The 45,219-nt window shown below is 70.6% G+C and carries 29 protein-coding genes; 25 read left to right on the top strand and 4 right to left on the bottom strand.

Features of this window, described 5'->3' with window-relative positions:
* The 3 genes from HZZ10_RS13550 to HZZ10_RS13540 form a co-directional block, all read right to left on the bottom strand.
* The coding region (locus HZZ10_RS13550) for a branched-chain amino acid ABC transporter permease (protein WP_228087581.1) at positions 1-1,140 on the bottom strand (1,140 nt) is incomplete at its 3' end.
* Complete coding sequence (locus HZZ10_RS13545; RefSeq protein ID WP_056129430.1) at positions 1,124-2,008, bottom strand: branched-chain amino acid ABC transporter permease; 885 nt, start codon at positions 2,006-2,008, stop codon at positions 1,124-1,126. The genes HZZ10_RS13550 and HZZ10_RS13545, both read right to left, overlap by 17 nt.
* 7 nt (positions 2,009-2,015) lie before the next feature.
* Positions 2,016-3,257, bottom strand: coding sequence for an amino acid ABC transporter substrate-binding protein (locus HZZ10_RS13540; RefSeq protein WP_179913903.1), 1,242 nt, complete (start codon positions 3,255-3,257; stop codon positions 2,016-2,018).
* A 184-nt stretch (positions 3,258-3,441) separates the two neighbouring features.
* Here HZZ10_RS13540 and HZZ10_RS13535 point away from each other — a divergent pair, with 184 nt between their 5' ends.
* The 6 genes from HZZ10_RS13535 (at position 3,442) to HZZ10_RS13510 (ending at position 13,772) form a co-directional block, all read left to right on the top strand.
* Entirely contained in the window at positions 3,442-4,479 is a 1,038-nt protein-coding gene (locus tag HZZ10_RS13535; protein WP_179913901.1) for a LacI family DNA-binding transcriptional regulator, read from the top strand.
* A gap of 214 nt (positions 4,480-4,693) precedes the next feature.
* Positions 4,694-8,632: a PQQ-dependent sugar dehydrogenase gene (locus HZZ10_RS13530; protein WP_179913900.1), complete on the top strand. Its 3,939-nt coding sequence runs from the start codon at positions 4,694-4,696 to the stop codon at positions 8,630-8,632.
* A 146-nt stretch (positions 8,633-8,778) separates the two neighbouring features.
* Entirely contained in the window at positions 8,779-9,402 is a 624-nt protein-coding gene (locus HZZ10_RS13525; RefSeq protein ID WP_179913899.1) for a hypothetical protein, read from the top strand.
* A 57-nt stretch (positions 9,403-9,459) separates the two neighbouring features.
* On the top strand, positions 9,460-10,563 hold the full coding sequence (locus HZZ10_RS13520) for a COG1361 family protein (protein WP_179913898.1): 1,104 nt from the start codon (positions 9,460-9,462) through the stop codon (positions 10,561-10,563).
* 147 nt (positions 10,564-10,710) lie between these two features.
* Positions 10,711-11,967, top strand: coding sequence for a flavin monoamine oxidase family protein (locus HZZ10_RS13515; protein WP_179913897.1), 1,257 nt, complete (start codon positions 10,711-10,713; stop codon positions 11,965-11,967).
* A complete protein-coding gene (locus HZZ10_RS13510; RefSeq protein WP_179913896.1) occupies positions 11,964-13,772 on the top strand; it encodes a cryptochrome/photolyase family protein in 1,809 nt (602 codons plus the stop codon). The genes HZZ10_RS13515 and HZZ10_RS13510 overlap by 4 nt, the downstream gene beginning before the upstream one ends.
* 64 nt (positions 13,773-13,836) lie before the next feature.
* On the opposite strand, the gene HZZ10_RS13505 is transcribed toward HZZ10_RS13510, so the two are convergent.
* On the bottom strand, positions 13,837-14,682 hold the full coding sequence (locus tag HZZ10_RS13505) for a GTP pyrophosphokinase (RefSeq protein ID WP_179913895.1): 846 nt from the start codon (positions 14,680-14,682) through the stop codon (positions 13,837-13,839).
* 556 nt (positions 14,683-15,238) lie between these two features.
* On the opposite strand from HZZ10_RS13505, the gene HZZ10_RS13500 reads away from it, so the two are divergent.
* From HZZ10_RS13500 to HZZ10_RS13410, 19 genes are all read left to right on the top strand, one after another.
* On the top strand, positions 15,239-17,053 hold the full coding sequence (locus HZZ10_RS13500) for an ABC transporter family substrate-binding protein (protein ID WP_056129441.1): 1,815 nt from the start codon (positions 15,239-15,241) through the stop codon (positions 17,051-17,053).
* Positions 17,054-17,276: 223 nt separating this feature from the next.
* Positions 17,277-18,794 carry an ABC transporter permease gene (locus HZZ10_RS13495; protein WP_179913894.1) on the top strand — a complete coding sequence of 506 codons (1,518 nt, stop codon included), beginning with the start codon at positions 17,277-17,279 and terminating at the stop codon, positions 18,792-18,794.
* A 75-nt stretch (positions 18,795-18,869) separates the two neighbouring features.
* Complete coding sequence (locus HZZ10_RS13490) at positions 18,870-19,883, top strand: ABC transporter permease (protein WP_179913893.1); 1,014 nt, start codon at positions 18,870-18,872, stop codon at positions 19,881-19,883.
* Positions 19,883-21,604 (top strand): ABC transporter ATP-binding protein, encoded by a 1,722-nt coding sequence (locus HZZ10_RS13485; protein ID WP_056129450.1) that lies wholly within the window; start codon positions 19,883-19,885, stop codon positions 21,602-21,604. Before HZZ10_RS13490 ends, HZZ10_RS13485 begins: the two co-directional genes overlap by 1 nt.
* A gap of 494 nt (positions 21,605-22,098) precedes the next feature.
* The gene (locus tag HZZ10_RS13480) at positions 22,099-23,715 is read left to right on the top strand and encodes an ABC transporter substrate-binding protein (protein ID WP_056129453.1); all 1,617 of its coding nucleotides are present in this window, start codon (positions 22,099-22,101) and stop codon (positions 23,713-23,715) included.
* A gap of 172 nt (positions 23,716-23,887) precedes the next feature.
* Positions 23,888-24,814 carry an ABC transporter permease gene (locus HZZ10_RS13475; RefSeq protein ID WP_056129458.1) on the top strand — a complete coding sequence of 309 codons (927 nt, stop codon included), beginning with the start codon at positions 23,888-23,890 and terminating at the stop codon, positions 24,812-24,814.
* A complete protein-coding gene (locus HZZ10_RS13470) occupies positions 24,807-25,802 on the top strand; it encodes an ABC transporter permease (RefSeq protein WP_056129459.1) in 996 nt (331 codons plus the stop codon). The genes HZZ10_RS13475 and HZZ10_RS13470 overlap by 8 nt, the downstream gene beginning before the upstream one ends.
* Positions 25,799-27,796: a dipeptide ABC transporter ATP-binding protein gene (locus HZZ10_RS13465; protein WP_056129462.1), complete on the top strand. Its 1,998-nt coding sequence runs from the start codon at positions 25,799-25,801 to the stop codon at positions 27,794-27,796. Before HZZ10_RS13470 ends, HZZ10_RS13465 begins: the two co-directional genes overlap by 4 nt.
* A gap of 47 nt (positions 27,797-27,843) precedes the next feature.
* The gene (locus tag HZZ10_RS13460; RefSeq protein ID WP_179913892.1) at positions 27,844-31,281 is read left to right on the top strand and encodes a hypothetical protein; all 3,438 of its coding nucleotides are present in this window, start codon (positions 27,844-27,846) and stop codon (positions 31,279-31,281) included.
* On the top strand, positions 31,278-34,097 hold the full coding sequence (locus HZZ10_RS13455; protein ID WP_179913891.1) for an FtsX-like permease family protein: 2,820 nt from the start codon (positions 31,278-31,280) through the stop codon (positions 34,095-34,097). Before HZZ10_RS13460 ends, HZZ10_RS13455 begins: the two co-directional genes overlap by 4 nt.
* 5 nt (positions 34,098-34,102) lie before the next feature.
* Positions 34,103-35,161, top strand: a complete 1,059-nt coding sequence (locus HZZ10_RS13450) for an ABC transporter ATP-binding protein (protein WP_179913890.1) — start codon at positions 34,103-34,105, stop codon at positions 35,159-35,161.
* Positions 35,158-35,847, top strand: a complete 690-nt coding sequence (locus HZZ10_RS13445; protein WP_179913889.1) for an ABC transporter ATP-binding protein — start codon at positions 35,158-35,160, stop codon at positions 35,845-35,847. The genes HZZ10_RS13450 and HZZ10_RS13445 overlap by 4 nt, the downstream gene beginning before the upstream one ends.
* 199 nt (positions 35,848-36,046) lie before the next feature.
* The gene (typA, locus tag HZZ10_RS13440; protein WP_056129475.1) at positions 36,047-37,957 is read left to right on the top strand and encodes a translational GTPase TypA; all 1,911 of its coding nucleotides are present in this window, start codon (positions 36,047-36,049) and stop codon (positions 37,955-37,957) included.
* 157 nt (positions 37,958-38,114) lie between these two features.
* Positions 38,115-39,164 carry a PIG-L family deacetylase gene (locus tag HZZ10_RS13435; RefSeq protein WP_179913888.1) on the top strand — a complete coding sequence of 350 codons (1,050 nt, stop codon included), beginning with the start codon at positions 38,115-38,117 and terminating at the stop codon, positions 39,162-39,164.
* 10 nt (positions 39,165-39,174) lie between these two features.
* Positions 39,175-39,552: a DUF6113 family protein gene (locus tag HZZ10_RS13430; protein ID WP_056130748.1), complete on the top strand. Its 378-nt coding sequence runs from the start codon at positions 39,175-39,177 to the stop codon at positions 39,550-39,552.
* Between the two features lie 112 nt (positions 39,553-39,664).
* On the top strand, positions 39,665-42,100 hold the full coding sequence (locus HZZ10_RS13425) for a VanW family protein (protein WP_179913887.1): 2,436 nt from the start codon (positions 39,665-39,667) through the stop codon (positions 42,098-42,100).
* Positions 42,101-42,219: 119 nt separating this feature from the next.
* Entirely contained in the window at positions 42,220-43,086 is an 867-nt protein-coding gene (locus tag HZZ10_RS13420; protein WP_056129481.1) for a hypothetical protein, read from the top strand.
* Positions 43,083-44,180 carry a prephenate dehydratase gene (locus HZZ10_RS13415; protein WP_308507578.1) on the top strand — a complete coding sequence of 366 codons (1,098 nt, stop codon included), beginning with the start codon at positions 43,083-43,085 and terminating at the stop codon, positions 44,178-44,180. Before HZZ10_RS13420 ends, HZZ10_RS13415 begins: the two co-directional genes overlap by 4 nt.
* Positions 44,177-45,163, top strand: a complete 987-nt coding sequence (locus HZZ10_RS13410) for a prephenate dehydrogenase (protein ID WP_179913886.1) — start codon at positions 44,177-44,179, stop codon at positions 45,161-45,163. Before HZZ10_RS13415 ends, HZZ10_RS13410 begins: the two co-directional genes overlap by 4 nt.
* Positions 45,164-45,219: the final 56 nt, after the last annotated feature.

The raw sequence follows: 45,219 nt of genomic DNA, 5'->3' as shown, positions 1-45,219 counted from the left end.
GTCGGGGGACTGCTCGCGGGCGGCCAGCCCGCCGGAGAACACCGAGTCACCGTTGATGCCGGCGGCGGCGTTGCGCTCGGCGAGCTCGCTCGCGGTCATCTCGCGGATCGAGGACGACTGCGGGCCGAGGCGCCGCAGCCCGGCCTGGACGGCCGGGATGATCCCGTCGGGCATGAACAGCACGACCAGCCCGAGCAGCAGGCCCGTCGCGACGAGGTGGAACTGCGTGTCGCCGAACTCGAGCTTGAACACCTCGAGCGCGACCCCGACGATCACGGCCCCGACAAGAGGCCCGAAGAGGTTGCGGATGCCGCCCAGGAGCGCCATGAGGACCATGTACGACCCGAGCAGGATCGAGAACTGGAAGATCGGGTCGAGGTCGCCGAACCACAGCGCGTACATGCCGCCGGCCAGGCCTGTCAGCGTGGCCGAGACGACGTAGGCGACGAGCTTGTAGTTGCGGGTGGGGATGCCCAGGGCCTCGGCCTTGTCCTCGTCCTCGCGGATCGCCTTGAGGCCGATGCCGAAGCGTGAGCGGTCGATCGCCCACCACAGCACGAGCATCACGGCGAGGAGCGCCGCGAAGAGGTAGAAGAACACGCGGTGGTGCTCGGGACGCATGAGGTCCGGGAAGGGGCGCGGGACGACGAGGCCGTTGGACCCGCCTGTGAAGGATCCCCAGCCCTGGAACACGAGCAGCAGGATCAGCACGAAGGAGATCGAGACGATGACGAAGGACGCCCCGCGCACGCGCAGCGCCGCGATGCCGATCGGCACGGTGATGATCGCGACGACCACCCCGGCCAGGGCCCACGCGACGAAGGACGGCAGCTCGAGCTCCCGGATGATGATGCCGGTGCCGTAGGCGCCGAGACCGAAGTAGGCGGCGTGCCCGAGGGAGATGTAGCCGGTGAAGCCGCCCATGAAGTTCCACGAGGTGGCTGTGCAGGCGTAGGACAGGACGACGACGCCGGCCGAGAGGATGTAGGCGTTCGGGGCCATGGACGGGAAGAGTGCGACCACGAGCGCACCGACCACGAGCGCGAGCGCCGCGGCGATGCGGCGGGTGCGGCGTGAGGTGGGCTGTCGGGTCGTGGTCTCGCGGGACGGTGCGGCCAGGGTGCTAGAAGCGTTGGGCAAGGCGACCTCCGAAGAACCCCTGCGGACGCACCATGAGCGTCACGAACAGGGCGACGTAAAAGATGGTCTGCGCCCACGTGGTCCCGAGCGGGACCTGCAGCAGGCTCTGGCCCACTCCCAGGACGAGGGCGGCGATGGCGGCCCCGGGGATCGAGCCGAGACCTCCGACGACGATGATCGCCATCAGCGGTCCGATCCAGTGCCAGTGCAGCGACGGGTAGATGGTGGCGTCGAGCGAGAGCGCAGTCCCACCGAGGGCCGCCGTCGCCAGACCGAGCCCGAAGCCGAGGCCGGCGACACGGTCGGTCTTGATGCCGACCAGCTGGGCGGCCTCGGGGTGCTGGATCGTGGCGCGCAGCGCCTGACCGAACCGCGTGTGCTTCATCAGCAGGTACAGGGCGAGCAGCGAGAGCGCCGCGAGCCCGAAGGCGATGAGCTTGACCACGGCGATGCGGGCCCCGAAGATCTCGAGGCTCGACGAGGAGTAGGGCAGCTGGGTGCGGCGCTGGGTGCCGCCCCACACAAAACCGATGAGGCCTTCGATGAACAGCGCGATGGCGAAGGTCAGCAGGACCGACATCATGGTGAGCGTCGCGGGCCGCAGCCGCCGGATGAGCAGGCGCTGCATGACCACGCCGACCCCGAAGAACAGCGGGACCGTGACCACGAGCGTCAGCAGGGGGTCGATGCCGAGGCGAGAGTTCGCGTACCACGCGAGGTAGGCGGCCAGGATGAGGAAGGCCGAGTGGGCGATCATGACGACGCGCATGACACCGAAGTACAGCGTCAGGCCGGCCGCGAGGAGGGCGTAGAGCCCGCCGAGCAGCACGCCGAGGATGAGGCTCTGGACGAGGAGGGAACCGGTCACGGAGCCGTCACCACTCGGGCTTGGGGAAGATGGGCGCGGCCTCGGCGGTGTCCTCGGGCAGGACGATGGTGATCTCGCCGTCGACGTACTGCTGGATCAGGTGCGCGCCCTGCGGCTTGCCTGTCGCGTCCCAGGTGAGGGGCCCGACGACGGTGTCGACCTCGTTCTCGTGCAGCCAGTCGACCAGCTGCTGCTGGCAGTCGCCCTGCTCGGCGCAGCCGACGGCCTCGACGGCAGCGGCCACGACCTGGCCCGTGGTGTAGGCGTTGGCCTCGTCCTCACCGGGCGGGTTGCCGTGGATCTCGGTGTAGCGCTCGACGAAGTCGGCGTTGGAGGGCCATGCTGCGTCAGGCGTGTATCCGGTCGGGGAGAGGATGCCCTCGGTCTTGGCGCCGATCGCCGCGGAGAACTCGGGGTTCGTCGGGGCCGTCGAGAAGGCGGCGAGCTCGGGCTGGTAGCCGAGCTGCTGCAGGGCCACGATGAGGTTCACGGCGTCCTGGTACTGGGTGCCGCCGATGACCACGTCGGCCCCCGAGTCGGCGATCTTCGCGGCGATCGGCGAGAAGTCTGTCGTGTTGGGCGGGTAGACCTCGTCGACGAGGACCTCGAGCCCGCCCTCGGCCAGCTTGTCGCGCAGGCCGTAGGCGGTGCCCTGCGCGAAGGGGTCGTCCATGGCCGCGACGGCCACGGTCTCGGGGCGCTCGGCCTCGGGCAGCGCGAGGATGTAGTCCGCGAGGTTGTTGTAGTGGTCGTCCGCGATCGCGGGGGCTGCATAGAAGAGGTTGTCGAAGCCCTGCTCGAACACCTCGGCCGCGGCCCCGGCCGGCTCGACGAAGAGCATCCCGTACTCCTGCGCGATGCGCGCCGAGGGGACCACGAGGCGGGTCGAGAACGGACCGAAGACGAGGTCGACCTCGTCCTGGGCGATGAGGACCTCGTAGTCGGCGACGACGCGGTCGGCGTTGGACTGGTCGTCGAGGATCTTCAGCTCGACCTGCCGGCCGAGGAGCCCACCGTCTTCGTTGACGATCTGGGCCCAGGCCTCGTAGCCGCGCTGGACGCCCTTGCCGGGCTCGGAGAAGTCGCCGGTGAGCGGGAGGGAGATGCCGATGACGATGGGGTCGTCGCCCCCGCCGTCGGACCCGCCGCTCGAGCCTCCGCAGGCGGCGACGGTGAGGAGCGCTGTGGCGCTCGCGGCCGCGATGAGAGCACGGCCTCGTGCGCTGGTGCCGCGTGAGCGGCTGGTCATGTGTGCCACGGGTGTTTCTCCTACTTCGTCGTAAGAAGGTCATCCAATGGGGATCACCGCACCTGCGGAGGCTCGTCGTCGAACATCCGGTGGAAAGCGGTTACCGCACACTATGCTCCCGGATATCATCAGCGCAAGACCCGGGCGAGGGTACAAAGTCCCGGACATGGCAAGGGGGCCATCGATGTCGGTCAGAGCGCAGCACGTCCCCGGTGAGCCCCGGCTCTCCGACGTCGCACGGCTCGCGGGGGTGTCGATCGCGACGGCCTCGCGGGCCCTGTCCGGCGCGCGGGCCGTCACCCCTGAGCTCGGCCGGCGTGTGCTGGAGGCCGCCGACGCGCTCGCGTACACCGTGAACCCGCACGCCCGGTCGCTCGCCGGAGGTCTGACGGCCGTCCTGGGTCTGATGGTCTACGAGATCGACGACCCGTACTTCGCCGAGATCGCCGGCGGTGTGATCGCCGGGGCGGCCGAGCAGGGGTGGAGCGTGCAGGTGAGCCATCAGGACCGCACGCCTGCGAGCGACCTGGCCGGTGCCCGGCTGCTGCGGGGTCAGCGCGTCGGTGCGATCGTCATCGCCGGGTCCGGCTACAGGGACGCGGCCATGAACACCATGCTCAACGCCGAGCTCGAGGCCTACGCGGCGTCGGGAGGGCGGCTCGTCGCGATCGGCCACCGCGACCTCGACTGCCACGCCGTGCTGCCCGATAACGTCGGTGCGGGGCGTGCCGTCGCCGAGCACCTCGTGGCGCTCGGGCACCGGCGCATCGGTGTCGTGGCCGGCCCGGAGCGGATGACCACGGTCCAGGACCGCAGCCGCGGGATCGCGGAGGTTGCGGCGGCCGCGGGGATCGACGACGTGGCCTGGGAGCACGCGGCCTTCACCCGTGACGGCGGACGGGCGGCGACGACCCGGCTGCTCGAGGCACGCAATGACCTCACGGCGATCATCGCGCTCAACGACACCATGGCGATCGGGGCTCTGTCGGTCCTGCGCGAGCGTGGGGTCGCGGTGCCGCATGCCGTGTCGGTGACGGGGGTCGACGACGTCCAGGTGGCGCAGGACCTCGCACCCGCGCTGACGACGGTCCGGCTGCCCATGGCGAGCATGGGCCGGCAGGCCGCGGGGCTCGCGCTGCGAGCCGAGCGAGGCGCGGCGCAGGTGGTCGAGGTCGGGTTCGAGCTTGTCGTCCGTGCCTCGACGGCGCCGCCGCCTGCCTGACCGAGCCGGGCTCACGACCCGAGGACGCACGGGTGCTCTGACGTGCACGGACGTCTCGTAGTGCCGTGAGGGCTGTCGGCTCGTCCGGGCGGCGACGCTCGCAGCCAGCGTGGAAAGCGTTTCCCCCAATTGCGCCCAGACCATTGCCACGTGCCTGGGCGCGTGCCAGGGTGAGCATGCCTGAAAGCGCTTCCCAATGACGAGGAGCCAGACAATGACGTCAGCACGCACCCGATCGGCGCGCCGCAGAGCGGCCGTCGCCATCCTTCTCTCAGCGGTCCTCGGGGCTCTGCCCCTGGCAGCCCCGGCCGGTGCCGCACCGGCACCCGACGACCCCGGTGGCCCACCGCCACCGACGACCTCCGCAGGATTCACCGAGCACCTGGACTTCGAGCAGTACACCCCCGGTGCGCTCGACGGCCAGGACGGCTGGACCGCCAGCCCGGCGACGGCCGTCGTGCCCGACCCGCTCAACGGCAACAACTTCGTGCTCACCCAGAGCGGCCCCAGCATCCGGGCCTTCCGCGAGGTCCCGGCGATCGCTGACGGCGAGACCGGCACGCTGTTCTTCCGCATGCTCCGCAGCGGCAAGGTCGACACCTCCTTCGGGCTCACCGACGTCGACGCACCGAGCACCACCAGCCACAGCCGCGCCTACGTCAACCACCAGAACGACGACGTGCTGCGCGTCCGCGACGGCGGAGTCTTCGCCACCGCGGGCAGCTGGTCGCCCGACGTCTGGCAGTGCGTGTGGATCGTGGCGGACAACGCGACCGACACCGTCGCCGTGTACAGCCAGGGCGGCCCCTACGCCGAGCAGACCCGCCTCCCGGCAGGCTCCGAGACCCAGTTCGGGTTCCGGCAGGCCGTGAGCGGATCCCTCGACAGGTTCTACTGGGTCAACGGGACACCGAACCCCGGGACGCAGTACCTCGACGACGTCGCGGTCGACACCGCCGGTGCGAACCTTGCCGTCCCGAGCGGCAACCCTGCGGACTGCGAGGTCGGCGAGGTGCCGGCCGAGCCGCTCCTCAACCCTCTGCCCGACCCGACGCCCTCCGAGCTGGGGATCGAGGTCGAAGAGCTCGTGCAGCTGCCGGCCTCCTCGACCACCCCGGCAGCGAGCGACCCGCGGCTGGTCCGGCACAACCGGATCACACACCTCGACGAGGTGCCTGACGGCTCGGGCAGGCTCGCCGTGCCGGACATGAACGCCGTGCTGTACATGGTCGACAAGGAGACTGGGGAGTACGTGCCCTATCTCGACGTCCGCGCGCAGTTCCTCGACACCTTCCACAACCACGCAGGCCTGGGCACAGGGCTCGGCTTCGTCGAGTACCACCCGGACTACGCCACCAACGGCATCTTCTACACGGTCCACACCGAGGCAGGTGCCGCGCTCACCCAGGACGCGCCGGACTTCCCGGGGTTCGGGGCGACCAACTTCCACAGCGTCATCACCGAGTGGACGGCCGACGACCCAGCGGCGGCGACCTTCGTGGGCACCAGCCGCGAGGTGATGCGGGTGCCCTTCAACGGCCGCGTGCACACGGTCCAGCAGCTGGCCTTCAACCCGACGGTCACCCCCGGCGACGCCGACTACGGGAAGCTCTACGTCCTCGTCGGTGACGGCGGCAACGGGGTCGGCAACGACAACCCGCAGGACCTCGCGACACCCCAGGGCACGATCTTGCGCATCGACCCCTTCGGAGACGACAGCACCAACGGGCAGTACGGGATCCCCGCGGACAACCCCTTCGTGGGGACCGCCGGCGCTCTCGGCGAGATCTACGCCGTCGGCATGCGTGACCCGCACAGGATCAGCTGGGACACCGGCGGCGAGCACACCATGTACCTCGGGCACATCGGCGAGTGGCAGGTCGAGTCGGTCTACGCCGTCGAGGCCGGCGACAACTTCGGCTGGTCGGACCGTGAGGGGCCCTTCGTGGCCGAGAACCGTCAGATCTTCCCGCTCCCGGCCGACGACGCCGAGCAGCACGACTTCACCTACCCCGTCGCCGCCTACGACCACAACCGAGACCCCGACCAGACCGGGGACGCGGGTGTCGCCCTCAACGGTGGGTTCGTCTACCGCGGGGCGATCCCCGAGCTCCAGGGCAAGTACCTCTTCACCGACCTGGTCCGCGGCTGGGTGCTGTCGACCGAGGAGGACGAGATGGTCAGGGGCGACGGCGACCCTGCAGGTCTCGCCGAGATCTCCCAGCTCAAGGTCTTCGTCGACGGTGTCGAGACGACCTTCGCCGACCTCGTCGGCGACACCCGGGTCGACCTGCGCTTCGGGTCCGACGCCGACGGCGAGCTCTATCTCGTCTCCAAGGCCGACGGCCGGGTCTGGACCGTGACGGGAGCCCGCACGGGCGACCCGGTGCCGGTCCAGCCCTCCGTGCTGCCCGAGCTCGCCCCGAGCCTCGTGGCCCACTACACCTTCGACCACCCTGTCGAGGGCGACCTGACGAAGGAGCTCGACCAGGGCTTCTCCGGCACCACGATCGACCTGGTCAACGGAGGCCGAGAGATGCGGGTGACCGACCGCGCCTACCCGGGCGCAGGCCGTGCGCTCCAGACGCAGCAGCTCAGCGCGACGGCTGCGTCCAACGACGACTGGAAGGCAGGGGTCTACGACCCTGAAGGTGTCGACACGCTGCGGCCCTTCGCCGGGGCCGACGAGACCACGATCATGGGCTGGTTCAAGCCCACCGGCGAGATGCCCGCGCTCAACTCGAGCACCGCCGACCGCTACAACGCGATCGGTCTGGCAGGCATCCTCACCGGGACCTCCGACGGGCACGCGGTCCGCACGCTGCTCGAGGTCATCAACGTGAACGGCGAGCCGAAGGTCGTCGGCCTGGCCCGCCGGGTCGACACCGGGGCCTCGTGGACCTACGCGGCGAACCTGCCCTGGGACGAGATCCTGGAGCGAGGGGAGTGGGTGCACCTCACGGCGACCTTCGACTTCGTCAACGGGTCGATGGCGTTGTACATGAACGGCCAGCCGCTCGAGGGGACGTACACCTCGGCGTCCAACCCGTGGGGACCGGGCAGCGCCTCGGAGTCCGACCCGCGCGGCATCAAGATCGGCGGCAGCTTCCCGCAGAACACCCGGGAGTCCAACCCGTGCGACTGCCGGATGGACGACCTGATGTTTCTCGACTCCGCGGTGTCGGCCGACCAGGTCGCGGCGCAGTACGACAGGTACGCAGCAGAACCCGTCGTCACGGTGCCGCCGCCGACGTGCACCCCGGCCGGGGTCGTCCTGACCGACGTCATGGGAGCCGAGAGCTGGACGCCGCGCACGCCGTCGAAGTGGCAGCTCCCGGGCGAGGAGATCATCCTCGCCGAGGCGGGGACCAACCCGGACGACGGCATCCGCCGACCCTTCGAGTACGCGGTCCTCACCGAGGGACCTGTCCTCGGGTCGGTCAACATCCAGGCGGAGGTCAGGCTCGACGAGCCCGTCTCCGTCAACAACCGGGACGTGATCGTGGTCTTCGGCTACACCTCGGACACGCAGTACTACTACGCGCACCTGTCGCAGGACAACACGATCTACCCGCACAACGGGATCTTCAAGGTCGACGGCAAGGACCGCGAACGCATCGACGACCAGTGGGACGGCGCGGTCGGAGCACCCCCGGCGGTGACCGACGACGAGTTCCACGCGGTCCGGGTGGTGCACTGCGCCGACACCGGCGAGATGGCCGTCTACCTCGACGGTCTCCACAAGCCGTTGCTCACGGCGACCGACACGACCTTCACCTCGGGTCGTGTGGGCTTCGGGTCCTTCGACAACGTCGGCCGGATGCGTGGCCTCACGGTGACGGGCACCCCCGTCGCCGAGCGGGAGCTCGAGATCGCCGTCGAGGCGGTCCCGAGGTGCCTCGGGGCCTCTGCGGTCGTCGCGGTGTCGGCGACCAACGCCGACGTCGTGCCCTTCGGCGCGGTGACCCTGGCGACCCCCTCGGGGACTCGAGAGTTCGCGTCCCTCGAGGTCGGCAAGCGGGCCTACACCTCCTTCGCCGTCCGAGGCCCGTCGCTGCCCGCCGGGACGGCGACCGTGACGGCCACGGCCGTCGTCGACGGGCACGAGATCACGTCTGAGGAGTCCGTGCCCTACGACGCGATCACCTGCTAGGACCGCTGGGCCCGGCCGGTGCCGCCGGCCGGGCCCAGCGGGACCCAGCCCTGCCGAGGGAGGCCGCCCAGATGCCTTGTCGCGCCACAGGCCTTCCTCCGCCTCCTGCACTCTCTCGACCGACACCTCCGACAGGAAGCAGACCCATGTCTCGTCTCTCTCGCGCCGGCGCGATCGCAGCGCTCGGCTCAGCATCCCTCCTCCTGGCGTCGACAGCCGTCGCCGCCCCTGACCCCGCCCCCGGCCCCGTCGACGAGGGCGGCGTGCCGCTGCTGGTCGAGGTCACCGACCAGGGCGCCCTGGCCATGACCGTCGACACCAGCCCCGTCGCGCTGACCGAGTCGGGCTCGGACAGCGACGTCCGGCAGTTCACAGGTGTCCTGCCGACAGTCACCGTGACCGACACCCGCACCACGAGCGACGAGGGTGTCGCCTGGGCTGTCGTGGGGGACACCTCCGACTTCGAGGCCGTCGACTCCGGCTCGGTGATCTCCGGGACGTACCTCGGGTGGGCGCCACGCCTGGTGAGCACCCCGCCCGACGACGACGGATCGGTGGTCGAGGGGGTCCCGGTGGCCTCCGAGGCCGACGACGGCACGGGTGTGGTCGGCGGTTACGACCTCCTGGTGTCGACCTTCGACTCCTCCGACGCCCGCGAGTTCGGGGCGTCGTGGGAGGCATCTGCCGACCTCGCCCTGAGGGTCCCCGTCGTCGAGGCGCCCCCAGGCTCCTACAGCGCGACGCTGACCCTCTCGCTCTTCGAAGGCTGACCTACCGTGGGCGGGGCTGCCGACGGCGCCCCGCCCACTGCTCCCGAAGGAGGTCCCGTGACCGCGTCTCCCGGCTCCCGCACCGACGCCGAGCGGCTGCGCGCTGCCGTCGCCCGGCTGCTCGCCGTCCTCACCCTGGTGATCGTGACCGCAGCTCTCGGTCCGGTGCCCGCTGCGGGGGCGTCGGCCCCGGACCCCGCCTCGCAGGTCTCCTGGTCTGTCTCGCCGGCCAGCGCCGAGGGACCTGACGGGCGTCGGACCATCGACGTCGCCGTGCCCCCGGGCGGGTCAGTCCAGGAGCACGTCCTGGTGCGCAACCTCAGCGAGCACGCGGTGACCTTCGACATCACCGCCAACGACGGCTACCTCACAGCCTCGGGACGATTCGACATGCGGCCCAGGTCCCACGCCCCGGTCGAGGCCGGTGCGTGGGTCGACGTGGTGAGCACCCTCGAGCTCGGGGCCGGCGACAGTGCTGTCGTCCCCGTCCTGCTCCAGGTCCCCGCCGACGCGACCCCGGGGGACTACTCGGCGGGTGTCGCGGCCAGCGTGGTCACGAGCGCCGACGGCCTCGTCTCGACCGAGCACCGTGTCGGTGTCCGGGTAGACGTCAGGGTCGCCGGCGACCTCGCGCCGGCCCTCGCGCTCGACGACCTCGAGGCGCACTACGTGCAGTCCTGGAACCCCTTCACCCCGGGCGCGGTGACGGTCTCGTCGACGGTGGCCAACACCGGCAACGTCAGGCTGCGCAGCGAGGTCAGCTCGAGCATCGCCCCGTGGTCGGGACGCGCCCTGAGTGTCGCCACGCAGACACCCGACCTGTCGCCAGGCGCGCAGACCCCTGTCGTCGTTACCACCGAGAGGGTCTGGCCCCTCGGCCCGCTGCGGACGACGGTCGCGTTGCACCCTGCAGCAGACACCGAGGTCGCTGCAGGCGCAGGTGCAGGTGCAGACACCATCGCCCCTGTTGTCCAGACCTTCACCACCTGGGCGCTCCCGGTGCCCCAGCTCCTCGTGGTGCTCGGCGCGCTCGCGATGGTGCTCGCGCTGCGGTCAGCAGTCCGCGGTCGACGCCGTCGGCTGGCCCTCCTGATCGCCGAGGCGAAGCAGGCGGGGATCGCCGAGGCCACCGGGCGTCACGGCGCGGTCCGAGACGCCTGAGACTGCACTTGGGCACTTGGGCACCCAGTCGTCGGCGTCCTGTGCCGTCGCCCTCTCGCCCGGCTCGCGACCCCGGTCACGGCATGCGTCCCGGTTGCCCTGCCGACAGGCCCGGGCGAGACTTGCCCCTCATCAGGAGGGAACCCCATGGACACGGATGTCGTCGTCGTCGGCGCAGGTCTCGCCGGTCTGCAGAGCGCCCGACGCCTGGAGCGGCTCGGTCTGCGGGTGACGGTCCTCGAGGCCGGTGATGCCGTCGGCGGCAGGGTCCGCACCGACAGGGTCGACGGGTTCCTCTGCGACCGTGGTTTCCAGGTGCTCAACCCCTCCTACCCGGCCGTGCGGGACTGGATCGACGTCCCGTCCCTCGCGCTCCAGACTTTCGGTGTCGGCGTCGTGGTGCGCACCGGTGAGACCAGGACGACCCTCGCTCACCCGCTCCGGCACCCGCAGCACGCCCTCGGGACCGTGCTCAGCGATCTCACGCCGGTCTCGGACCTCGTCGCGCTCGCCCGGTGGCTCGGACCCACGCTCCTGCACGCCAGGGCTGCGTTCCGCTCGACACCGGACCTGCCGCTCCGGGAGTCCTTCGACCAGGTCGGTCTCACCGGCCGCCTGCGCCGCGACGTCCTCGACACCTTCCTCGCCGGGGTCCTCGCCGACAGCACCGGCAGCACGTCCGCAGGCTTCGTCAGGCTGCTCATGCGCTCCTTCGCCCTCGCTGCCCCCGGCCTCCCGCGCGAGGGCATGCAGGCGATGCCCGAGCAGATGGCCGCCTGGCTGAGCGAGCCGGTCCGGCTCAGCACCCCGGCCCGCGAGCTGCGGGAGACCTCGGACGGGGTCGCCGTGTCGACAGACCAGGGGACGCTCCGCGCCCGTGCAGCGGTCGTCGCGGTCGGTCCGCAGGACGTCGCCTCTCTGGTGGACGTCCCAGCCCCCGTCACGCACGGGCTGACCACCTGGTGGTTCCGCACGCCCGAGGTCCCGCGGGCCAGCCCCTTCATCGTCCTCGACGCCTCGCGCCCCGGCGGGGGACCGGCCGGCCCGGTCTGGAACACCGCCGTGGTCTCCGAGGCCGCCCTGTCGTACGCGCCGCCCGGCGAGCATCTGGTCCAGGCGACCACGCTGCTCGACAGGCCCGACGGCCGCGCGAGCGAGGCCGACGTCCTCCGTGACCTCGCGCGGATCTACGGGACGTCGACCGCAAGGTGGGAGGTGCTGGTCCACCACGTCGTCGAGCACACGCTGCCCGCGCAACCGCCGCCGCTCCGGGACCGACGCCCACGCTGGACAGGAGACCGCGTGCTGGTCGCCGGCGACCACCAGGCCACAGGGTCGATCCAAGGGGCGCTGCTCTCGGGCGACCGCGCCGGCCACGCTGTCGCGAGCCGACTGCGTCCATGACCGCGGTGCCACCCCCGACACCGCACCTGAACCCGACGCCGCACCTGCCCCAGAAGCCACCTCTGAAGCCGGCGCCACTGCCGCACCTGCGTCTCGTCCTGCCGCACCAGCTCTTCGACGAGCACCTCGACGCCGGTCCAGGCACGGTCTTCGTGGTGGTCGAGCACGACCTGCTCTTCAGGCAGTACAGGTTCCACTCCCACAAGCTGGTGCTGCACCGCGCGTCGACGGAGCGCTTCGCGGCACGCCTGCGGGCGCGCGGGCACGAGGTCCGCACGCTGCGCAGCGACGCCGGTCGGAGCTCCCACGACCAGCTCTGCGCCCTCGTGCGCGACATGGCCCCGGCCCAGGTGACCTTCTTCGACGTGGTCGACGACTGGATGGAGCGTGACCTCCGCTCCGCGCTCGCGGACGGCGGGTACACGCTCCACGCCGACGACGTGCTCGAGAGCCCGAGCTTCCTCACCGACCGCGCCCAGGTCGACGCGTGGTTTGCCGGCAACGCCCCGCGCATGCAGGACTTCTACGTGTGGCAGCGTCGCAGGCTCGACGTCCTGCTCGACGGCGACCAGCCCGTCGGCGGCAGGTGGTCCTACGACGCCGACAACCGCAAGAAGCTCCCGCGCGGTTACGTGCCCCCCGTGGTCGGCCGCTTCGCACGCCATCCCGTGCTGCGCGACGAAGGGACCTTCGACCTCGAGTCGCTCTTCGACGAACCAGCCGACGACACGGCTGGCGGCCCGTCCGACGACGCGGCCGACGACCCAGCCGTCGACCCGGCCGTCGACCCTGCTGGCGGCCACGACGGCGATCACCGTCACGGTCGCAGCTCCCGAGATGGCAGCGGTCGCGACGGTGCCACGCGACCCCAGGAGGTCGACGACGCGATCGCCTGGGTGGCCGCAGAGTTCCCCGACGCCCCGGGCGACCCACAGCTCTTCGCCTGGCCCACGAGCGCCGACGAGGCACGAGCACACCTGGACGAGTTCGTCCGCGAGCGTCTGCACGACTTCGGCCCCTACGAAGACGCGATCTCGACTGAGCACCCCTTCATCGCGCACAGCCTGCTGACCGCGGCGCTCAACATCGGTCTGCTCGACCCTCGCGAGGTCCTGCAGGCCGTGCTCGACGGCGCCGACGAGAGCACGCCGCTCGCCTCGGTCGAGGGATTCGTCAGGCAGCTCATCGGGTGGCGCGAGTACATGCGCGCGACGTACCGCGTCTACGGCCGCCGCTTGCGGACGTCCAACCACCTCGGGCACACCCACGCCCTCGGCGACGGCTGGTGGGACGCCACGACGGGCCTGGAACCCGTCGACCTGGTGATCTCCAGGGTCCTCGCGACGGGCTACGCCCACCACATCGAGCGGCTCATGGTGCTGGGCAACGCCATGTCGCTCCTGCGGGTCGACCCTGACGAGGTCTACCTGTGGTTCATGGAGATGTTCATCGACGCCTATGACTGGGTGATGGTCCCCAACGTCTACGCGATGAGCCAGTTCGCCGCCGGGACGGCGATCACCACCAAGCCCTACGTCTCGGGCAGCAGCTATCTGCGGAAGATGTCCGACCTCCCGCCGGGGGAGTGGAGGGCGGACTGGGACGGGCTCTACTGGGCCTTCGTCGAGGACCACCGCCCGGTCTTCGAGGCCAACCACCGCGCGACGATGGTCGTCGCCCTCCTCGACAGGATGGCCCCGACGACCCTCCGCGAGCACCGACGGCGTGCGGGCGCTCTGCTCGAGCCGGCGGACGGGGCGTCCCGGCTGCTCCGGACTCAGCCACCTGACCCGTCCTCAGGATGAGCCTGGCCGACTCGGCCAGCGGCCCCGCGCCACGGTGAGGCTCGCCGGCTACGGCGCCTTGGGGCTACGTCCCCGTCTCGCGCCCGATCTGCTGGAACAGCGTCTGGAGCAGCTCGGCGGGAACAGCCTCGAGCGCGCTGGACGGTTCTGACGTCTCGGCGGCGCTCGCGTGCGGGAGGCGGCTGACCTCCTGGTGCAGGCGTTCCATCTTCACGTCGAGCCGGTTCGCTACGGTCGCCGCGTCGCGCAGCTCGTCGAGCAGGGTCTGCGGCACGTCGCCGTCGTACTTGTAGTAGATCTTGTGCTCGAGGCTCGCCCAGAAGTCCATCGCGATCGTGCGGATCTGGATCTCGACCTTGACGTGCTCGACCCTGTCCGACAGGAACACCGGCACCTGCACGATGAGGTGCAGGCTCTTGTAGCCGTTCTCCTTCGGGTGGGCGATGTAGTCCTTGACCTCGACGACCGTCACGTCCTCCTGCGACATGAGCATGTCCCGGATCGTGTACGTGTCGGCGATGAAGCTGCACGTGATCCGGATCCCGGCGATGTCGAAGATCTGCTCGCGGATCGCGTCGACGCGCAGCGGGCAGCCCTTGCGGACCGCCTTGGCGAGGATGCCCTCGGGGGACTTCAGCCGAGAGCTCACGTGCTCGATCGGGTTGTAGTCGCGCACGTAGCTGAACTCGTCCTTGAGGATGTTCACCTTGGTGAGCATCTCCTCGAGGCCGAACTGGTACGCCATGACGAAGCGGGTCAGCTCGTCGCGCGCGGCGACCAGGGCGCCGCGCTGGTCCGGCGAGAGCCGTGCGAAGGACTGCGCGACCGGCTCGGCGAGGGGGCCGCTGCCGACCGTCGGCGGGGGGAACCCTGGGGAGAGGCGATCGGCCTCGTGCGCGTCGGCGCTCATCTGTCGTCGTGCTCCTGTCGGTCCGAGGTCGGGGCGACCTCGTCGGTCGAGATGTCCCGGCACCTCCCGAGACTAGTCGTCGCCCGGCGCTGGGCGTGGGACCGCTCGTGACGACTGTGTGGAGGACGTAGGACGACCCTGCACATCGGGGGTGCGAGGAGCGGCGTCGTCGACGGGTGAGCAATGACCAGATCGTTTCGTCTCGCGCGGTTGACACGATTTCAGCGCTCTTGTCACCTTAAAAAGGCATGCGGGAACGCTCGTGAGGGCTGTAGTGGTGCTTGGGTCCCGGTTCAGCATCTCTGAAAACGTTGAGATACCAAGGTGCACAGCGTCCACGGTCCACATTGTGAACGGCAGATGACCAATGTTACCGAGCAGTATCAACTCGGTAACGATCAGCCTTTATGGGTGAGATTCGTTCGAGTGGTCGACATCACGTAGGTAACTTTCTCGTACACACGATCCCCAGACCAGCCGCATCCCCCCGGTCGTCCCGGCAGGGGTGAGACGTGTCGCAGGCCCACGGGTATCTCGCATCCTTCGAGGAGGAACATTGAAGATCAGGCGCACTCACGCCACGGTCGCGATGCTGGCCACGGGCGCTCTCGTGCTCGCCGGCTGCACGTCGTCCGACGACTCTGACGACGCCCCCAGCGCGTCGTCGTCGAGCACCGGTGGCTCTGCCGAGCCGACCAGCACCGGCAAGGAAGACCTCGGCGAGGTCGTCACGGCTGACGACTCGATCTCCTACAGCCTCGGTGGTGAGGAGTGGCTCGGGTACAACGGCAACACGCCGGAGACCTACTCGACCTACAACTCTGTGGTCAACGACCGCATCTTCGGCAGCTTCATGTACTTCGGCACCGACGGCGCCATCTACCAGGACGAGGACTACGGCACGTTCAAGCTGACGTCCGAAGACCCGATGTCGGTCGAGTACACCCTCAACGACGCGGCGGTCTGGTCTGACGGCACGCCGATCGCGTACGAGGACTACCTCCTCGACTGGGCCGCTCAGTCCATGACGGACGGCGTCGACGACGAGGGCAACCCCGTCCCGCTGTTCAACAGCGTCTCCGGCCTCGAGTTCGGCGGCCGCGTGCTCGAGGGCCCGCAGGGTGAGATCGGCGGCAAGACCTTCACGTACGACTACGAGAGCCCGTACCCCGACTACCAGCTCCAGGTGACCAGCGCCTTCCCCGCGCACATCGCCGCCGAGCAGGGTGGCCTCACGGTCGAGCAGCTCGTCGAGGCCATCAAGGCCAAGGACGTCGAGACGCTCCGCCCCGTGGCCGAGTTCTGGAACACCGGATGGCTCTCCCCGACGCCGGGCGAGCTGCCCGACGAGGCGATCCGTCCGTCCTCCGGCCCGTACAAGCTGTCCTCCTGGACCGCGGGCGAGTCGATCACCCTCGAGGCCAACGAGAACTACTGGGGTACCCCGCCCGCGACCAAGACGCTCGTCTACCGCTTCGTGGCCCCTGAGGCCATGGTGCAGGCCCTGCAGAACGGTGACCTCAACGTCATCGAGCCGCAGGCCACGGTCGACACCGTCGCCCAGCTCGAGGGCATCGGCGACTCCGTCACCCTCGAGACCGGGCAGTCCCTCACGTGGGAGCACCTGGACTTCAACTTCAACAACGGTGTCTTCGCCGACAACCTCGCGCTCCGTGAGGCCTTCGCCATGTGCGTGCCGCGTCAGCAGATCGTCGACAACCTGGTCAAGCCTGTCGACCCCGAGGCTGTCGTCATGAACGCCCGCGAGGTCTTCCCGTTCCAGGAGCGCTACTCCGAGCTCCTCGAGACCTCCTATGACGGTCGCTACGACGAGGTCGACATCGACGGTGCCAAGGCCAAGATCGAAGAGGCCGGCGTGACCGGACCGATCGACGTCCGCATCGGCTACTCCGCTCCGAACCAGCGCCGCACCGAGCAGGTCGCCCTCATCAAGTCCAGCTGCGACGAGGCCGGCTTCAACGTGACCGACGCGGGCAACGAGGACTTCTTCGCACCGGGCGGCACGCTCGAGCGCGGTGACTACGAGGTCGCCCTCTTCGCCTGGGCCGGATCGGGCCAGATCGTCTCGGGGCAGAACATCTACTCTTCGACAGGCGCTCAGAACTACGGCGGGTTCTCCAACGCCGAGGTCGACGCAGCGTGGGAGGCCCTCGCGACCACCCTCGACGAGGACGAGCAGTTCACCCAGATCCAGACCATCGAGAAGCTGCTCTGGGACAACCTGTACGGCATCCCGGTCTTCGCGCACCCCGGTGTGAGCGCCTTCGACTCGACGCTCTCGAACGTCCGCCGCACGGCGACGCAGAACACCGTCGCGTGGAACGCCGAGCAGTGGGTCCGCGCGTCCTGAGACCGCAGCACCACAGGGACCTGACCTCGGTGAGGTCCCGGTGGTCAGGCGCTACGAGCGCCTGACCACCGCACCGGCTGGGGTGGGGGCTCACCGCCTCCACCCCAGCTTTTTGTGAGCCAGAAGCCTCTCGGTCATGGCACTATGAAGGAGTTTTGTGGCTCGACGCGTGCGGTGCGCGCGCCCAGGTCACCGCTCCCAATGGAACTTGAAGGGTTAGTTCGTGACCAAGTTCATCCTGCGTCGACTAGGACAGTCACTCCTCGTCCTGCTCGGCGGCTCACTGTTGCTCTACGTCCTGGTGATCAACTCGGGAGACCCCCTCAAGGACCTCCGCGAGAGCAACGCGAAGAACCGCGAGTACCTCATCCAGCAGCGCACCTCGTTCATGGGGCTCGACGAGCCCTGGTACGCGCGGTACTGGGACTGGCTCCGCGGTGTGTCCAAGTGCTTCACGCTCAACTGCGACCTCGGGACCAACCGTTCCGGCACAGACGTCACAGCCCTCCTCGGCAACGCCGTCGCCTCGACCCTCCGACTCGTGATCCTCGCAACGGTGCTCGCGATCATCATCGGTGTGCTCGTCGGGATCATGACGGCCATCCGCCAGTACTCGGGCTTCGACTACGTCGTGACCTTCATGGCCTTCCTCTTCTACTCCCTCCCCGTGTTCTGGGTCGCGGTCCTGCTCAAGGAGTACGGCGCGATCAGGTTCAACGACTGGATCGTCGAACCGACCTTCTCACCCGTGCAGATCATCATCACCGCGCTGGTCATCGGCTTCGCGCTGCAGGGGATCCTCGGTGGTGACCGCAAGCGGCGCCTGCTGACCGCGGGCACCGCGATCGTCTTCGTCGCGGCAGCGATGTTCTACTTCAGCGCAGTCGAGTGGTTCCGCCGCCCGGCTCTCGGTGTCGGCGTGGTCGTCCTCGTCGCGGCGGCCTTCGCGGTCGGCCTCACGGTCCTGGTCGTCGGGCTCAGCAACCGCCGGGTGCTCTACGCGGGTCTCACCACCGTCGGTGCGGGCCTCGTCAGCTACTTCGTCACCATGCCGATCCTCGAAGACCCCTCGTGGGGGATCATCGCGGTCCTCGGTCTTGTCACCGTCGTGGTGGGCGCAGCCGTCGGCTGGTTCTGGGGCGGAGAGTCGCGTCGTCTCGCGATGACGGTCTCGATCTCGACAGCCGTGATGATGGGCATCCTCACCGTCGCCGACCACGCGATCTCGAACTGGAGCGGCCTGCTCAAGCTCAAGCCGCGCCCGATCTCGACCATCGGCTCCGAGACCCCCAACCTCGTGGGATCGTTCTGGGACACCTTCCTCGACCAGGGGACGCAGCTCATCCTGCCGACCATCGTCCTCACCCTCATCTCGGTCGCGTCGTACACCCGCTACACGCGCTCCTCGATGCTCGAGGTGATGAACCAGGACTACGTCCGCACAGCACGGTCCAAGGGGCTCTCCGAGCGGGTGGTCATCGTCAAGCACGCCTTCCGCAACGCGCTCATCCCGATCACGACCATCGTGGCCTTCGACTTCGCAGGTCTCATCGGCGGCGCCGTCATCACCGAGAAGGTCTTCGGCTGGAAGGGCATGGGTGAGCTGTTCCAGACCGGCCTGTCCAACGTCGACCCGGCCCCTGTCATGGCTTTCTTCCTCGTGACGGGCACCGCGGCGATCGTCATGAACCTCGTCGCCGACCTTGCGTACGCGGCCCTCGACCCGCGGATCAGGAGGTGACGGACATGGCCAGCACGACCACCACGACCGTGACCACCCTGTCCGCGACCCGCGCCATGACCACCGGAGAGCGCAATGACTGACCCCAACCAGCCCGTGAACCCGGAGCGCATCCCGACTCCGGCAGACGGCGGCATCGACCCCGTCGCGGCTCACATGCACGACGCCCCCGGCCCGTCGAAGACCGAGCAGAAGTCCTACAGCCAGGGCCAGCTCGTCGTGCGCCGGTTCCTGCGCCACAAGGGCGCGATGGTCTCCCTCGTCATCCTGGTGCTCATCACGCTGCTCGCCTTCACCTCGATCGGCATCGGCCCGGTCCCGGGGTGGTGGGGCAAGGACTACACCAAGGCCGCGGACGTCATCAACGGCGGACGCCCGACCTACTCCTTCCCGTTCACGCTCGGCGAGCACCCCTTCGGGCAGGACTCGACGGGCAAGGACTACTTCGCCCTCGTGATGAAGGGGACGCAGGTCTCGCTCATCGTCGCCTTCACCGTCGGGATCCTCGCGACCATCCTCGGGACCGTCATCGGCGGTCTCGCGGGGTACTTCCGCGGCTGGCTCGAGACACTCCTCATGCGTCTCACCGACCTTGTCATCGTCATCCCGCTCCTGGTCCTGGCTGCGGTGCTCGGACAGATCGCGTCCTCGTGGGGTGTGTTCGGGCTCGCGATCATGCTCGGCCTCGTCACCTGGACCGGCCTCGCCAGGCTCGTCCGCGGAGAGGTCCTCTCGCTCCGTGAGCGCGAGTTCGTCGCCTCGGCCCGGGCCATCGGCACGGGTTCGGCCCGGATCGTCGTCAAGCACATCCTGCCGAACACGATCGGCGTCATCATCGTCTCGGCAACCCTGTCGATCGCCTCGGCGATCCTGCTCGAGACCGCGCTGAGCTTCCTCGGCTTCGGGGTCAAGCCGCCCGACGTCTCGCTCGGGCTGCTCATCAGCGACTACCAGAACGCGTTCACCAACCGACCGTGGCTCTTCTGGTTCCCCGGTCTGTTCATCCTGGCCATCGCGCTCACCGTGAACTTCATCGGTGACGGCCTCCGTGACGCCTTCGACCCCCGTCAGAACAGGAACAAGGACTGATGAGCACCACGACTCCCGCTCCAGCGGACAGCACAGCAGTCCTGTCCTTCACCGACCTCGACGTCAAGTTCGGCACCGAGTTCGGCACGGTCCACGCCGTCAAGGGAATCTCCCTGGCGGTCCAGCCGGGCGAGGTCCTCGCGCTCGTCGGCGAGTCCGGCTCGGGAAAGTCCGTCACCTCGATGACGGCGCTCGGTCTGCTCCCGAAGAACGCTCGCGTCGGTGGGCGCATCACGGTCGGCGACACCGTCGTCGGCGAGCTCGACGACAAGGGGCTGCGCCGCATGCGCGGCAACGACGTGGCCATGGTCTTCCAGGAGCCCATGACAGCGCTCAACCCCGTGCTCACCATCGGCACCCAGCTCACCGAGGCCCTCGAGCTGCACGGCATCGCCTACGGCAAGCAGGCCGTGGCCCGCGCCGTCGAGCTGCTGCGCATGGTGGGCATCCCCGAGCCGGAGCGCCGCGTCAAGCAGTACCCGCACGAGCTCTCGGGCGGGCAGCGTCAGCGTGTGGTCATCGCGATGGCCATCAGCTGCGACCCGAAGGTGATCATCGCCGACGAGCCGACCACGGCCCTCGACGTCACGGTCCAGGCCGACATCCTCGACCTGCTGCGCTCGCTCAAGGACAAGCTCAACACCGGCATCCTGCTCATCACCCACAACATGGGTGTCGTGGCCGACATGGCCGACCGGGTGGCCGTGATGCTCAAGGGCACGATCGTCGAGACCGGCACGGCCGACGAGGTGCTCAACCACCCGCAGCACGACTACACCAAGAAGCTGCTCGCCTCGGTCCCGCACCTCGGGTCCGGGCCGGGTCAGCTCGGCACCGTCGTGACCGAGGTGGCCGAGGCCCCCGAGGGTGACAAGCCGGCGCTCGAGCTGAAGAACCTCGTCATCGAGTACCAGCGCGTGGGCAAGACGCCCTTCCGCGCTGTCGACGACGTGACCTTCACCGTCGGCTCGGGCGAGATCGTCGGGCTCGTGGGGGAGTCGGGCTCGGGCAAGTCGACGATCGCGCGCTGCGCCCTCGGGCTCATCCCGGCGGTCAGCGGCTCCGTGTCGATCTTCGGCACCAGCTTCGCCGCGATGAACCACAAGCAGTCCAAGGCGCTCCGCAAGCGGATCGGTGTCGTGTTCCAGGACCCGGCCTCGTCGCTCAACCCGCGCTTCCCGATCGGTGACTGCATCGCCGAGCCTCTCGTCGTGCACAAGATCGGCGACAAGAAGTCCAGGCTCGCCAAGGTCTACGAGCTCCTCGACGCCGTCGAGCTGCCCCGCGACGTCATCAACCGGTACCCGCACGAGCTCTCCGGCGGTCAGCGCCAGCGCGTGAGCATCGCCCGCGCCCTCACGCTCGACCCTGAGCTGCTCGTCGCTGACGAGCCCACCTCGGCCCTGGACGTCTCGGTCCAGGCGAGCGTCCTGGCGATGTTCACGGCCCTCCAGGAGCGCTACCGCTTCGGCTGCGTCTTCGTCTCGCACGACCTCGCGGTCATCGACATGCTCGCGCACCGCGTGGTCGTGCTGCAGGACGGCAAGATCGTCGAGCAGGGCACCCGGGAAGAGGTGCTCCTCAACCCGACGCAGGAGTACACGCGTCGCCTGCTCGCCGCAGCGCCGGTCCCCGAGCCCGGGGAGCAGCGTCGTCGCCGCGACGCACGCCACGCCCTGCTCGCCCAGCTGGGCGACGAGGTCACCGAGCTGCGCACCTGAGAAGTCTGCAGAATCTGCGCACGGCTCACGCAGAGGCGCCCACCCGGCTGGTATCGGGTGGGCGCCTCTCGTGCGTCTGGTGCCGCCGGGACCTCTGCCGCACGTCGCGGCCGACCGCAACCGGGGGAGCGCCGGCGGCCTGCTGCGGCGGGACCACGCCGACGAGGGTGATCTCGGACCGTGCTCGCAGGCGGTCGGACGCCCGATGTACCTGCGCTAACGTCCCAGTTCAGAGGGGCTGACAGGTCAATGATCGCAACGATCTGCTCGCCGCATGTCCAGCATGTGAACACTGTGTCTCCAGTGTTACTGACCAGTATCACTTCGGTAACGATCACCACCCCAGGCCCCCCGATGGTCAGAGGTGCCCCGGAGAGCCGATAGTTTCCTCTACATACGACGGTCTCTCTCCCTCTCGCGCGCCCGGATCTTTCCCGGGCCCCTCGAGCGGGACGCACCCGGTGCGGGGGCCCCCAGTCCTTCCAGGAGGAACATTGAAGATCAGGAAGCTCAGCGCTGTCGCAGCCGTCACGGCTGCCAGCGTGCTCGCCCTCTCGGCGTGCGGCAGCGACGACAACGGCGGCAGCGGAGAGGGTTCGGGGTCCACCTCGGACAACGTCTTCACCATCGCCTACAACGCTGACGGTGGCCACCAGGCCTGGGTCGACGCCACGGCGAACAGCATCAAGAACACGCTGGGCATCGAGGCGGAGGGCAAGCCGTACGCGACCTTCGCCGAGCTCCGCACCGACGTCACCGAGCGCAAGATGACCGGCGCGTTCCGCACCGGGTGGCAGGCTGACTACCCCAGCCTCTACAACTTCCTCGGCCCGCTCTACGGCACCGGTGCCGGCTCGAACGACGGCGAGTACTCGAACCCCGAGTTCGACGACCTGCTGACGCAGGGTCAGGGCGCGAAGAGCATCGACGAGGCCAACGGCTTCTTCGACCAGGCTCAGGAGATCCTCCTCGCCGACCTCCCCGCGATCCCGCTGTGGTACGCCAACGTCACCGGTGGTTCCTCCGAGGCCGTCGACAACGTCGCCTTCGGCTGGAACAGCGTCCCGCTGTACTACGCCGTGACGAAGGAGGACGGCACCCCCGTCCGTGCCAACGGCACCGAGCCCCAGAACCCGCTCGTCCCGACCAACACCAACGAGGTCGGCGGCGGTCGCATCATCGACGCGCTCTTCCAGGGCCTCGTGTCCTACGACGAGTCGGGTGCGCCGGTCAACGAGCTCGCCGAGTCGATCACGAGCGACGACCAGCAGACCTGGACCATCAAGATCAAGGGCGGCACGACCTTCACCAACGGTGAGGCCGTCACCGCGAAGTCCTTCGTCGACGCGTGGAACTACGGCGCGCTGCTCAGCAACGCCCAGCTCTCCTCGTACTTCTTCGAGGGCATCGAGGGCTACTCGGCCGACGCCGACTCGCCGCTCACCGGCCTCGCGGTCGTCGACGACACCACCTTCACGGTCAAGCTCAACCAGCCTGAGGCCGACTTCCCGCTCCGCCTGGGCTACAGCGCGTACCTGCCGCTGCCGTCCGCCGCGTACGCGGACATGGCTGCCTTCGGCGAGGCGCCGATCGGCAACGGGCCGTACATGATGAACGGTGCATGGCGCCACAACGAGGCCGTCGACCTCGTCGTGAACCCCGACTACTCGGGCCCGCGCACCCCCGCCAACACCGGTGTGAGCTTCGTGTTCTACGACTCCTTCGACTCGGCGTACAACGACCTCCTGGCCAACAACCTCGACGTGTTCGACGGCATCCCCGACAGCGCGTTCGGCACGTTCCAGGACGACCTCGGCGACCGTGCGGTCAACCAGCCCGCTGCCGTGTTCCAGTCCTTCACCATCGCCCAGAACCTCGAGCACTTCGAGGGTGAAGAGGGCAAGCTCCGCCGTCAGGCCATCTCGATGGCCATCGACCGCGAGGCGATCACCGACACCATCTTCGAGGGCACCCGCACCCCCGCCGCCGACTTCACCTCCCCGGTGATCGACGGCTGGAGCGACACCCTCGCCGGTGTCGACGCGCTCGTCTACAACCCGGAGAAGGCGAAGGAGCTGTGGGCACAGGCTGACGAGATCAGCCAGTGGTGACATCTCACTGACGCCAGACCCGTAGTACCGCACACCGTGCACCAGGTGGGGTGGAGGGCCAGACGGTCCTCCACCCCACCTGCGTCGTGTCTGACGCCTGACACGACGTCCAGTACAGTGGCGGGCGCGCTCCTCACGAAGGAGCTGCCCGCCCGCAGGAAGGATTGGCTCCATGGTCCGATATATCGGACGCAGGCTGTTGCAGATGATCCCGGTGTTCATCGGCGCAACGCTGCTCATCTACCTCATGGTCTTCGCGCTCCCGGGTGACCCGATCCAGGCGCTCGGCGGAGACCGCGGGCTCTCGCCTGCAGTCGCCGACCAGATCCGGTCGCAGTTCAACCTGGACAAGCCACTCATCGTCCAGTACCTGCTCTTCCTCAAGGGCATCTTCACCTTCGACCTCGGGAACTCGTTCTCGGGCCAGCCGATCTTCGACGTGGTCGCCCGGGCCTTCCCGGTCACCATCAAGCTCGCGCTCATGGCCCTGGTCATCGAGGCCGTGCTCGGCGTCGGCATCGGTTTCATCGCCGGTCTGCGCAAGGGCGGGATCTTCGACGGCACAGTGCTGCTCGTCAGCCTCGTGGTCATCGCCGTGCCGACCTTCGTCATCGGTTTTGTGCTGCAGTTCTTCATCGGCGTGAAGGCCGGCTGGCTGCCACCCACGGTCGGCGGAGACGTGAGCCTGAAGTCCTTGCTCATGCCCGCCATCGTGCTCGGCGCCGTCTCCTTCGCGTACGTGCTGCGACTGACCCGGACCTCGGTCGCCGAGAACCTCTCGGCCGACTACGTCCGCACCGCGACGGCCAAGGGCCTGTCTCGCGGGCGCGTGGTCAACGTGCACGTGCTGCGCAACTCCCTCATCCCCGTGATCACCTTCCTCGGGGCCGACCTCGGCGCGCTCATGGGCGGCGCCATCGTCACCGAGGGCATCTTCAACATCGCAGGTGTGGGTGGGACCTTGTACCAGGCCATCATCCGCGGCGAGCCGTCCACAGTCGTCACCTTCGTGACGATCCTCGTGGTCGTCTACATCATCGCGAACCTGCTCGTCGACCTGCTCTACGCAGTCCTGGACCCAAGGATCCGTTATGCCTGATGGCACCACGCCGGCTCACAGCCGGCCCTCCGAGGACGCCACGGCGAGCACCCCCCGCCCCGGCCAGACCCACTTCGTCGCCGACGTCTCGCAGACCCCCGTGGCCGTCGTCGACAAGGTCGACGAGAGCGCACCGGCCTCGAGCCTGTGGCGCGACGCCTGGCGCGACCTGCGCCACCGCGTGCTCTTCTGGGTGTCCGCCGCGCTCATCCTCGCGGTCCTCCTCGTCGCGCTGTTCCCCGGCCTGTTCACGTCGGTCGACCCGCGCTTCTGCGAGCTCCGCAACTCCCTGGGCAACCCCCAGTCCGGTCACCCCTTCGGCTTCGACCGCCAGGGCTGCGACGTCTACTCCCGTGTCATCTACGGGGCACGCGCGTCGGTGTCCGTCGGAGTCCTGACGACCATCGGCGTCGTGCTCCTCGGCGGCCTCATGGGCGCCCTCGCGGGCTTCTACGGCCGCTGGTTCGACACGATCCTGTCGAGGATCACGGACATCTTCTTCGCGATCCCGCTCGTGCTCGCCGCGATCGTCCTCGGCCAGGTCTTCTCCGAGGGCCGCACGGTCCTCAACGTCGTCGCGGTCCTCACGGTCTTCGGCTGGCCCCAGGTCGCCCGCATCACCCGTGGTGCTGTCATGAGCGTCAAGAACAACGACTACGTGACGGCCTCCAAGGCCCTCGGCGCCTCGCGCCTGAGCATCCTCGGACGCCACGTGATCCCGAACGCGGCTGCGCCGATCATCGTCGTCGCCACGGTCTCCCTCGGCACCTTCATCGTCGCCGAGGCGACGCTGTCGTTCCTCGGGCTGGGCCTGCCTCAGAACGTCCTGTCCTGGGGCCACGACATCGCGACCGCGCAGTCGTCGCTGCGGACCAACCCGAGCGTGCTGCTCTACCCGTCGGTAGCGCTCGCGCTCACGGTCCTCAGCTTCATCATGATGGGCGACGCCGTGCGTGACGCCCTCGACCCGAAGGCGCGGAAGCGATGAGCGCGACAGCAGGCCAGGAGCCCCTCCTGGAGATCCGTGACCTCGACGTCACGTTCACGACCATCAACGGGGAGGTGCCCGCGGTCCGCGGCGCCAACCTCACGATCTACCCCGGCCAGTCCGTCGCGATCGTCGGCGAGTCCGGCTCGGGCAAGTCCACGACGGCGCACGCGATCATCAGCCTGCTCCCCGGGACCGGCAAAGTCACGGGCGGCTCGATCCGCTTCGACGGCCGCGAGATCACCACGGCCTCGAAGAAGGAGATCGTCGCGATGCGCGGCGACCAGATCGGCCTGGTCCCTCAGGACCCGATGTCGAACCTCAACCCTGTCTGGAGCATCGGTTTCCAGGTCAAGGAGGCGCTGGCCGCCAACAACATCGACGTCTCCCGCGGGACCCGCAAGGGCCTCGCCGAGGCGATCGGCTCGTCCGAGGGCGGTGTCACCGGTGGTGACCTGCTCATCGGGCGCAAGGGCAAGGCCTCGCTGCTCGGGGTGCTGCGCACCTCGCTCACCGAGCAGCCCGGCGTCGACGGCCCAGCCGTCGAGGCTGCTGTCGCCACGGCCGACCAGCGGATCGTCGTGGGGTCCACGACCAAGGCCGCAGCCGTGAGCATCCTCGAAGAGGTCGGGCTCGCCTCGGCGCGCTCGGTCGTCGAGGCCGAGACCACGACGGCGAACGTCGACGACCGAGTCGCCGGTCTGCTTGCCGAGGCTGGTCTGCCGGACGCGGTCCGCCGCGCCAAGCAGTACCCGCACGAGTTCTCGGGCGGCATGCGTCAGCGTGCGCTCATCGCGATCGGCCTGGCCTCGCGGCCGAAGCTGCTCATCGCGGACGAGCCCACGTCGGCGCTCGACGTGACGGTGCAGCGGACGATCCTCGACCACCTCGAGGGACTCACGCGCGAGCTCGGCACAGCGGTCCTGTTCATCACCCACGACCTCGGCCTCGCGGCCGAGCGGGCCGAGCACCTCGTGGTCATGTACCGCGGGCGTGTCGTCGAGTCCGGGCCTTCGCGGGAGATCCTCGCCAACCCGCAGCACCCGTACACCCAGCGCCTCGTGGCGGCGGCCCCGTCGCTCGCCTCGCGTCGCATCCAGTCGGCCAAGGCACGCGGCGAGCAGTCTCAGGACCTCCTTGCCGCGACCGCTGGTGACGGTGTCAGCAGCAGCCGCGACGACGTCGTGGTGGTCGAGAACCTCACCAAGGTGTTCCAGATCCGCGGGTCCGGCAAGCACCAGGACTTCAAGGCCGTGGACGACGTGTCGTTCTCGATCAAGAAGGGCACGACAGTCGCGCTCGTGGGGGAGTCGGGCTCCGGCAAGTCCACCGTCGCGAACATCATGCTCAACCTGCTCGACCCGACCGAGGGCAAGATCTACTTCGACGGCGTGGACCTGTCGACGCTCGGCTCCTCGGAGCTGTTCGACTTCCGTCGCCGGGTGCAGCCGATCTTCCAGAACCCCTACGGCTCGCTCGACCCGATGTACTCGATCTTCCGCACCATCGAAGAGCCGCTGCGCATCCACAAGGTCGGCAGCAAGAAGGAGCGCGAGGCGCGGGTCCGTGAGGTCCTCGACATGGTGGCCCTGCCGCAGTCGACGATGCGCCGCTTCCCCAACGAGCTCTCGGGAGGGCAGCGTCAGCGCATCGCGATCGCGCGTGCCCTCGCCCTGCGCCCGGAGGTCATCGTGTGCGACGAGGCCGTCTCGGCCCTCGACGTGCTCGTCCAGGCGCAGGTCCTCGAGCTGCTCAACGACCTGCAGTCCGAGCTCGACCTGAGCTACCTGTTCATCACGCACGACCTCGCGGTGGTCCGCCAGATCGCCGACCAGGTGTGCGTCATGAAGAACGGTCGCATCATCGAGTCCGCGACGACCGACGAGGTCTTCGACAGCCCGCGCGAGGAGTACACGCGCGAGCTGCTCGGAGCCATCCCGGGATCACGTCTCGACGTGGTGCCGAGCGGTCCGGAAGACCTCGACCTGCGCTGAGCACGACCTGAGCCAGACCAGCACCACGCACGACCAGCACGATCAGCATGACCAGCACGACAGGTCGCGCGCGGGCAGCACAGCTGCCCGCGCGCGACCCACGCCCCGTCGCCGTCCAGCACGGCCGGGGGACGACGCGACGACGCGACGCTCGACCGGAGGGGGCCCGGACGATGGGGACGAAGACCACGACGGCACCTGGTGCCGTCCCGTCGCGCGCCCCAGAGCGGGCGCGGGCCGGCACCAGCCCGACCGGGACACCCTCGACAGGGCTCGCAGGCCTCCTCCGGGCCCGGCTCCGCGCGTCCAGGGCGGCACTCCTCGGCCTGGCCGCCGTCACCCTGCTCGTCGCCGGGACGGTCGGCGGGACCTTCGCCTTCGTCGAGCAGAGCAGCACCCAGGCCGTCCGGACCGCACCCGACCTGCTGACGGGACCTGGTTCTGTGCTGCGGGTCACCACCCGGCTGGCGCCGGACCCTACCGCGCAGGACGGCACCGTGCGCCAGATCTTCGCGTCCGCGACGGGTGACACCCCCGTGGACGTCTCTCGCTCCCTGACGACCGAGGCCCGCTCGGCGAGCGCCGCCGACGGCGCACCGCTCGAGCAGGTCGTCCTCAGCGCCCGGACCGCCGCAGCTGGCAGCACAGTCCCCGGCCCCGGCGAGGCGCTCCTGCCGACCTCTGCCGCCGAGCCGCTGGGCCTCGAGGTCGGCGACACCGTCGTGGTCGCCGACGTCCCGCTCGTGGTCGTCGGGCTCTGGGAGCCGGACCCGGGGGCGCCCGGGTCCGCCCTCGACGAGACCTCCGGCTCGGGTGAGCCCCCGTACGGCCCTGTCCTCGTCGACGAGCAGACGCTGCTCGCGGTCCAGGACGACCCCTTCGTCGGCTGGACAGTCTCGACTCGCACCCCGCTGCTCACCGTCGACGACGTCGCCACCCTCGCCACCGGGCTCCCGGGGGTGCGCGGCGCCGTGACGGCGAGCCCTGCCGACGTCCGTGGTGTCGTCGAGACCGGAACGCTCACGGCGACTGTCGCGGCCCTCGACGCGCAGGCGTCGACGGCCCGTGCCGTGACGACGGCGCCCGTGGTGCTGCTGCTCGTGGTGAGCCTCGTGTCGCTCGTCGAGCTCGCGCGGATGCTCGTGGCCGTGCGGGCCAGGGAGAGCCAGATCCTCGTCGCCCGCGGGGCGTCGGCGGCTCAGCTCGGGTGGCTGGGGCTGGTCGAGGTGCTCCCGGCAGCTGTGGGCGGTGCGCTGCTCGGTGGTGCTGGCGCGTGGGCTGCGCTGGCCCTCGTCGGCCCTGTCGGAGGGTGGACGGCGCTCGGTGCTGCCTGGATCGTCGGGTCGGCTGCCGGTGTGGCAGTCCTCGTCGCCGTCGTCTTCGTGGTGGTGACGGCTGTCGACGCGAGGTCCCTCGCCCGGGCGCGGGCGGTCGACGCGTCGGGCCGGGCCCGGACCGCGGTCGGAGTCGTCGCCGTCGTGCTGCTGGGCGCGGTCTCCGTGCTGCTCGGCTGGCGGCTGTGGCGGGCCCGCGGGCTCGCGGTCCCCGAGGCGGAGGCCCTCGTGGTCGCCGCCCCGGGAGTCCTGCTGCTCGCCCTCGTGCTCGTCGTCCTCGTGCTGCTCGCGCCGACGCTGCGCCTCGTCGAGCGTCGCGCCCGCCGCAGACCTGGGTTGGCGCCGGTCTACGCGGCGCGCCAGGTCTCCCGCAGGCTCGTGGCCTTCACGGTCCCCGCCGTGCTCGTGGCGCTCGCGACAGGCTCCGTGCTGCTCGCGAGCGGCTACAGCGGCACCGTGGACCACCTGCGCGGTCAGGTCGGCGGGCTCGCGACAGGCAGCGACGTCCGGGTGCAGACCACGACCACCGGGGTGGTCACGCCGCTCACCACGGTCCCGGCGCTCGACGTCGACGACGGAGTCGCCGCAGCCTCGTCGCTCGTGCTCGATGTCGAGGGCACTGTCGGTGACGGACCTGTCCGGGTCCTCGCGGTGCCCGGCGAGCAGATCGCGCCGCTGCTCTCGCGGACACCTGCGGTCGATGCGTCGTCGCTCGTCGTCGTGGCTCCCCGCCCTGCGCTGCCTGGCCTGGCTCTGCCCGAGGGGACCAGCGCGCTGCGGCTGGACCTCAGCGGTCAGGCCGTCGAGGCGGAGATCGACGAGACACGGTTCTCCCGCAGGATCCGGGCGCCGATGCCGGCCTTCGGCGGACCGCCTGTCCCGGTCACCACGGTCGTGTGGCTGGCCGACGAGCACGGCGGCATCGTGCAGACCAGCGCCGATCCCGTCTCGTTCCCGGTCCTCGCCGGCGACGACGGCTCACGCACCGACGTCGAGGTCGAGATCCCTGTCCCAGACACGGCCAGCAGCTGGCGGGTGGTCTCCGTCGAGCTGCGCGCCGACCCTCGGCGCGGACCTGTGGCCCTCGACCTCGCGGTCACGAGCGTCGGGACCCTCGCGGACACCGGGGCGACCGCTGACGACGGGACGTCGGGGCCGACAGACCTCGCCGGGGCGCAGGGCACGTGGAGCCTGCTCGACGCGCTGGTCGGGGCGTCGGGCACCGCGTACGACGGGAGCCTGTCGCTGACGAGCCCGCCTGACGCCGTGCTGCCCGCGGTCAGCGGCGTGCTCGAGGCCGCGGCGGTCCAGGCGCGGCTCCGCTTCATGCCCCCCGGAGCCGACCCCAGCCTCGACCCGGGGGCAACCGATCTCGCGCCGGCGGTCCCCGCCGTCGTCGTCCCGGAGCTCTTGGCTCGTCTCGACGCCGCAGTCGGTGACACGCTCGACGCGACGGTCGTCGGTCAGCGCGTGACGCTCGAGATCGTCGGTTCGGTGCCCGCGCTGCCCGGCGGTCTCGGCGGTCCCGCACTCATGCTCGACCTCGACGCGCTGCAGGCCTACGGTCTGCGCACGGCGCGGGCCCCGGCCGCGGGCGACGAGATCTGGGTGGTGGCCCAGGACCCCTCGGAGGTCGGTGTGCTCGTCGAGGCTGTCGAGACGCAGGTCCCGCCTGCGTGGACCGTCACGAGCGCCGGTACCGCCGCCGCGGTCCCGGCCCCCTCGATCGGGTCGGCCTTCTGGATCGCCGCAGCCGGGGCCGTCGCCCTGTCCCTCGCGGGGACGTGGTCGGTCCTCGGAGCCCTGGGCCGTGCGCGGCGCGGCGAGGTCGTCGCGCTGCGTGCTGTCGGTGTGAGCGGGGGCGCGCAGGCACGCTCTCGGACCTCTGAGCTCCTCGTCGTGCTCGGCTGCGCTGTCGTCGCCGGGCTCGTCTCCGGTGCGCTGGTGACGCTGGCGGTCGCCGGGCTCTTCGCCCGCGTCACCGTGCCCGAGGCCTTCGCAGGCATCGCCTCGGGTGTGCACCCCTCAGTCGTCCCGATGGTCGTGCTGCTGCTCGCCCTCGTGGTCGGCGCCGGCCTGCTCGTCGCGGACCAGGCCCGGACCGTGCGCAGGCAGGCCCTCGACCTCGACCACCGGGAGGACGCCCGATGAGCCGCACGAGCGCAGCCGGCAGCCCCGGAGGCTCCCACGCACCCGGGTCCGGCCCGCCGCGGACTCCGGCGGTGCCTGGCCCTGCGCCCGCCGCGCGCAGGACCACGCGCGCCGAGCGACGGGTCCCGGTGGTCCGGCGGGTGCTCGCCGACGACCTCCGGGCCGGGACTGTCGTGCTCCTGGTGACGGTCGTCGCCGCGCTGCTGCTCGCCGTGTGGCCGCGGGCGGTCCAGGTGGTCTCGGACGACATCACGAGCCACAGGCTCGCCGCGACCACGCCGATCACCCGGGACATCTCGTCGAGCAACCAGACCCCGTACTACGGCGCCTCGCGGGGGACAGCGCCGTCGGCGGTCCCCGACGAGTGGGAGACCACCTTCGGGTTGCTCGACGGCGGTCTGCGGCAGGCTCACGACGCCCTGCCCGACCCGCTGCGCGCCGGGGTCCTCGACCCGCGCATGCGGACCTCGGCGCGAGGGGACGTCGTGGTCGAGACCTCAGAGCGCTCGGACGTGGCCGCCATCAACCTCCGCGAGACCCAGGACCCCTACCTCGCAGAGCACGTGACCCTCACGGAGGGGCGCTGGCCGACCATCGACGACTCGCCGGTGGCCCTCGCGGAAGGGCCTATCGAGCGGACACCGCAGCCCGTCGGGATCGCCCTCTCCGCCGCCGCCGCCGAGAGGCTCGCCTGGGACGTCGGCCAGACCCGCCAGGCCTTCGGCCGTGGAGACTTCGTCCTGCTCGGGACCTACACCGCGGACGACCCTGACGAGGACTACTGGTACCACACCCCGTCTGCGGCTCAGCCGGCCATCGTCGACAGCATCAACGTCGGCATCGTGCTCACGGCCGCCGCGTACCGGGGACCGGGGATCGACCCGTTCCTCGACAGGCTCGACGTCTGGTTCGACGTCGACCCCTCGCCCTACACCTCAGACCAGCTGTCCGACATCTCCTCCCAGCTCCGCGGCTTCACGGCGGCTCCGCTGTCCTACGGCGTCGACCAGCCCGACGGGACCCTCAAGCTCTCCTCGGAACTCCCCGGGACCCTCGACACGATCGAGCGTGACATCTCCGCGACGACGACTGTCGTCGCCCTGCTCGCTGCCGGGCCCGTCGCGGGGCTCGGGCTGCTGCTGCTCGCGGCCGTCAGGGTCATCGCCTCGCGACGCCGCACCGCGCTCGCTCTGGCCCGGGCCCGCGGGGCCTCCGGTCTGCAGGTCCGCGGCCTCCTGGCTGTCGAGGGCCTGCTGCTCGGGATCGTCGGGGGAGGGCTCGGCCTGCTCGGAGCCGTGCTGCTCGTGCCGACGGCCTTCGCACCCGCCGTCCTCGTCGGACCGCTCGTGGCGGCGCTCGCCCCCGCCGTGATGCTCGCGGCGAGCGCACCTCCTGCAGGTCTGCGCGGTGTCCGTCAGGACTCTGCGGCCCGGTCGACGAGCCGGCTCCGGAGAGTCTGGGAGGTGCTCGTCGTGGCGGTCGCCGTGACCGCGACGGTCCTGGTGCTGCGCCGCGGTGCCGAGGACACCGGGAGCGGGACGGACCCGTTGCTCGCCGCGACGCCGGCCCTCCTGGCGGTCGCGACGGCCGTGGTGGTCGCACGGATCGCGCCGCTGCTCCTCGCCCCTGTCGTCCGGCTGGCCCGCTCGCGGCGCGGCGCGCTGTCCTTCCTCGGGGCGGCCTCGGCGACCCGGGACCGTCGTGGCCAGCTGGCCCCGCTCGTCGGGCTCGTGGTGGCCGTGACCGTCGCGGTGCTCTCCACGGTCCTGCTGACCACGGTGCGCACCGGGCTCGAGACCCAGACCTGGGACGCCATCGGGGCCGACCTGCGCTCGACGGGGCCGATCGTCGACGAGGAGACCCTCGCCCTGGTCCGTGAGGTGCCAGGCGTCGCGGCGGCCACCACCGCGACCGAGGTGACCCCCGCGGCGCTCTCGACGGGTGACGACAGGCTCCAGGCGCGGGTGCTGCTCGTGGACCCGGTCGACCTCGCGCAGGTCCAGCAGGACGTCCCGGGCTGGACCGTCCCCGACCTCGCCGCCCCGACGGACGGCGGTCCGCTGCCGGCTGTCGTGTCGAGCCGCTTCGCGCTCGAGGGCGGGGCGACCGTCACGGTCGACGGGCAGGTCGTCGTGCTCGACGTCGTCAACCAGCGCCCCGAGGTCCCGGGCGTCTCGACCACGTCGGGCTGGGTGCTGCTCGACAGGTCGAGCCTCGCCGACCTGACCGGGACCACCTACCTGCCGCGGACCCTGCTGGTCCGCCTCGACCCTACGGTCGAGGACGCGGACCGGGCTGCCGTCGTCGCGCAGGTCGGTGAGATCACCGGGCCGAGCGCCCTCGAGGTCCAGGCCGACGCCGTCGGGCTCCGCCTCGAGGACCCGACGCTCGCCGGGCTGCAGGGCGCGCTCCTCGTCGGGACCCTCGTGGCGCTCGTCGTGGGCGCCTCGACGATCGTGCTCGGCGAGGTCATGGCGACGGGTCGTCGCGAGAGGCTCGTCGCCGTGCTCAAGATCCTCGGGATGCCCGCGCGCGGGCCTCGGGTCATCACCACCTGGGAGATCGCCTCCTGGGCTGTGCCCTCCCTCGTCGCAGGGCTGGCCCTCGGGCTGGCGCTGCCCGTGCTCGTCGCCCGGACCGTCGACCTGCGCGCCTTCACCGGCGGTGCGACCGCACCGCCGCTCGTCTACGACCCTGCCGCGCTGCTCGGCGTCCTCGGGGTCTTCGTCGTCGTCGTGGGGGTCTGCTGCCTCGTCTCAGCGGCCCTCGGACGACGGGTCAGCTCCGCGGCGACGCTGCGGTCGGTACAGGAGTGAGAGACATGACCACCCAGCCCCCGGCCCTCGGCCGGCACGCCTCCGCCAGCGCAGCACCGAGACCGGCGTCGCCGGACATCTTGTGCCGTGACCTCGTGCGCATCTTCGTCACCGAGGGGATCGAGGTGCAAGCCCTGCAGGGCCTCAACCTCCGGGTCGAGGCCGGTGAGATCGTCGCTCTCGTCGGAGCGTCGGGCTCGGGGAAGTCGACGCTGCTGTCGATCCTCTCGGGTCTGGACAGGCCGACAGGTGGCACTGCGGAGGTCGCGGGCGCCGACCTGCTGACCCTCGGTCGCCGGGACCGCGTGAGGTACCAGCGTCAGACCGTGGGCTTCGTGTGGCAGCAGGCGGCCCGCAACCTCCTGCCATACCTGACGGCTGCGCAGAACGTCGCGCTGCCGCTGACCATCACCCGGGCACCAGACCGTCGGGGGAGGGCTCTCGAGCTGCTCGACCTGCTCGGCGTCGCGCACTGCCAGGGCCGCCTGCCCTCCCAGATGTCGGGAGGTCAGCAGCAGCGTGTCGCGATCGCCGTCGCCGTGGCCAACTCGCCGCGGGTGCTGCTGGCCGACGAGCCCACGGGCGAGCTCGACGAGGCGACCTCGGCCGAGGTCCTCGAGATGCTCCGCGCGGTCAACGCGGAGACCGGTGTGACCACGCTGATCGTCACGCACGACCCGACGGTCTCGGAGCACGTGGCCCGCACCGTGCAGATCCGCGACGGCCGGACCTCGACCGAGGTGCTGCGCCGCACCGAGACCGACGAGCACGGCACCGAGCGGCACGTCGCCGAGGAGTTCGCGGTCCTCGACAGGGTCGGCAGGTTCCAGCTGCCGCCCGACTTCGTCGAGAGCCTGGACCTCCGCGACCGCGTGAGGCTGTCGCTCGAGCCTGACCACGTGGGTGTGTGGCCCGACGGGTCGGTCCCTGTGCCGGGTCCCGTCGGACCGGCCGCTGGAGCCGGACGCCACCGTCCAGGTCCCGCTCCTCGGCACGCGGTGGCCGACGGCGCGACAGCTGACGTCACAGCAGGATCGACCGACGAGACGGGGGAGCAGCGATGAGCGCGACGCAGCGGACCGGCCCTGCGCTCCGGGCGCACGCTGTCAGCCGGACCTTCTCGACCCCTGCGGGCGACGTGCACGCCGTCTCCGACGTGTCTCTCGAGGTCGGCCGCGGCGAGCTCGTCGTGCTGCGTGGCACCTCGGGCTCGGGCAAGTCGACCCTGCTCCACCTGCTGGGCGGCATCGACGAGCCGACCTCGGGCCACGTCGAGGTCGACGGCGAGCGGCTCGACAGCCTGGACACCGCAGGGCGGCTCCGGCTGCGGACCACCGGCGTCGGGTACGTGCTGCAGTCCTTCGGCCTGGTCCCGGTGCTCTCGGCCGCCGAGAACGTCGAGATCCCGCTCCGGCTGCTGCGCACCGAGCCGCGGGAGCGCGACGCCAGGGTCCGCGAGGTGCTCGCGACGGTCGGCCTCGAGCGGCACGGCCACCAGCGTCCCTACGAGCTGTCCGGCGGGCAGCAGCAGCGTGTCGGGATCGCCCGGGCGATCGTCGCCAGGCCGTCGATCCTGCTCGCCGACGAACCCACGGGTCAGCTGGACTCCGCGACAGCGGCTACGGTGATGGACCTGCTGCACGACCTCGTGCACCAGGAGGGTGTCGCAGCGGTGGTCTCGACCCACGACCCCCTGCTCGCCGCCAGGGCGGACAGGGTGATCACCCTCCACGACGGACGTGTCTCCTGACACACTCTCGCGTGGCCCTCTGCGCTCCGGGTACAGTTGCATAGGTCAACGTCGTCTCTTCGTCGACGAGCGCTTCCCAGGTGCGGCACACGCCAGCATCCGGGCCGCTGTCGAACCGCTGACGCGTGGCCTCCTCGGGTACCCAGCGGCGCACCTGTGCGCTGCCCCGTTCCTTCCACACGGTGAAATGAGTTTCTCTATGTCTGTGCGCTCCGACCTGCGTAACGTCGCGATCGTCGCCCACGTCGACCACGGTAAGACCACCCTCGTCGACGCGATGCTGCACCAGTCCGGCGCGTTCGGATCCCACGCGCACGTCGACGAGCGCGCCATGGACTCCGGTGACCTCGAGCGCGAGAAGGGCATCACGATCCTCGCGAAGAACACCGCCGTCCACTACGCCGGTCCTGCCGCGATCGCCGCCGGCCAGCCCGACGGCATCACCATCAACGTGATCGACACCCCGGGCCACGCCGACTTCGGTGGTGAGGTTGAGCGCGGCCTGTCCATGGTCGACGGTGTCGTCCTCCTCGTCGACGCGTCCGAGGGCCCTCTGCCCCAGACGCGCTTCGTGCTGCGCAAGGCGCTCGTCGCCAAGCTCCCCGTGATCCTCGTGGTCAACAAGACCGACCGCCCCGACTCGCGCATCGAAGAGGTCGTCGCCGAGGCGACCGACCTCCTGCTCGGTCTCGCGAGCGACCTCGCGGACGAGGTCCCCGACCTCGACCTCGACGCGATCCTCGACATGCCCGTCGTCTACGCGGCAGCGAAGGTCGGCCGCGCGTCGACCGAGCAGCCCGCTGACGGCACCGCGCCCGAGAACCCGGACCTCGAGCCGCTCTTCAAGGTCATCCTCGACAAGATCCCGGCCCCGACGTACGAGGAGGGCGCGCCGCTCCAGGCTCACGTCACCAACCTCGACGCCTCGCCGTTCCTCGGCCGCCTCGCGCTGCTCCGCATCTTCAACGGCACGATCAACAAGGGCCAGACCGTGGCCTGGGCCCGCGCCGACGGCACGATGCAGAACGTCAAGATCACCGAGCTCCTCGAGACCAAGGCGCTCTCGCGCGTCCCCACGGACTCCGCAGGCCCCGGTGAGATCGTCGCCGTCGCCGGCATCGAGGACATCACCATCGGTGAGACCCTCACGGACCCCGACGACCCGCGTCCGCTGCCGCTCATCACGGTCGACGACCCGGCCATCTCGATGACCATCGGTATCAACACCTCCCCGCTCGCGGGCAAGGGTGGCAAGGGCCACAAGGTCACCGCCCGCCAGGTCAAGGACCGCCTCGACAAGGAGCTCATCGGCAACGTGTCGCTCCGCGTCCTGCCGACCGAGCGTCCTGACGCCTGGGAGGTCCAGGGCCGTGGAGAGCTCGCTCTCGCGATCCTCGTCGAGCAGATGCGCCGCGAGGGCTTCGAGCTCACCGTCGGCAAGCCGCAGGTCGTCACGCGCACCATCGACGGCAAGCGCCACGAGCCGATGGAGCGCATGACCATCGACGTCCCCGAGGAGTACCTCGGCGCCGTCACGCAGCTCCTCGCCCAGCGCAAGGGCCGCATGGAGACCATGTCGAACCACGGCACCGGCTGGGTCCGCATGGAGTTCGTCGTCCCCGCCCGTGGCCTCATCGGCTTCCGCACGCGCTTCCTCACCGACACGCGCGGCACCGGCATCGCCTCGTCGATCGCCGAGGGCTACGAGCCGTGGGCCGGCCCGATCGAGACCCGTGTCAACGGCTCGCTCGTCGCCGACCGCTCGGGTGTCGTGACGCCGTTCGCGATGATCAACCTGCAGGAGCGCGGCTCCTTCTTCGTCGACCCCACGCAGGAGGTCTACGAGGGCATGATCGTCGGCGAGAACTCCCGCAACGAGGACATGGACGTCAACATCACGAAGGAGAAGAAGCTCACCAACATGCGTGCGGCGTCTTCTGACACCTTCGAGAACCTGACCCCGCCGAAGCACCTCACGCTCGAGGAGTCCCTCGAGTTCGCCCGCGAGGACGAGTGCGTCGAGGTCACCCCCGAGGTCGTGCGCATCCGCAAGGTCATCCTCGACCAGAACGAGCGCTCGCGCGCCTACTCGCGCAACAAGAACGGCTGATCCACCCACGACCCGCGCCCTCACGGCGCGCGGGTCCTGTGCCGATGGCTGCCAGGTCCACCGACCCGGCAGCCATCGGCTTTTCCCAGGCGAGCACGCGCGGTCAGGTACCGCGCAGCACGGGGGCGTGCAGCACTTCCGCGGACGAAGGACTTCCATGATCACCGAGACGACCCTGCCCGACGGCCCCCTGCTCGTCGTGCACGCTCACCCCGACGACGAGACGCTCGCGACGGGCGGGCTGCTCGCGACCTGGGCGGCGGCGGGACGACCCGTGACCCTCGTGACCTGCACGCGCGGCGAGCGCGGCGAGGTCATCGGCACAGCGCTCGCGCACCTCGAGGGCGACGGTCCAGCGCTCGCCGAGCACCGCGAGGCCGAGCTCGCCGAGGCGCTCCGTGCGCTCGGCGTCGAGGACCACGTGTTCCTCGACGCGCTCCCCGGTCAGCCGGGTGCGCTCGCGCAGGGTCAGCGTCTCGAGGACTCCGGCATGGCCTGGGTGGGCGACGGAGCCCCCGGGGCCAGCAGCCAGGCCGGTGCGGCCACCGACGTGCCCGAGCGTGCGCTCGTGCGTGCCTCGCTCGAGGAGTGCGCCGAGCGTCTCGCCGTGCTGCTGCGTGACCGCCGCCCTGCCGTCGTCGTGACCTACGAGCCCGGCGGCGGCTACGGGCACCCGGACCACGTCCGAGCGCACCAGATCACCACGCGGGCTCTCGCCCTCGCAGCCGAGGCTGACGGTTCGCACGCGGCGCACGTGCCCGGCCACGTCTGGTGGAACGTCGTGCCGCCGCAGGTGCTGGCCGACGCGCGCGCGAGCCTCGCCCGCCGTGCCGAGGACGACCCGTGGTTCCAGGCCCTGCTGCAGACCCACCCCTCGGCCGCGCTCCCGCAGGGACCCTTGCCGGCTGTCGCCGAGCCCGCGCGCGAGGTCGTGGCGACGATCGACGTCCGCCCTGTCGTCGAGCAGGTCGAGGGGGCGCTGCGCGCGCACGCGACGCAGGTCCACTGGGTCGAGTCCGCCGACCCGTCGGGCACCCCGGGAGGACGGCCCACCGCGACAGTCCTGCCCGCGGCCGACGAGGTCCTCGGCTGGTACGCGCTGAGCAACGACGTGCTCGTCCCGTGGCTGGCGCACGAGTACTACGCGGCCGCAGAGCCGCAGGCCGAGCAGCCCGACGTCCAGCGCGCGGTCAGCGAAGGCCGGTAGCGTGTCCCGCATGTCTGGTCTCCCGCCCGCAGCCGCCCCGGTGCGCAGCCGGTCCTCCGTGGTCCTCGGCTACGTCGTCGCTCTCCTGCTCGGCGCGCTCGTCGGCCTGGTCGGCACAGTCGCGCACAGGCAGTGGCTGCCCTGGGTCCTCGTGCTCTGCCTCCTCGCGGTCCTGGCCGCAGCGGTGATGGTCCGTGCCTGGGTCGGCGGCGGAGGGCTCGTCGCCTACGGCCTCGGGTGGCTCGCCCTGGTCCAGGTCGCCGCGACCGCCGGCCCCGGGGGAGACGTCCTGCTCCCGGGCGACCCGTGGAGCTACGTGTGGATGGGTGGCGGCATGCTGATGATCGGCGTGGCGGCCTTCGCGCCGCGACGCTGGTTCACCGACTGACATCCCGTCACCCGCAGGGGACCCGCCCCGTACACTGGTCCGGCAGGGGGAGAGCATCCCACGCCAGTCCACGGGGTCATGCCCCTGAACCGTCGCGAGTGGAGCGAGCGTCATGAGCAGCAGTCCCGACGGCACGGACACCACGTCCGGACCGCCGACAGGTCCTGTCCCGGAGCCGACCGAGGGGACCGGCCCAGCCGTCCCTCGCGACGACGCAGAGGCTGAGACGACGCCCGAGGCGACCGAGAGCAGCGAGAGCACGCTCCCGGCGTACCCGGTGCTCGACCGCCCCCCTGTCGAGGACGCGTCGGCGGCCGAGAGCGAGCCGACGACAGAGCGCGAGCCGACGGCAGGGCGCGAGCCGACGACAGAGCGCGTGCCGTCCGACCCCACGACGTCCGCCGCTGCGACGCCGCCCTCCGCGGCTGACGAGGCGACCGACGACGCGCCTCACGGTGGCACGGCTGACGACGACGAGGCAGACCTGGCCGACGAGGACCTCGACGAGGCAGACCTGGCCGACGAGGACCTCGACGAGGTGGACCTCGACGACTCAGATCGTGACGACTCAGACCTTGACGACTCAGACCTTGACGACGACGACACCCTCGTCGTCCGTTCAGGGGACCGGACCGAGGTCTTCCCGGCGGTCCAGGCGACTGCGCCCGTCGCGACCGCAGCGGCGACCGACCCTGAACCCGTGCAGTCGACAGCCACCGAGCCTGCAGGATCCGCCGCCAGCGCAGCAGCAACCGGCCCGGCTGCGAGCACGTCAGCACAGTCCGCACCCCAGACGTCGACCGACGCCGCGAGCACGTCCGACCCATCGGAGGATTCTGTCCTGAGCGACTTCGACCGCGACGAGAAGTCCCGACGCTGGCCCCGCAACCTCCTCTGGACCGCGTGCGGCGTGCTCGTGCTCGCCGGCGCCTACGTCGGTGCGCAGTGGTACTTCGCCGACCGCATCCCGCGCGAGACGACTGTCGCCGGCATCGACATCGGCGGTCTGTCGAACGACGCCGCGATCGAGCGTCTGGAGTCAGAGCTCGGTGGTATCGCCGCCGAGCCCCTCCCGGTGACGGCGGGGGAGTCGACCACCACGGTCGACCCCGCAGCCGCCGGGCTCACCTTCGACGCGCGGGCCACCGTCGAGGGCCTCACAGCCTTCTCGCTGTCGCCGTCCCGTCTGCTCTCGCAGATCTCCGGCGGGGACGCCGTCGAGCCGGTCACGGTGGTCGACGACGCAGCGCTCGACGCCGCTGTCGCCACGATGTCGGTCGACCTCGAGGTCGAGCCGACGAGCGGGACCGTGAGCTTCGTCGACGGTGCAGCCGTCGCGACCGAGGCTGTCGAGGGCAGCGCCGTCGACGCCGAGGCGGCGACCGAGCTGGTCCGCTCGACGTGGCTGACCGCAGCCCGCCCGCTCGTCGTGCCGACCGAGGCCGTCGAGCCCGAGATCACCCAGGCCGAGACCGACGAGGCCCTCGCTGTCGCGGAGAAGGTCGCCTCTGCGCCGGTGACCGTCACTGTCGCCGACCAGAGCGCCGAGATCCCCGCCGAGACCGTCGCGGCCGCCGCGTCCATGACCCCTGTCGACGGCGCCCTCCAGCTGACCTTCGACGGCGAGCTCTTGGTGCAGGACGTCGTCGACCGCACCACCGACCTGCTCTCCGACGCCGCCGACGCGAAGTTCGTCTTCGTCGACGGCACCCCGCAGATCGAGGCCGGGCTGCCTGGCACGACGCTCGACCCGGCGGCCCTGGCCGCCGCCGTGCAGACCGCCGCGACGGGTGACGACAGGACAGCACCCGTCGAGCTGGTCGAGAGCGACCCCGCGCAGTCGACCGAGGCCCTCCAGGCCCTGGGCATCAACGAGATCGTGTCAGAGTTCTCGACTCCGCTGACCAACGAGCCCGTGCGCACCGAGAACCTGCGGATCGCCGCCGAGAAGGTCACGGGGACGCTCGTGCTCCCCGGTGAGGTCTTCGACCTGACCGAGGTCATCGGCCCGATCACGAAGGCCAACGGCTACCAGGAAGCCCACATCATCTCGAACGGGCAGATCGTCGACGGTGTCGGCGGAGGCCTCTCGCAGATGTCGACGACCACGTACAACGCCGGTTTCTACGCGGGCATGGTCGACCTCGAGCACAGGCCGCACAGCTATTGGTTCGACCGCTACCCGGAGGGTCGTGAGTCGACCCTGGCGGTCGGGCAGATCAACATGCGCTGGCGCAACGACTCGCCGCACGGCGTGCTCATGCAGTCGTACATCGCCGGCGGACGCCTCCACGTGGTCGCCTGGAGCACGAAGTACTACACGGTGACCGACAGCACGAGCGCACGCTCCGACGTCGTGGCCGCGACCATCGAGCACAAGTCGGGGGCCGGCTGCCTTCCGCAGAGCCGCGGGAACCCCGGGTTCTCGGTGACGGTCTCCCGCAAGGTCGCCGTCGCGGCGACGGGCGAGGTCGTCATCGACGAGTCCAACTCGTGGCGCTACAAGCCGCAGAACGGCGTCGTCTGCGACGCTCCTCCAGCGGGCTGACAGGCCCCTGCCCGACAGGCTCCACCCCACAGGCTCGGCCGTCGTGAGGGTCGCGGCGACAGCGATGTCGGCCGACGACCGTCACGCACGGTCGGCCCGCAACAGGCGAGGAAGAGAACATGCTCGGCAAGAGTGCACGCGAGTCCGGTCCGCACGCGCGACGGGCCGCCACGCTCGGCGGATGGTCTGACGTCGACGCGGAGCTGCTCGACCTCGGGTCGACCACGGCGACGCTGTCGACCGTCGCGAACCTCGAGAACCTCGCAGCAGTCGTGCACCTCGGTCACCCTGCGCAGCCGACCCCCGAGCTCGAGCGGAACCTGCTGTCGAGCGACAGGTCGCTCATGCTCACCGCAGCCGTCGCGGTGCCCTCCGAGTGGGTGTGGGTCGGGCGGACCGCCGACGCGACGGGGGTCGCGATCGTCGACGAGTCCGGCATGCGCGACTGCCGTCACGCGCTCCGCACCATGGGCGTGAGCCCGCACCTCGTCCCGACCACGACGTCGGTCGCGGAGCGCATCCAGCTCGCCGGGGACCACGGGACGCTCGTCGTCGAGCGCTCTGCCATCCCCGCAGGGTTCCAGGAGCTCCCCGGGAGCGCCGGCCTGCAGGCCGTCCCGCTCCTCTGGTACGGCCTGCTCGAGACCCCGGACGCCCCGGTCGTCTTCGACACGCCCGCCCAGGTGTGGCTGGCCTTCGGGCCGCGCGACGACCACCGCGGGTCGCTCCAGCAGTCGCTCGGGGTGTTCGCCGCCGCCGAGATCGACCTGCAGCACCTGCGCAGCCAGCGGTCGCAGGCCGGGCCGCACGTCTTCCTCACGTCCTTCACCTGCGAGAGCTCGGACGTGCTGGCCCACGTGGTCGCCGAGTTCGGTGCCCGGGGCGTGGAGAACCGCGTCCTGGCCGTGCTCACCGGCCAGCAGTTCTTGCCCGGCCCTGACGCGCTCACCCCGGTCTGGTCCGACGTCGAGGTCTCCGCGCCGTGAGCGTGCCGGTGCCCGCTGCGGTGCCGGCACCCGCGCCGACGCTCGGCGGTGGCCCCGTGACGACGCTCGCCTACCTGGGGCCCGAGGGCAGCTTCACCCACCAGGCTGCGACCGGCTGGTCCTCTGACGAGACCACCCTCGTCCCGCTCCGGACCGTGCCCGAGGTCTTCGCCGCCGTGGCCTCTGGGGAGGCCAGCCACGGCGTCGTCGCCATCGAGAGCTCGGTCGAGGGCTATGTGGTCCCGTCCCTCGACGCGATCGTCTCCGCGCCTGAGGTCGTCGCGGTCGACGAGGCCTTCGTCTCGATCACCTTCGACGCCTTCGTGCTGCCGGGCAGCGACGCGCCGCCCCAGCAGGCGACGGCGCACCCGCACGGTCTCGCACAGTGCCAGGGCTTCGTCGACAGGCACGGCCTGCTGCCCGTCCCGGCGTCGTCGAACGCCGCGGCCTGCCGCGACATCCAGCCGGGCCAGGTCGCGCTCGGCCCGCCCCTGTGCGGAGAGCTCTACGGACTCACCACGTGGGAGCAGGGGGTCGAGGACTTCGCAGGTGCTCGCACACGCTTCTTGCTCCTCACCCGTCGTGATGCCGTCTCGCCGCGCCAGGACGAGGCACCCGCGACCTGGCGGTCGATGCTCGCCGTGACCCCGCACCTGACAGGTCCCGGGGTGCTGGCCCGCATCACGGCGGCCTTCGGCGCGCGCGGGGTGAACCTCTCGAGCCTCATCACGCGCCCTGTCAAGGCGCTCGAGGGACGCTACGTCTTCATCCTCACCGTCGACGCGGCCCCGTGGTCTGGTGACCTCCACGAGGTCCTGCGCGGTCTGCTCGACGCCGGGGACTCGGTCAAGACCCTCGGCGTCTTCCCGTCCCGCGGAGAGCTCGACCGCACGGTCGACATCGACAGGGTGCCCGCAGGCAGCGTCCGCTCGGGCTCGACCCCCGCAGACCTCGACCGGGGGCTCCTGTGGGGCGACGAGGGGCGTGAGGTCGACCGCGGGGGAGAGCCCCGAGCCGGGGCGTCCCGTGCGGGGGAGCCCCGCGGTGACGAGGCCCTCAGAGAGACCCGCGGCGGAGAGGTCGACGCGTCATGAGCCAGCGTGCCCAGCACGTCGCCGTCGTCGGTCTCGGCCTCATCGGCGGCTCTGTCGCGCAGACCCTCGTCGCCGACGGGCGCCGGGTCACGGGCTGGGACCCCGACGCGCCGACCCGCGAGCTCGCGGGTGCCGCGGGTGTGGAGGCCGTCGCGACCCTCGAGGAGCTCGCCGCCTCAGGAGCCCCGCTCGTCGTCGTGGCGGTCCCGCTCCGCGCGGTCCGGGCGACTGTCGAGAGGCTCGCCGCATCGTTGCCCGCCTCGACGGTCCTCACGGACGTGGCGAGCGTCAAGGGCCCGGTCCGCGATGCTGTGCAGGCTGCCGGGCTCGGCGACCGCTACGTCGGCGCCCACCCGATGGCAGGCACCGAGCACAGCGGTTTTGCCGCGGCCGACCCGGATCTGCTCCGCGAGGTCCGCTGGGCGGTCACCCTCGACGAGACGACGCGCCTCGACGCGTTCTTGACCGTTGCCGAGATGATCACGGGTCCCTTCGCGAGCGTCGTGCACCCGCTCTCCGACGACGTGCACGACGCGGCCGTGGCGCTCGTCAGCCACGTGCCGCACGTCGTGGCGACCGAGCTCCTCAACCTCGTCGTCGGCTCGCCGGTGAGCGAGGTCGCGCAGGGGCTCGCAGCCGGGAGCTTCCGCGACGGCACGCGGGTGGCTCGGACGACCCCGCGCAGGACCCAGGCGATGGTGACCGACAACGCGGGCTGGGTGGCCGCAGCCCTCCGGCGGGCGGCCCGCGACCTCGAGGTGCTGGCTTCTCGGCTCGAGGAGGGCGCTCAGGTCGACGAGTTCTTCGACCGCGCCGACCCGCTCCGTGGCGCGCCAGCGCCAGACCGGTCGACCCGGTCTCTCCAGATCGGCGCCGACGGGTGGCAGACGGACCTCACCGAGCGTGGTCGCCAGGGCGCGCAGGTCCTCGCGGTCGACCCGGCTGCTGCGAGCGTCGAGCTCAGCGAGCCGCAGGCCGGCTGACCGCCCGGCTCGACGGCTCACGGCCCGCAGGCTGACCCACCTGCCCACCTGCCCAC

It is taken from the genome of Sanguibacter inulinus (assembly GCF_013415325.1).
Taxonomy (GTDB): domain Bacteria; phylum Actinomycetota; class Actinomycetes; order Actinomycetales; family Cellulomonadaceae; genus Sanguibacter; species Sanguibacter inulinus.
This window is presented reverse-complemented; position numbering and strand designations above follow the sequence as displayed.

Bases quoted from the DNA above. Each gene is read 5' to 3' on its own strand.
- HZZ10_RS13540 (WP_179913903.1), bottom strand. From the start codon at position 3,257: ATGACCAGCCGCTCACGCGGCACCAGCGCACGAGGCCGTGCTCTCATC.
- HZZ10_RS13535 (WP_179913901.1), top strand. From the start codon at position 3,442: ATGTCGGTCAGAGCGCAGCACGTCCCCGGTGAGCCCCGGCTCTCCGAC.
- HZZ10_RS13530 (WP_179913900.1), top strand. From the start codon at position 4,694: ATGACGTCAGCACGCACCCGATCGGCGCGCCGCAGAGCGGCCGTCGCC.
- HZZ10_RS13525 (WP_179913899.1), top strand. From the start codon at position 8,779: ATGTCTCGTCTCTCTCGCGCCGGCGCGATCGCAGCGCTCGGCTCAGCA.
- HZZ10_RS13515 (WP_179913897.1), top strand. From the start codon at position 10,711: ATGGACACGGATGTCGTCGTCGTCGGCGCAGGTCTCGCCGGTCTGCAG.
- HZZ10_RS13510 (WP_179913896.1), top strand. From the start codon at position 11,964: ATGACCGCGGTGCCACCCCCGACACCGCACCTGAACCCGACGCCGCAC.
- HZZ10_RS13505 (WP_179913895.1), bottom strand. From the start codon at position 14,682: ATGAGCGCCGACGCGCACGAGGCCGATCGCCTCTCCCCAGGGTTCCCC.
- HZZ10_RS13490 (WP_179913893.1), top strand. From the start codon at position 18,870: ATGACTGACCCCAACCAGCCCGTGAACCCGGAGCGCATCCCGACTCCG.
- HZZ10_RS13485 (WP_056129450.1), top strand. From the start codon at position 19,883: ATGAGCACCACGACTCCCGCTCCAGCGGACAGCACAGCAGTCCTGTCC.
- HZZ10_RS13475 (WP_056129458.1), top strand. From the start codon at position 23,888: ATGGTCCGATATATCGGACGCAGGCTGTTGCAGATGATCCCGGTGTTC.
- HZZ10_RS13470 (WP_056129459.1), top strand. From the start codon at position 24,807: ATGCCTGATGGCACCACGCCGGCTCACAGCCGGCCCTCCGAGGACGCC.
- HZZ10_RS13465 (WP_056129462.1), top strand. From the start codon at position 25,799: ATGAGCGCGACAGCAGGCCAGGAGCCCCTCCTGGAGATCCGTGACCTC.
- HZZ10_RS13460 (WP_179913892.1), top strand. From the start codon at position 27,844: ATGACCAGCACGACAGGTCGCGCGCGGGCAGCACAGCTGCCCGCGCGC.
- HZZ10_RS13455 (WP_179913891.1), top strand. From the start codon at position 31,278: ATGAGCCGCACGAGCGCAGCCGGCAGCCCCGGAGGCTCCCACGCACCC.
- HZZ10_RS13450 (WP_179913890.1), top strand. From the start codon at position 34,103: ATGACCACCCAGCCCCCGGCCCTCGGCCGGCACGCCTCCGCCAGCGCA.
- HZZ10_RS13445 (WP_179913889.1), top strand. From the start codon at position 35,158: ATGAGCGCGACGCAGCGGACCGGCCCTGCGCTCCGGGCGCACGCTGTC.
- typA (WP_056129475.1), top strand. From the start codon at position 36,047: ATGTCTGTGCGCTCCGACCTGCGTAACGTCGCGATCGTCGCCCACGTC.
- HZZ10_RS13435 (WP_179913888.1), top strand. From the start codon at position 38,115: ATGATCACCGAGACGACCCTGCCCGACGGCCCCCTGCTCGTCGTGCAC.
- HZZ10_RS13430 (WP_056130748.1), top strand. From the start codon at position 39,175: ATGTCTGGTCTCCCGCCCGCAGCCGCCCCGGTGCGCAGCCGGTCCTCC.
- HZZ10_RS13425 (WP_179913887.1), top strand. From the start codon at position 39,665: ATGAGCAGCAGTCCCGACGGCACGGACACCACGTCCGGACCGCCGACA.
- HZZ10_RS13420 (WP_056129481.1), top strand. From the start codon at position 42,220: ATGCTCGGCAAGAGTGCACGCGAGTCCGGTCCGCACGCGCGACGGGCC.
- HZZ10_RS13410 (WP_179913886.1), top strand. From the start codon at position 44,177: ATGAGCCAGCGTGCCCAGCACGTCGCCGTCGTCGGTCTCGGCCTCATC.